The following is a 57,671-nucleotide window of genomic DNA, read 5'->3' on the forward strand; positions in this document are numbered from 1 at the left end:
CGCCCGGTTACATTCCGAACCCGGAAGCTAAGCCTTACAGCGCCGATGGTACTGCAGGGGGGACCCTGTGGGAGAGTAGGACGCCGCCGAACAATCATTGAAAGGGTTGGGCCCTGAACTTCGGTTCGGGGTCCAACCCTTTTTTGTTTTTCGTCACTTGGAGTTCAGGTTCCGCTCCCAGCATCCAAGGCATGGGTACTGCAGCAATGCTCAGGGCCGCAGGCGTCGGAGTCGGGGACGAGGTCGTCGTGCCGGCCTTCGGGAATGTCGAAGTGGCCGAGGCGGTGGCCCAGGTCGGCGCCCTTCCTGTGTTCGCCGACGTGGATCCCGTGACCTACTGCCTCGATGCGGTCGCGGTCGAGGGCGCCGTAACTCCGCGGACTGTGGCCGTTGTTGTCGTGCACCGGTTCGGGCGGCCGGCGAATGTCGCTCGGTTGCACGAGGTGGGGGAGCGGCACGGGCTACTGGTTCTGCAGCAGGGCGAGACGGAGGCGCCGTACGACGAGGTCGCGCAGCGGAGGGAACGGGCCACCTATCTTGACGCGAGGTTGCGGGGGGTGCGGACGCCCGACGGTGGGGACGGGCACACCTACCAGCAGTACGTCGTGCGGGTGCCGGGGAACGGGCGGCCCGACCGCGACGCGTTCGCACGGGCACTGCGGGGGAGGGGAATCGAGTGCCGGGTGCCGGTGAGGACTCCGCTGCATCGGATGCCCGAGTTCCGGCGCTGTGTTTCGCTGCCACAGACCGAGCTGGCAGCCGACGAGACGCTCGCGCTGCCGGTCGACGCGTCGCTGACGAAGCGGGACTTGCAACGCATGGTGTCTGCCTGCAACGCACTTGGGGGACTGCTCCAACCTGCCACCTGAACGAGTTTGGGAGTACGGCTTCGTTCGGGGTATGATCTATTCCGTTGCCGCGAGGGAAACCTCGAAAAGTGACAGGCCCCTATAGCTCAGTCGGCAGAGCGTCTCCATGGTAAGGAGAAGGTCAACGGTTCGATTCCGTTTGGGGGCTCAGAAAAAATCCCCCCGCCCTGATGGGCGGGGGGATTTTCTTTGTGCCTCCCGTCAGGCCACGCGCATCGCCAGGATCGCCATGTCGTCGGACGGGGCGTCCGACGCGAAGCGTTCCACCGCGCGCATGATGCGGGCCGCGACCGCGCCGGCCGTCAGGCCCGTGCAGGTCGTGAGGACGTCGGCGAGGCCGTCGTCGCCCAGCATGCGGGTGCCCTCGCGGCGCTCCGTGACGCCGTCCGTGACGCACAGCAGGACGTCACCCGGGTCGAGGATGACCGTCTGCTCGTAGAGCTCCAGATCCTCCATGACGCCGAGGAGCGGCTGGGGTTCGGCGGCCGCCTCGACCGTGCCGTCCTGACGCAGACGCAGGGGGAGGGGGTGGCCTGCGCAGACCACCTTCAGTTCCGCGCTGCCGTCCTCCTGCGGGCGCAACTCGCCGTAGAGGAGGGTCAGGAAGCGGCTGCGGGCTCCCTCGTCGAGGATCGCGGAGTTCAGGCGCTCCAGGACCGCCGGGCCGCTGAGGCCCTCGCGCGCCAGCAGCCTCAGGGCGTGGCGGGCGAGGCCCGTCACCGCTGCCGCGTTGGGACCCGTGCCGCAGACGTCGCCGATGGCGAAGCCGTAGGCGCCGTCGCTGATCGGGAAGAGGTCGTAGAAGTCGCCGCCGACCTCGTTGCCCTCGCCGGCCGCGCGATAGATGACCTCGACCTCGACGCCGTCGATGTCGGGGAGTTCCGGGGGCAGGAGGCTGCGCTGGAGGGACTGGCTGATGGCCGTGCGCTCCGAGTACAGGCGGGCGTTGTCCAGGGCGAGGGCGGCTCGGCGGCTCAAGTCCTCGGCCAGTTCCAGGATCTCCTGGCGGAAGTGCTCGTCGGTGGGCTTGCCCAGGGTGAGCATGCCGATGACGCGGTTGCGGGCGACCAGCGGGAGGACGACGGTCTCGCCGCCCACCGCGGAGGCCGTGGCCAGGGTGGGGCCGATGCCCGACGTCACCTGGTGGGTGGGGCCGCCGGACAGACCGAGGCTGCGCATGGAGCTGCGCAGAGCCGCCTCGTGGGCCGCCTCGCCGGGGGCCGACCAGACGCGGGCGCCCGGGGTGGGGACCGGGTCGGGCGGCGCGATCTTCGAGAGCAACGACTTGATGCCGTCGATGAGTTCCTCGTCCTCGTGCAGGACGTAGGACAGGTACGGGTCGGAGGCCTGGTCGGCGATCGTGTAGACCGCGCACCAGGTGGCCAGTGTCGGGACCGTCATCTGGGCCATGAGGGCGAGGGTCTGGTCCCGGTCCAGGGTGCCGGCGAGGAGGTCGGAGGCCTCGACGAGGAAGCTGAGGGAGCCTCGGCGCAGCCGTTCCAGCTCGCCCAGACGGGCCGACTCGACGGCCAGCGCGATGCGGTCGGCGGCGAACTGCAGGCGCAGCGCTTCCTCGTTGGAGTACCTTCCGGGCGCCTCGGCCGCGACGCCGAGGGAGCCGGTGAGGCGGCCCTCGACCTTCAGCGGGACCGTGACCACCGAGCGCATGCCGGTGCCGTTCAGCAGGGGGACGGCGCCGGGGACGGCGAGGAGGTCCTCGTGGACGGCCGGCATGCGGGCCGAGCCGTAACGGCCGGGGCCCGCCTCGACGGGGACGCGTGCGAAGCGCTGGCGCGCCGACGGCAGACCGGTGGAGGCGCGGACCTCCAGCTCCGTTTCGTCGTCGGTGGCGAGCAGGAGGAACGCGGAGTCGGCGTCGAGCATGTCGCGGGCGCGTTCCACCGTGCGCTGGAGGAGGCCCTCGAGGTCGTCCGGAGCGGGCGAGCCGATGAACACCTCGAAGGGGTCGGCGCTCTGGCCGTCCGCCGTGGGAGCCGCGTCGGAGGCCGGGACGCGCGACGGCGTCTGCAGGACCGCGCGTTCGTGGTCGCGGACGAGCAGGCAGACCGTGGAGGGGTCGCCGTCGGTGTCGCGGACGCGGAGGTGGGAGGCGTACACGGGGGTCACGCGGCCGTTCGCGCCGCGGATGCCGTAACTGCCCTCCCAGCGGGAGAGTTGGAGCGCCTCGGCGATGCCGGTGCTGGTGCCGGGGGTGTGCGGCCAGGCGGCGAGGTCGGTGAGGGGTTTTCCGGTGACCTGGTCGGCCGGGTAGCCGAAGAGATCCTCGGCGTCCTCGTTCCAGGCGGAGATGGCGCCCGTGGGGTCGATCTGGACCACGGCGACGCGGACACGGCCGTCGGCGAGCGGAAGCAGGTTGGCGGGGAGGGACGGGCCGGCCGTCCGGGTGCCGACCGGGCGCTCGGGGAGGGCGAGCTGGAACCAGACGTTCTTGTGCGTGGGCGTGTAGTCGACGCCCCAGCGGCCGGCGATCGCCGCGCACAGCTGGAGGCCGCGGCCGCCCTCGCGGTCCGGGCTGCCCATGGAGGCCGGGGAGCCCTGGAGGGGGATCTCGCGCTCGGGATAGCGGTCGGCGACCTCGATGCGTACGCCGTCGTCGGTGCGCAGGCACAGGACGTCGGCGTGGGTGCCCGCGTGGACGACGGCGTTGGTCACCAGTTCGCTGGTGAGGACGACGGCGTCGTCGACGATGTCGGCGAACCCCCAGCCCTGGAGGGTGTCGCGGACGAAGGAGCGGGCGGTCGCGACCGATCGCCCGACGGGCTCGAAGCTGGCGGCCGCGCGCGCGGTGATCACAGAACTCCTCGGCCGGTTGTCGACGTGCAGGGCTCCCCGGCCGTCCTGCTCGCGCCGCTGCTGCGGCAGCGTGCCCGCGGGCCGGGGTTCCGGGGGCTGTCCCCCCGGGATCAGTCCGGTGGTCATGTGTGCGGCCGCCCTCCGATGCCCGCTCGTGCTTGTGCCACCGCCCAGACCGGACGGACCGGTGCGGCTGGACAGCCGCATGCAAGGTTACTTACCTTCCCCGTCCGTGCGGATGCCGGTCAGCGGTCTTTCCGCCCCCGGTGTGTGCGGACCGTGTGTGCGTGCTGCCGAACTGTTATGGCCTGGTTCGGCGAGAGTGAAACACTGGGCAGCCTTCTTGTGAAGGTCGGGCAGACTGGGTGTCTTCTGTGTACGGAGGGCAGCAGCCCCTTGGGCCTGCCTGGTTTCATCGGGCAGTAGGACGGACGACCCCTGCGGGAGGGACCAAGTGGAGTCTGGCGCAGCGACGCGGAGCACGAAGGCGCGCGCGAAAGGCGGACAGTCCCTGAACAGGCAGCGCACCCCCCGGGGAGGGACCACCACCGTGGACACGGCGGCTCTCAACCGTCTGCTGGCCGCCCTGGTGTCCATGCGGGACGGCAACTTCCGCAAGCGGCTCACGGTGTCCGGGGACGGCGTGATGTCGGAGATCGCGGCGGTCTTCAACGAGGTCGCCGACCGGAATCTCCACCTGACGGGTGAGCTGTCGAGGGTGCGGCGCATGGTCGGGCGTGAGGGAAAGCTCACGGAACGGCTGGAGACGGGGGCCTGCGAGGGGTCCTGGGCGACCGCCATCGACAACTCGAACGCGCTGGTGGACGACCTCGTGCGGCCGGTGTCCGAGGTCGGGCGGGTGCTGTCGGCCGTCGCTGAGGGCGACCTGTCGCCGCGCATGGAGCTGCGCACGCACACGCCGGAGGGGACCGGGCATCCGCTGCGCGGGGAGTTCCTGAAGGTCGGCCGCACGGTGAACAACCTCGTCGACCAGCTGTCGACGTTCACGGACGAGGTCACGCGCGTGGCCAGCGAGGTGGGCACCGAGGGCAAGCTGGGCGGTCAGGCCCAGGTGCGCGGTATGTCGGGTTCGTGGAAGGACCTCACGGAGTCCGTCAACACGATGGCGGAGCGGCTGACGGCCCAGGTGCGGGACATCGCGCTGGTGACGACCGCGGTGGCCAAGGGCGACCTGTCGCGCAAGGTCACCGTCCACGTCGAGGGCGAGATGCTGGAGCTGAAGAACACCGTCAACACGATGGTCGACCAGCTCTCCGCCTTCTCGTCCGAGGTGACGCGTGTGGCCCGCGAGGTGGGCACGGAGGGCATCCTGGGCGGCCAGGCGCAGGTCTCCGGCGTCGACGGTGTGTGGAAAGAACTCACCGATTCTGTGAACACCATGGCCGGGAACCTCACGGCTCAGGTGCGCGGGGTCTCCGAGGTGATGACCGCGGTCGCCAACGGTGATCTGTCGCGGAAGGTGACCGTGCCGGCGCGCGGTGAGGTCGCGCAGCTCGCCGAGACGATCAACCAGATGACCGAGACGCTGCGGATCTTCGCGGACGAGGTCACGCGGGTGGCCAACGAGGTCGGTGGCGAGGGACGGCTGGGCGGTCAGGCGAACGTGCCGGGCGCGGCGGGGACGTGGAAGGACCTGACGGACTCCGTCAACACCGTGTTCCGGAACCTCACCACCCAGGTGCGGGACATCGCGGCGGTGACGACGGCGGTGGCCAACGGTGATCTGTCGCAGAAGGTCACGGTGGACGTGGCCGGCGAGATGCTGGAGCTGAAGAACACCGTCAACGGGATGGTGGACCAGCTGTCGGCGTTCGGCGCCGAGGTCACGCGGGTGGCGCGGGAGATCGGTGTCGAGGGTGAACTGGGCGGCCAGGCGCAGGTGTCCGGCGCGGCGGGGACGTGGAAGGACCTGACGGACTCCGTCAACACGGCGTTCCGGAATCTCACCGGACAGGTGAGGAACATCGCCCAGGTCACCACGGCCGTGGCCAACGGTGACCTGTCGCAGAAGGTCACCGTCGACGTGTCCGGCGAGATGGCGCAGCTGAAGAACACCGTGAACACGATGGTGGACCAGCTGTCGTCCTTCGCCGACCAGGTCACGCGGATGGCCCGGGACGTGGGTACGGAAGGGCGGCTGGGCGGTCAGGCGCGCGTGGACGGCGTGTCGGGTACGTGGAAGGAACTGACCGACTCCGTCAACTTCATGGCCGGCAACCTCACCTCCCAGGTGAGGCAGATCGCCCAGGTGACGACGGCGGTCGCCCGGGGTGACCTGTCGCAGAAGATCGACGTCGACGCGCGCGGGGAGATCCTCGAGCTGAAGAACACCATCAACACGATGGTCGACCAGCTCTCCGCCTTCGCCGACCAGGTGACCCGGGTCGCGCGCGAGGTGGGTACCGACGGGCGGCTGGGCGGGCAGGCGCAGGTGCCCGGTGTCGCGGGTGTGTGGCGGGACCTGACGGACTCGGTGAACGGCATGGCCGGCAACCTCACCGCCCAGGTGCGCAACATCGCGCAGGTGGCCACCGCCGTGGCCCGCGGTGACCTGTCCCAGAAGATCACCGTGGACGCGCGCGGGGAGATCCTGGAGCTGAAGAACACGCTGAACACGATGGTGGACCAGCTGTCGTCGTTCGCCCAGGAGGTCACGCGTGTGGCCCGTGAGGTGGGTACGGAGGGCATCCTCGGTGGTCAGGCCGAGGTGCAGGGTGTCTCGGGCACCTGGAAGGACCTCACGCAGTCCGTGAACTTCATGGCGAACAACCTGACCATCCAGGTCCGCAACATCGCCGAGGTCACCACCGCGGTCGCCAAGGGCGACCTGTCGAAGAAGATCACCGTCGACGCCAAGGGCGAGATCCTCGAGCTCGTCACGACGGTCAACACGATGGTGGACCAGCTGTCGTCCTTCGCCGAGCAGGTGACCCGCGTGGCCCGCGAGGTGGGCACCGAGGGCATCCTGGGCGGCCAGGCGCACGTGCCCGGCGTGGTGGGCATCTGGAAGGACCTGAGCGACAACGTCAACCTGATGGCGAAGAACCTCACCGTTCAGGTGCGGAACATCTCCCAGGTTGCCGCTGCCGTGGCCAACGGAGACCTGACGCGGACGGTGACGATCGAGGCGCGCGGCGAGGTCGCGCAGCTCGCGGACACCTTCAACACGATGGTGAAGACGCTGAGTTCGTTCGCCGACCAGGTCACCAAGGTGGCCCGTGAGGTGGGTACGGACGGGATCCTGGGCGGTCAGGCGCACGTGCCGGGTGTGGCGGGTACGTGGAAGGACCTCACCGAGTCGGTGAACCAGATGGCGTCCAACCTGACCGGCCAGGTGCGCAACATCGCCATGGTCACGACGGCCATCGCCAAGGGCGACCTGACGAAGAAGATCGACATCGACGCGCGCGGGGAGATCCTCGAGCTGAAGACGACCATCAACACGATGGTCGACCAGCTGTCGTCCTTCGCCGAGGAGGTCACCCGGGTCGCCCGCGAGGTGGGTACCGAGGGGCAGCTCGGAGGGCAGGCACGCGTGCGGGACGTCGACGGCACGTGGCGCGACCTCACCGAGTCGGTGAACGAGATGGCCGGGAACCTCACCCGGCAGGTGCGTGCCATCGCGCGCGTGGCGACCGCGGTGACCCGGGGCGACCTGAACCTGAAGATCGACGTGGACGCGTCCGGGGAGATCCAGGAACTCCAGGACTACATCAACAAGATGATCGCCAACCTGCGCGACACCACGATCGCAAACAAGGAGCAGGACTGGCTCAAGGGCAACCTCGCGCGCGTGTCCGCGCTGATGCAGGGCCGGCGGGACCTGGAGGACGTGGCCTCGCTGATCATGAGCGAGCTGCCGCCGCTGGTGGCCGCGCAGCACGGCGCGTTCTTCCTGGCGATGCCGCCGGCGGACGGGGCGAGCGAGCAGGGCGACCAGTACGAGCTGCGGATGCTGGGCTCGTACGGCTACTCGATGGGGTCCATGCCGACGTCGTTCCGGCCGGGTGAGGCGCTCGTCGGGACGGCCGCGGAGGAGAAGCGAACGATCCTCGTCTCGAACGCCCCGAGCGGTTACCTGAAGATCTCGTCCGGGCTCGGCGAGGCGCCGCCCGCGCAGGTGATCGTGCTGCCGGTGCTGTTCGAGGGCAAGGTGCTCGGCGTGATCGAGCTGGCGTCCTTCACGCCGTTCACACAGATCCAGAAGGACTTCCTGAACCAGCTGGCCGAGATGATCGCGACCAGCGTCAACACGATCTCCGTCAACACCAAGACGGAGCAGCTGCTGAAGCAGTCGCAGGAGCTGACCGAGCAACTGCGGGAGCGGTCGGCCGAGCTGGAGCAGCGGCAGAAGGCCCTCCAGGCGTCCAACGCGGAGCTGGAGGAGAAGGCCGAGCTGCTGGCCCGGCAGAACCGCGACATCGAGGTGAAGAACACCGAGATCGAGGAGGCGCGGCAGGTCCTGGAGGAGCGCGCCGAGCAGCTCGCGGTGTCGATGCGCTACAAGAGCGAGTTCCTCGCCAACATGTCGCACGAGCTGCGGACGCCGCTCAACTCGCTGCTGATCCTGGCCAAGCTGCTCGCCGACAACGCGGAGGGCAACCTCTCCCCGAAGCAGGTCGAGTTCGCCGAGACCATCCACGGCGCCGGGTCGGACCTGCTCCAGCTGATCAACGACATCCTCGACCTGTCGAAGGTCGAGGCGGGCAAGATGGACGTCTCCCCGACGCGCATCGCGCTCGTCCAGCTCGTGGACTACGTGGAGGCCACCTTCCGGCCGCTGACCGCGGAGAAGGGCCTCGACCTGTCGGTGCGGGTCTCGCCGGAGCTGCCCGCGACCCTGCACACCGACGAACAGCGGCTGCTGCAGGTGCTGCGCAACCTGCTGTCCAACGCGGTGAAGTTCACCGACTCCGGCTCGGTGGAGCTGGTGATCCGGCCCGCCGGGGCGGATGTGCCGGTGGCGATCCGGGAGCAGTTGCTGGAGGCGGGTTCGCTGAGCGACGCGGACGCTCCGCTGATCGCGTTCTCCGTGACCGACACCGGCATCGGGATCGCGGCCAGCAAGATGCGGGTGATCTTCGAGGCGTTCAAGCAGGCGGACGGCACCACCAGCCGCAAGTACGGCGGTACGGGCCTGGGGCTGTCCATCTCGCGGGAGATCGCACAGCTGCTCGGCGGTGAGATCCACGCGCAGAGCGAGCCGGGGCGTGGCTCGACGTTCACGCTGTACCTGCCGCTGCACCCCAGTGAGCTGCCGCCGCAGGGCTACCAGCAGCTGGTGCCCGCGCTGGAGGCCGGTGACCTGGTGGCGTCCGAGAACGCCGCGCGCGAACTGTCGGAGCTGTCCGACGTGGAGATCGAGACGCCCGCCGAGGTGAAGTCGTACCAGGAGACGCAGAACGGCGCGGCCGCGCTCTTCCGGCGCCGGCGCCGCTCGGTGGCCGGTGGGGAGCCGCAGGTCGGGCATCCGGAGCAGTGGGCGCCCGTGGGGCACGAGGCGGCCGCGCGGCAGCGGGGCTTCCGGTTCGGCGGCGAGAAGGTGCTCATCGTCGACGACGACATCCGTAACGTGTTCGCGTTGACCAGCGTCCTGGAGCAGCACGGGCTGTCGGTGCTGTACGCGGAGAACGGCCGTGAGGGCATCGAGGTGCTGGAGCAGCACGACGACGTGGCGGTCGTCCTGATGGACATCATGATGCCCGAGATGGACGGGTACGCGACGACGACGGCGATCCGCCGGATGCCGCAGTTCTCCGGGCTGCCGATCATCGCGCTGACCGCGAAGGCGATGAAGGGCGACCGGGAGAAGGCGATCGAGTCGGGCGCCTCCGACTACGTGACCAAGCCGGTCGATCCGGATCACCTGCTGGCGGTGATGGAGCAGTGGATGCGGGAGGAGTGACGGGAACCATCCCAGGACGCGGGAAGTTGCTGACTCAGGGTGGTCGTGGCCGTGTATCGAGGCGGGATCCGGGGAACCTTCTGGTCTCATGCCACGTTCCTGCTACGTGCACAGTGACATCACGGTGACAGGGTGTGGCGAAGGTCGGGGTGCGGCTACCATGACCGGCACAAGGAAGGGCGGCGCAAAGGAGTCGTCCCCAGGGGCGGCGCCCGGTGCACTGCCGGGGCGAGGAGGGCGGGCCATGGTGCAGAAGGCCAAGATCCTCCTGGTCGATGACCGGCCGGAGAATCTGCTGGCGCTGGAGGCGATCCTCTCGGCGCTCGATCAGACGCTGGTGCGGGCATCGTCCGGGGAAGAGGCGCTCAAAGCACTGCTGACGGACGACTTCGCGGTCATTCTGCTGGACGTCCAGATGCCGGGAATGGACGGTTTCGAGACGGCCGCCCACATCAAGCGGCGGGAGCGGACGCGGGACATCCCGATCATCTTCCTCACCGCGATCAACCACGGCCCGCACCACACCTTCCGTGGGTACGCGGCGGGTGCGGTGGACTACATCTCCAAGCCGTTCGACCCGTGGGTGCTGCGTGCGAAGGTCTCGGTCTTCGTCGAGCTGTACATGAAGAACTGCCAGCTCCGTGAGCAGGCGGCCCTGCTGCGGCTGCAGTTGGAGGGCGGTGGCGGCAAGGCGGCGGCCGGTGGCGGCGCCAAGGAGTCGGCCGGGCTGCTCGCCGAACTGTCCGCGCGGCTGGCGGCCGTCGAGGAGCAGGCGGAGGCGCTGTCCAAGCAGCTCGACGACGAGTCGGCGGACGCGGCCGCGGTGGCCACGGCGGCGCACCTGGAGCGCAAGCTCACCGGTCTGCGCCGGGCGCTGGACGCGCTGGAGCCCGGCGCCGGAAGCGGCCCGGCCTCGGTGTCGTCGCAGAACTGACGCGTCCGGTGGGGGTGTTGGGCGTGAGCGGCCGTCAGCCGCAGGCGTGCGAGCGGCGGTCATGGGTGCCGGCGGCGTGGTCGGGTCGGTGCGCATGGCGTCCACACATGAGCGTGGGTCAGCCGCCGCGGGGGGCACGTCAGTTCCGCGCCTCCGGGAGGGCGACACGAACGGGTGAAGCAGTGGGCACGCGTGTCCACCGGTGTCTCCCCCGGTAACCTCACACCTATGGCCTCACGTCCCTCCGCAGCCAAGAAGCAGCCCGCCAAGAAGGCTGCTGCTCCCGCGAAGGTTCCGGCGAAGAAGGCCGCCGCGAAAAAGACCGCGGCGAAGAAGGCGCCCGCCAAGAAGGTCGCGGCCAAGAAGCCCGTGCCCAAACCGGCGCCCAGCCCCACCGGGGGCGTGTACCGCCTCGTGCGCGCCGTCTGGCTGGGCCTGGCCCACGCCGTGGGCGCGGTGTTCCGCGGCATAGGGAACGGCGCCAAGAACCTCGACCCCGCTCACCGCAAGGACGGTGTCGCGCTGCTGCTGCTCGGCATCGCGCTGATCGTCGCCGCGGGCACCTGGGCCGACCTGCGCGGCCCCGTCGGTGACCTCGTCGAGATCCTGGTGACCGGCTCCTTCGGCCGGCTCGACCTGCTTGTGCCGATCCTGGCCGCGGTCATCGCCGTGCGTTTCATCCGGCACCCCGAGAAGCCCGAGGCCAACGGCCGCATCGTGATCGGGCTGTCCGCGCTCGTCATCGGCGTGCTCGGCCAGGTCCACATCGCGTGCGGCTCGCCCGCCCGCAGCGACGGCATGCAGGCGATAAGGGACGCCGGCGGCCTCATCGGCTGGAGCGCGGCGACCCCGCTGACCTACGCCATGGGCGAGGTCCTCGCCGTACCGCTGCTCGTGCTGCTCACGATCTTCGGACTGCTGGTCGTCACGGCGACGCCCGTCAACGCCGTCCCGCAGCGGCTGCGGCAGCTCGGGGTGCGCCTCGGCGTGCTGCGCGATCCCGGGGCCGACGCGTACGAGGGGGCTCCGGACGACGACGCGCGCTACGACGAACAGTGGCGCGAGGGCCTGGCCGCGCGCCCCCGCCGGCGCTCGGGCGCCCCGCAGGCGTACGACGCCGACACCGCCGAGCAGGAAGCCCTTTCGCAGCGGCGCGGCCGGCCCCGGCGCTCGGCGGTGCCGCAGCCCGCGATGGACCGGCAGATGGACGCCGTGGACATCGCCGCCGCCGCGGCGGCGGACCTCGACGGAGCCGTGCTGCACGGCATGCCGCCCTCGCCGATCGTCGCCGACCTCACGCAGGGCGTCAGCGTGGGCGACCGCGAGCCCACCACGCCGACGCCCGTCCCGGCCCCGGCCGGGCGCCCCAAGCAGGAGAAGCCGAAGACCGGGGCGGTGCCCGACCTGACCAAGGCCGCCCCCGAGGAACCCCGCGATCTGCCGCCCCGCGCCGAGCAGCTCCAGCTCTCCGGCGACATCACCTACGCCCTGCCCTCCCTCGACCTCCTCACGCGCGGGGGCCCCGGCAAGGCGCGCAGCGCGGCCAACGACGCCGTCGTCGCCGCGCTGACGAACGTCTTCACCGAGTTCAAGGTGGACGCCGCCGTCACCGGCTTCACCCGCGGTCCGACGGTCACGCGCTACGAGGTCGAGCTCGGCCCCGCGGTGAAGGTCGAGCGGATCACCGCGCTGACGAAGAACATCGCGTACGCCGTCGCCAGCCCCGACGTGCGGATCATCAGCCCGATCCCCGGCAAGTCGGCGGTCGGCATCGAGATCCCCAACACCGACCGGGAGATGGTCAACCTCGGCGACGTGCTCCGTCTCGCGGAGTCCGCGGAGGACGACGACCCGATGCTGGTCGCCTTCGGCAAGGACGTCGAGGGCGGGTACGTCATGCACTCGCTGGCGAAGATGCCGCACATGCTGGTCGCCGGCGCCACCGGCTCCGGCAAGTCGTCGTGCATCAACTGCCTGATCACCTCGGTGATGATGCGGGCGACCCCCGAGGACGTCCGGATGATCCTGGTCGACCCCAAGCGCGTCGAGCTGACCGCCTACGAGGGCATCCCGCACCTGATCACGCCGATCATCACCAACCCCAAGCGGGCCGCCGAGGCGCTCCAGTGGGTCGTCCGGGAGATGGACCTCCGGTACGACGACCTGGCGGCGTACGGGTACCGGCACATCGACGACTTCAACCGAGCCGTGCGCGAGGGCAAGGTCAAGCCGCCCGAGGGCAGCGAGCGCGAGCTCCAGCCGTACCCGTACCTGCTGGTGATCGTCGACGAGCTGGCCGACCTGATGATGGTGGCGCCGCGGGACGTCGAGGACGCCATCGTGCGGATCACGCAGCTCGCGCGCGCGGCCGGCATCCACCTGGTGCTCGCCACGCAGCGCCCGTCCGTCGACGTCGTCACCGGTCTGATCAAGGCGAACGTGCCCTCGCGGCTGGCGTTCGCCACATCGTCGCTGGCGGACTCGAGGGTCATCCTCGACCAGCCCGGTGCCGAGAAGCTGATCGGCAAGGGTGACGGACTGTTCCTTCCGATGGGAGCGAACAAACCGACCCGTATGCAGGGCGCGTTCGTGACCGAGGCGGAGGTCGCCGCTGTCGTCCAGCACTGCAAGGACCAGATGGCGCCCGTCTTCCGGGACGACGTCACCGTGGGCACCAAGCAGAAGAAGGAGATCGACGAGGACATCGGCGACGACCTCGACCTGTTGTGCCAGGCGGCGGAACTGGTGGTGTCCACGCAATTCGGGTCGACCTCCATGCTCCAGCGCAAGCTCCGTGTCGGCTTCGCCAAGGCCGGTCGGCTGATGGACCTCATGGAGTCGCGGAACATCGTCGGGCCGAGCGAGGGGTCCAAAGCGCGTGACGTTCTTGTGAAACCCGACGAGTTGGACGGCGTGCTCGCGGTGATCCGCGGGGAGGCTGAAGGGTAGGCGTTTCTCCGTGGGGACGGCGGGCGTCCGTGACTCACCCGTTAGAGAGCGGCGGGCAACCGTTTCCCTTCGGCATACGTCAAGTTGAGCGAGAGGACAGGTGCGGGTCCCAACCTGGGACGCGCGCCGGTCCCGTCATTGGAGTGTCCGGTCCATTCCGATGGCGTACAGACACCACCGTCCGGTTGCCCCTCCCTTTTGCACCCCCCCTAGACTGATCCTCCAGCACAGGTGGCTACACGCTCGAAAGGCGCCCCCGTGTCCATCGGCAACTCCCCTGAAGACGAGCGTCCGTTCGAAGACGTCTCCGAGGAAGCCCGCCCCTCCATCGGCCGCGTCCTGCAGCAGGCGCGCATCGCGGCCGGGTTGACCGTCGACGATGTCAGTACCGCCACCCGAGTCCGTATCGCCATCGTGCACGCCATCGAGGCGGACGACTTCGCCCCCTGCGGCGGGGACGTCTACGCGCGCGGGCACATCCGGACCCTGGCCAGGGCCGTCCACCTCGACCCCGCCCCGCTGATCGAGCAGTACGACGCCGCCCACGGCGGCCGCCCGGCGCCGACGCCGGCCGCACCCCTGTTCGAGGCGGAACGCATCCGGCCCGAGCGGCGCGGTCCGAACTGGACGGCTGCCATGGTCGCCGCGATCGTCGCCGTGATCGGCTTCGTCGGCTTCACCGCGTTCAAGGGCGGCGACGAGGGGACGCAGGACGTCGCGGACGGCACCACCCCGACCACCAGTGCGCCCGCCACACCCACCCCGAAGAGCGACAAGACCGTCGACGAGACGCCCGAGCCCTCCGACAGCGCCATCGCCGCCGCGCCGCAGGACAAGGTGACCGTCCAGGTCAGCGCCGTCGACGGCAAGAGCTGGATCTCGGCCAAGGACCACAACGGCCGGCTGCTCTTCGACGGGCTGCTCAAGCAGGGCGACTCCGAGACCTTCCAGGACAGCGAGAAGATCAACCTCGTCCTCGGCGACGCGGGCGCGATCCAGCTCTACGTCAACGGCAAGAAGATCGAGGACGACTGGCAGCCGGGGGCCGTGGAGCGGCTGACGTACACGAAGGGCGATCCGCAGGCCGGGTAGCGGGACCGGCGGGGCGTGCCGTCGGGCGGACGGGGTCGGCGAGGATCGCCGGCCCCGTCGGCGTACGGGCGCGAACCTCTGCGGCACGACCCCTGCCTCTGTGGCACAGGCCGCGCACCTCTGCGGCGCGAGACCGTGCACCTCTGTGGCAGGAAGGCGCCTTTGCGGCCGAAGGCCGTCGGCCCCGTCGGCTGCAAGATCGCCAACCCGTCGACCGGGGCTGTCGGTGAGACAAAGTAGTCTTGAGCCCATGCCTGAACGCCGTACCGTCGCACTCGTCACCCTTGGCTGCGCCCGTAACGAGGTGGACTCGGAGGAGCTCGCAGGCCGTTTGGAGGCGGACGGCTGGCAGCTCGTGGAGGACGCCCAGGACGCGGACGTCGCCGTCGTCAACACCTGTGGATTCGTCGACGCCGCCAAGAAGGACTCGGTGGACGCCCTCCTGGAGGCCAACGACCTCAAGGGGCACGGCAGAACCCAGGCCGTCGTGGCGGTGGGCTGCATGGCCGAGCGGTACGGCAAGGATCTCGCCGAGGCCCTCCCGGAGGCCGACGGCGTGCTCGGCTTCGACGACTACGCCGACATCTCCGACCGCCTGCAGACCATTCTGTCCGGCGGCGTCCACGCGTCCCACACCCCGCGCGACCGGCGCAAGCTGCTGCCGATCAGCCCGGCGGAGCGGCAGCAGTCGGCCGCCGACGTGGCGCTGCCCGGGCACGGCCCGGCGGACCTCCCGGACGGTCTCGCGCCCGCGTCCGGCCCCCGAGCGCCCCTGCGCCGCCGCCTCGACGGCGCCCCGGTCGCCTCGGTCAAGCTCGCCTCCGGCTGCGACCGCCGCTGCACCTTCTGCGCCATCCCGTCCTTCCGCGGCTCCTTCATCTCCCGCCGTCCGAGCGACGTGCTGAACGAGACGCGATGGCTGGCCGAGCAGGGCGTCAAGGAGATCATGCTGGTCTCCGAGAACAACACCTCCTACGGCAAGGACCTCGGCGACATCCGGCTCCTTGAGTCGCTGCTGCCCGAGCTGGCCGAGGTCGACGGCATCGAGCGGGTGCGCGTCAGCTACCTCCAGCCGGCCGAGATGCGGCCCGGCCTGATCGACGTGCTGACCTCGACCCCGAAGGTCGCCCCCTACTTCGATCTGTCCTTCCAGCACTCCGCGCCCGACGTGCTGCGCGCGATGCGCCGCTTCGGCGACACCGACCGCTTCCTGGAACTGCTCGACACCATCCGGAGCAAGGCGCCCGAGGCGGGTGTGCGCTCCAACTTCATCGTCGGTTTCCCCGGCGAGTCCGAGGCCGACCTGGCCGAGCTGGAGCGGTTCCTCAGTCACGCGCGGCTGGACGCCATCGGCGTCTTCGGCTACTCCGACGAGGAGGGCACCGAGGCCGCGACGTACGAGAACAAGCTGGACGAGGACGTCGTCGCGGAGCGGCTCGCGCGGGTCTCCCGGCTCGCGGAGGAGCTCGTCTCGCAGCGTGCCGAGGAGCGCCTCGGGGAGACCGTGCGCGTGCTCGTGGAGTCGGTGGACGACGAGGGCGTCCACGGCCGCGGTGCGCACCAGGCGCCGGAGACGGACGGCCAGGTGCTGCTCACGTCGGGCGAAGGTCTGAGTGTCGGTCGTATGGTCGAAGCGAAGGTGGTCGGCACGGAAGGCGTCGACCTGGTGGCCGAGCCCCTGCCGGGCTCGAACGGGTGTAGTGAGGAGGCGGGCAGATGACGGGTGTCCCGGCATCGGCCGCGGGCGGCTCCTCCCAGGCGAAGGGTGCCACGGCCGCGTCGGGCGCGTCTGCCCCCGACGACTCCCCGGGCGTCGGCAAGGCTCCCCGGGGCGGCAAACTGGCGGCCGCGGCCGTCAACCAGGCGAGCGTCTGGAACGTCGCCAATCTGCTGACGATGCTCCGGCTGCTCCTGGTGCCCGGCTTCGTCGCGCTGATGCTGGCGGACGGCGGCTACGACCCGGCGTGGCGTTCGCTCGCCTGGGCGGCCTTCGCCGTCGCCATGATCACCGACCTGTTCGACGGGCACCTGGCGCGGACGTACAACCTCGTCACCGACTTCGGGAAGATCGCCGACCCCATCGCCGACAAGGCGATCATGGGCGCGGCCCTCATCTGCCTCTCCGCGCTCGGCGACCTGCCGTGGTGGGTGACGGCCGTGATCCTCGGCCGGGAACTCGGGATCACGCTGCTGCGTTTCATCGTCATCCGGTACGGCGTCATCCCGGCGAGCCGGGGCGGCAAACTCAAGACGCTCACCCAGGGCGTGGCCGTCGGGATGTACATCCTGGCGCTGACGGGGTGGCTGGCCACCCTGAGGTTCTGGGTGATGGCCGCCGCGGTCGTGCTGACTGTGGTGACCGGGCTCGACTATGTGAGACAGGCCATTGTGCTGCGCAGGCGGGGAATCGCCGAGCGCAAGGCCGTGCCGGAGGAGACCGGAGCGTGACGTCCACAGCCGCCGACGTGGTGCGACTACTCACCGTGAGGGGTGAGACGCTCGCCGTCGCCGAGTCGCTCACCGGTGGGCTGGTCGCGGCGGAGATCACATCGGTCCCCGGGGCGTCCAAAGCCTTCCGCGGTGCGGTCACGGCTTACGCGACCGGACTGAAGCAGGAACTGCTCGGTGTCGATCCGGGCCTGCTGGCTACTCGGGGCGCCGTGGACCCGCAGGTCGCGGCCCAGATGGCGGTCGGCGTGCGCAAGGCGCTCGGTGCCGACTGGGGCATCGCAACGACCGGTGTCGCGGGCCCCGACCCCCAGGACGGACAGCCCGTCGGGACGGTCTTCGTGGCCGTGGACGGGCCGTTCGCGACGGACTCCGGTTCCGCCTCTGGCGGAAAAGTGGAGGCCCTGCGGTTGAACGGCGACCGCGCGGAAATTCGTAGAGAGAGTGTACGGAGCGTACTCGCAGTGCTTTTGAAGGAGCTTGCGGGCGAACAGACCGGGAATGAGCGGGCACAGGATACGGAACAGAACGGGGGGTTTTGATGTTTGCAGCCCTGAGTGAACACGACATCGCTCCCCGCACGGCCGCAGCGCTAGGCGGTACGGTGGGGCGAGAAGGATGCGGCTACGCGGTCCGAGGAGGGAGCCACCGATGATTCTGCTCCGTCGCCTGCTGGGTGACGTGCTGCGTCGGCAGCGCCAGCGCCAGGGCCGTACTCTGCGCGAAGTCTCCTCGTCCGCCCGAGTCTCACTCGGCTATCTCTCCGAGGTGGAGCGGGGGCAGAAGGAGGCTTCCTCCGAGCTGCTCGCCGCCATCTGCGACGCGCTGGACGTACGGATGTCCGAGCTCATGCGGGAAGTGAGCGACGAGCTCGCCCTCGCCGAGCTGGCTCAGTCGGCTGCTGCAACCCCCAGTGAGCCTGTGCCCACGCCGGTTCGTCCGATGCTGGGTTCCGTGTCGGTGACCGGTGTGCCACCGGAGCGGGTGACCATCAAGGCGCCCGCCGAGGCGGTGGACGTGGTCGCCGCGTGAGGTGCCCCAGGGTCGGTGTGCCGGCCGATGGGTGTGCATAAGGTCAGGCGTGTAAGGCGCACAGCACGCTCGTGCGCGTGAGGCGTACGGCGAGTGTGAGGCCCCGGCCGGGGCTTCTCCGGGGAGAACCGGAGGAGTGCGGTCGGGGTTTTTGCCGTCCGGAGGCGTTCGGAGAGCTCCGGAGCCGCCCGTGGACCACCGGAGGGCTCTCTGGGTCGCCCCGGAGAGTTCCGGAGCCGTCCGGAGGCGGTTGGAGAGCTTTGGAGCCGTTCGTGGCGGAGTGGGCGGGTGTGCGGTGCGGGGTTGGGGTGCGGTGCGGGGTGGGGTGCGGGGCCGTGGTCAGGCGGTTCGGGTCGGTTTGCCGGGGTCCGGTGCGGCGGTCATCGTGGAGGGGCACGACGGCTGACCGCCGACCCGGAGGTACGGATGCACGCCGTGAAGAGCCCGCTGTCCGACGTCGATCAGAAGACCGTCTCCGAGGCCATCCAAGGGGCGCTGGTCGACCTGATCGACCTCTCGCTGGTGGCCAAGCAGGTCCACTGGAACGTCGTCGGGCCCCGCTTCCGGACCGTCCACCTCCAGCCCGACGAGGTGGTGGACACCGCGCGCACGCACTCCGACACCGTGGCGGAGCGAGCCTCGGCACCGGGTGACCCGCCGGACGGGCGTGCGGCGACGGTGGCCGCCGGGAGCGGCTTAGACACCGTGGCGCGGGGCTGGGCCGAGGACACGGAGGCGGTGCGGACGCTGGTGGCGTCGCTGAGCGCGTTGATCACCCGAATGAGGGAACGGGTGGCGGCTACCGGTGACGCGGATCCCGTGACTCAGGACACATTCATTCAGATCACCGCTGCGCTGGAGAAACATCACTGGATGTTCCAGGGGGAGAACGTGTGAGGCCTGGGGAGCCGCTGATACGTGGCCGTCGCGCCTGTCGCGCGTCCTCCCGGCGGTGCGTGCGGCCCTCCAGCGTGCCCCCGGGTGGGACGGGTGGTGGTCTCGGCGTGGGCTGGTGGTGACGGCCGTGGCGGGTCCGGCAGCTCGCCGGGGGGTCGCGCTGGGGCTCGGGGCGCTGTGGTGGTGGGCCGCGGTACGGCTGGCGGTGGTGCCCGACGCCGGGGTGCTGGAGGGGACCATCGCCGTCGGGGGATGGGGGCTGAGCCTGCTGCCGGTGCACTGTGTGGCCAAGGCGCGGGCGGTGGGGGCGGTCGGTGAAGGACGGTGGGTGGCTGCCTGGCGGGGGGAGGCTGGTCGGCGGGCGGACGGTGCCTGGGAGGAAGAGGCTGCCCGGCGGGGGCGGTGAAGGGCGGAGGGGTGCGGGGCGGTGCTCACCAGGGCATGGCCACGCCGCCGTTCGGGCGGAGGATCTGGCCCGTCGTGAACGAGGACGCGTCCGAGGCCAGGTGTAGTACCGCGTGGGCGACGTCCTCCGGCTCGCCGACCCTGCCCAGCGGTGACATGCGCGACATGAGCGCCTCGGTGTGCGCCTGTGCGCCGGCGTCGTGGCGGTCGGTCATGGGTGTGCGGATCCAGCCGGGGGCGACGGCGTTGACGCGGATGCCGTGCGGGCCGAGCTCGGTCGCCAGCGTCCTGGTCAGCTGGACCACGGCCGCCTTGGCGACGCCGTAGCAGAGGAGGCCGGGGGCACCGGTGTCCACGGCGCCGGAGGCCATGGTGACGAGGCTGCCCCGGGTGGAGCGGGCGAGCATCAGGCGGGCCGCTTCCTGGCAGGCGTAGAGCACTCCTTTGAAGTTGACGTCGAGGACCCGGTCGAGGTCCTCTTCGCTGGTCTCCAGCACAGGGCTGCTGTGCATGATCCCGGCGACGGCCGCCATCACGTCCAGGCGCTCACAGGACTCCATCGCCTGACGCACCTGGGCGCGGTCGGTGACGTCGAGGGGGTGGGTGTGGGCCGTGCCGCCCCGGTCCTTGATCAAGGTCGCGGTCTCGTGGAGTCCCTGAGTGTCGCGGTCCGCGCCGTGCACGGTGGCGCCGGCGTCGGCCAGCAGGACGGCGCAGGCGCGGCCTATGCCGCTCGCCGCGCCGGTGACGAACGCGGCGCGTCCGGTGAGGTCGTACGCCTTCACGGCCATGAGCCGACGGTACGGAGGTTTCTGACGGCCCGTCAATCGGTGGGGTGGGGGCGGACGCGGCGCGTGGGCGCGGAGCCCGGGGGCGGGGCGGGGCCCGTCTGGCAGGCCGGGCACCAGTACGTCGGGCGGTCGCGTGAGCCGTCGCCCTGGTCCGCCGCGCGGACGGAGGTGCCGCACCGCAGGCAGGGGCGGGGTGCGCGGCCGTAGACGAAGAGGTCCGGGCCGCGGCCGCGGCCACCCGTCGTGGTGCGGATGGGCCGGTCGCGGTTGACCTCCAGGAGCTTCTTCGCGAGGGCGGGCAGTTTCGCCGCGCGGTCGGCGGGGAGCGCGCCGACGGGAAGCCAGGGAGTGGCGCCGAGGAGGAAGCAGAGCTCGCACTTGTAGACGTTGCCGATGCCCGCGAGGTTGCGCTGGTCGAGGAGGGCCTCGCCGAGGGGGCGGGCGGGGTCCGCGAGGAGGTTGGCGAGGGCCCGCTCGGGGTCCCAGTCGGGGCCGAGCAGGTCGGGGCCGAGGTGGCCGACCACTCGCTCTTCGTCCGCGGTGTGCAGGAGTTCGAGGACGGGGAGGCGGTAGCCGACGGCGGTGCGGTCGTGGGCGCCGAGGACGGCCCGGATCTGGTGGGCGGGGCCGCCGGTCCAGCGCTCGTCGTTCGCGAACACCTTCCAGGAGCCGTCCATCCGCAGGTGGGAGTGGAGCGTCAGGCCGCCCTCGATGCGGGTGAGGAGGTGTTTGCCGCGCGGGGTGACGTCCAGAACGGTGCGGCCGGTGAGGTCGGTGAGGGCGTACTTCGGCACCCGCAGGTCGGAGCGCGTCAGCACCTTGCCCGCGAGGGCGGTGTGCAGCCGCCTCGCGGCCTGCCAGACCGTGTCACCTTCGGGCATGGGTCAAGGGTGGCATGACGTCCGGGGGGTGCGGACCGGGCGTGGAGTGGCGCGGTGGGTCGTGTGGCCGAGAGGAGTGGCCGGGCCGTGGCGTGCGGTGGGTCGGCAGGGCGCTGGGCGGGTGGGTGGTCATGCGCGCAGCCGCAGGCCTCGGGGCGTCGCGATGAAGCCCGCGCCTTCCAGGAGGGTGCCCAGGGGGGAGGTCAGGGCCGAGGTGCCGTTGACGCGTTCCACCGTGACGGTGCCGAGGGAGCCCGCGCGGGCCGCTGCGGCGAGGGCCTCCGCCGCGGCGTGCAGGCGGGGGTCGTCGACGGGGGCGTGTTCGCCGTCGGGGGTGGAGGGCCAGGCCAGCAGGGTCTTCCCGCCGCGCTCCATGTAGAGGGTCAGCTCGCCGTCCACGAGGACCACCAGGGAGCCGGCCTTGCGGCCCGGCTTGTGTCCGGCGCCGGTGGGTGGCTCGGGCCAGGACAGGGCGGCGCCGTACGCGTTCGCGGGATCGGCCGCGGCGAGGACCACGGCCCGGGACGCGGGCGAGGGCGTACGGCGTCGGCGGTCCGCGAATCCGGAGGCGTACGGGAAGCCGTTACCGCCGCGGGGGCCGCCGGCGCCGGGGGAGGCGAGGGCGCGGGGGGAGACGTAGTCGCCCGGCGCGGCCGGTGACGCCGGGAGGTCGAAGGACGCGTCCAGGCCGGGGACGTCCCAGCCGAGATCGTCGGACGGGGAGGTGTCGGGGAAGGTGAAGCCGTCGGGGGAGGCCTCCTCCCGCGGGCCGGGGAGCGTCTCCTCGCGGTCGCGGGCATTGGCCACCGCGCGGACGCGATCCACCGCCCCGTCCATCGCGAACTGCGCGGCGCCGAGACCCTCCACGACGTAGCCGCGCCGGGCCTGGCCGCTCTCCTCGAAGACGGACAGGATCCGGTACGTCGCCGAGAAGCCGCCCTCGACGCCCTCCGCCGAGACCGCGCCCCGGGTCACCACCCCGTGCCGGTCCAGCAGGGTGCGGGCGAGGGCGTGGGCGCGGACGGTGGTATCGGGTTCGTGGGCCGGAAGGAGGGACCAGCGGCCGGCTACGGTCGGCGGGCCGCTGCGGGAGGCGGAGCGGGCGGCGGCCGTCAGCGAGCCGTAGCGGCCGCGAGGGACGGCGCGCTTGGCGCGGTGGGCCGTGGAGCCGGCGGTGCGGCCCGAGCCCAGCAGGGAGCGCATCGGCGCCAGCGTGTCGTTGGTGAGGCGTCCGGACCATGCCAGGTCCCACAGCGCGTCGGCGAGTTGGGGGTCGGTGGCGTCCGGGTGGGTGGTGGCACGGACCTGGTCGGCGATCTGACGGAAGAACAGACCGTATCCGCCCGAGAGGGCGTCCAGGACGGACTGGTGAAGTGCGGTCAGTTCCAGAGGGTGGGGAGGGGGCAGGAGGAGGGGGGCCGCGTCCGCGAGGTACAGGGAGACCCAGCCGTCCTTGCCTGGCAGGGCGCCGGCTCCGGCCCACACCACCTCCCCGGCGGCGGTGAGCTCGTCGAGCATCGCAGGGGAGTAGTCAGTGACGCGGGACGGCAGGACGAGTTTCTCCAGGGCGGAGGCGGGGACGGACGCGCCTTGGAGCTGCTCGACCGCGCGGATCAGCCCGTCGATGCCGCGCAGGGCGTGCCCCTTGCCGATGTGCTGCCACTGGGGCAGGAACTGGGCGAGCGCCGCGGGCGGCACGGGTTCGAGCTCGTGCCGCAGGGCCGCCAGGGAGCGGCGGCGCAGCCTGCGCAGGACGGTCGCGTCGCACCACTCCTGGCCGATGCCGGCCGGGTGGAACTCGCCCTGGACGACACGGCCGCCCGCCGCGAGCCGCTGGAGGGCGCCCTCGGTGACCGCGACGCCCAGGCCGAAGCGGGCGGCGGCGGTCGCCGAGGTGAAGGGGCCGTGGGTGCGGGCGTAGCGGGCGAGGAGATCACCCAGGGGGTCCTTCACCGGCTCGGTGAACGCCTCGGGGACCCCGACGGGGAGTGCGGTGCCGAGGGCGTCGCGCAGGCGGCCCGCGTCCTCGATCGCCGCCCAGTGGTCGGCGCCGGCGACACGGACCCGGATGGCGCGGCGGGCGGCGGCCAGCTCCTGGGCCCAGTGGGGCTCCGCGCCGCGCTCGGCCAGCTCGGCGTCGGTGAGCGGGCCGAGCAGGCGCAGCACGTCCGCGACGCCTTCGACGTCCTTCACCCGCCGGTCCTCGGTCAGCCACTGCAGCTCCCGCTCCAGCTCGGTGAGCACCTCGGCGTCGAGCAGTTCCCGCAGCTCCGCCTGGCCGAGCAGCTCGGCCAGCAGCCGCGAGTCCAGGGAGAGGGCGGCCGCGCGGCGCTCGGCGAGCGGGGAGTCGCCCTCGTACAGGAACTGGGCGACGTAGCCGAACAGGAGGGAGCGTGCGAACGGGGACGGCTCCGGGGTGGTGACCTCCACCAGGCGCACCTTGCGGGACTCCAGGTCGCCCATCAGCTCGACGAGCCCCGGGACGTCGAAGACGTCCTGGAGGCACTCGCGGACCGCCTCCAGGACGATCGGGAACGAGCCGAACTCGCTCGCCACCTGGAGCAGTTGGGCGGCGCGCTGGCGCTGCTGCCACAGGGGGGTGCGCTTGCCCGGGTTGCGGCGCGGCAGCAGCAGCGCGCGGGCGGCGCATTCGCGGAAACGCGACGCGAACAGGGCGGAGCCGCCGACCTGGTCGGTGACGATCTGGTCGACCTCGCCCTTGTCGAAGACGACGTCCGCCGCGCCGACGGGGGCCTGCTCGGCGTCGTACTGCGTGCCGGCCCGCATCGGCTCCTGGTCGAGCAGCTCCAGGCCCATGAGATCGGCGTCGGGAAGGCGCAGCACGATGCCGTCGTCGGCGTGCATGACCTGGGCGTCCATGCCGTACCGCTCGGAGAGCTTGGCGCCCAGGGCGAGGGCCCAGGGGGCGTGGACCTGGGCGCCGAAGGGGGAATGCACGACGACCCGCCAGTCGCCGAGCTCGTCACGGAACCGCTCGACGACGATCGTGCGGTCGTCGGGGACGTGGCCGCAGGCCTGGCGCTGTTCGTGCAGGTAGGAGAGCACATTGTCCGCCGCCCAGGCGTCCAGGCCGGCGGTGAGCAGGCGCAGGCGGGCGTCGTCCTTGGGCAGGGAGCCGACCTCGCGCAGGAAGGCGCCCACCGCGCGGCCCAGCTCCAGCGGGCGGCCCAGCTGGTCGCCCTTCCAGAACGGGAGGCGGCCGGGGACACCGGGGGCGGGGGAGACCAGCACACGGTCGCGGGTGATGTCCTCGATGCGCCAGGAGCTCGTGCCCAGGGTGAAGACGTCACCGACGCGGGACTCGTAGACCATCTCCTCGTCGAGCTCGCCGACCCGGCCGCCGCCCTTCTTGGGATCGGAGCCCGCGAGGAAGACGCCGAACAGGCCGCGGTCGGGAATCGTGCCCCCGGAGGTCACGGCGAGGCGCTGCGCCCCGGGGCGGCCGGTGACCGTGCCGGCGACGCGGTCCCACACCACGCGCGGGCGGAGTTCGGCGAAGGCGTCGGAGGGATAGCGGCCGGCGAGCATGTCCAGGACGGCCGTGAAGGCGGATTCGGGCAGTGAGGCGAAGGGCGCCGCGCGGCGGACCGCGGCGAGCAGGTCGTCGAACTGCCAGGTGTCCATCGCCGTCATGGCGACCACTTGCTGGGCGAGCACGTCCAGGGGGTTCGCCGGGACCCTGAGGGACTCGATGGCGCCGACGCGCATGCGCTCGGTGACCACCGCCGCCTGGACCAGGTCGCCGCGGTACTTCGGGAAGACCACGCCGGTGGAGACGGCTCCGACCTGGTGACCCGCGCGGCCCACGCGCTGGAGGCCCGAGGCCACGGAGGGCGGCGACTCGACCTGGACGACGAGGTCGACCGCGCCCATGTCGATGCCCAGTTCCAGACTGGAGGTGGCCACGACGGCGGGGAGCCGCCCTGCCTTGAGGTCCTCCTCCACCAGCGCGCGCTGCTCCTTGGAGACCGAACCGTGATGGGCGCGCGCGATGACGGCCGGCGCGCCCTGGGCCGCGCCCGAGCCGCCCATGAGTTCGGCCGGGGCGTGGTGCTCGTCGAGCGACTCGCCGGTGGCCCGCTCGTAGGCGATCTCGTTGAGGCGGTTGCAGAGGCGCTCCGCGAGCCGGCGTGAGTTGGCGAAGACGATCGTGGAGCGGTGTGCCTGGACCAGATCGGTGATCCGTTCCTCGACGTGCGGCCAGATCGACGGGCGCTCCGCTCCCTCGCTGCCGTCCGCGACCGGGGAGCCGCCCAGCTCGCCCAGGTCCTCGACCGGGACGACGACCGAGAGGTCGAACTCCTTCCCGGACTCGGGCTGGACGATCTCCACCTTGCGGCGCGGGGAGAGGTAGCGGGCCACCTCGTCGACCGGGCGGACGGTCGCCGAGAGGCCGATGCGGCGGGCGGGCTTCGGCAAAAGTTCGTCCAGGCGCTCCAGGGAGAGGGCCAGGTGGGCGCCGCGCTTGGTGCCGGCCACGGCGTGCACCTCGTCCAGGATCACCGTGTCGATGCCGGTCAGGGCGTCGCGGGTGGCCGACGTCAGCATCAGGAACAGCGATTCCGGGGTGGTGATCAGGATGTCCGGGGGGCGGGTGGAGAGGGCGCGGCGCTCGGCGGCGGGGGTGTCGCCGGAGCGGATGCCGACCTTGACCTCGGGCTCGGGCAGACCCAGGCGTACGGCTTCCTGGCGGATGCCGGTCAGGGGGCTGCGGAGGTTGCGCTCCACGTCGACGGCCAGGGCCTTGAGCGGGGAGACGTACAGGACGCGGCAGCGCTTCTTCGGGTCGGCCGGCGAGGGGGTGGAGGCCAGCTGGTCCAGGGCGGCGAGGAACGCGGCCAGTGTCTTGCCGGAGCCGGTCGGGGCCACCACCAGCACGTCCGAGCCCTCACGGAGGGCCTGCCACGCGCCCGCCTGGGCCGCGGTGGGCGCGGAGAACGCCCCCGTGAACCAGCCGCGGGTCGCGGGGGAGAAGCCGTCCAGGGCTCGGTGCGTGTTGCTGACCATGCGTCCATCGTGCACCCCCGGTCTGACAATGGCGCTGACCTGCGGGAAGCCATGGCGGGCGGTGCGGTGCCTGTGCGATGTGGTTCGGTGCGGGCGGTGGGCTGGGGTGCGGGGCGGTGCGGGCCGTGGGCCGGGGGTCGTGGGTTCGAGCGGGCTGGGGCGGGCGCTGGGGTGCGGTGTGGGCGGGGCTACGGCGCGGTGCGGGCCGTGGGCCGGGGGTCGGCGCGTGCTGGGGCTGGGCTGGGGCTGTTGTGTGGTGCGGCGGGCAGGAGCGCGGCGCGGTGTGTCGGCCTGTGTCGCCGCTGTCGCGCGACGCGGTGTTCCGGCCCGTGTCGTGGGCCGGGACCTGCCGTGTCCCGGTGCCCGTCATATCTCGGCTGCTGGAGAGGGGAGGCATCGCCGAGAATGGGGGATATGGCGGGATCGGGCGACGTGGCGAGGCACTGGCAGTACGCGGAGCTGCCCGGCGTCGATCTGCTGCGCGCCCGGTACGTGCGGAAGCACTTCGTGCGGCACACCCACGAGCACTTCGTGATCGCCGGCATCGCCGAGGGCGTGGAGGTCTTCCACCACGGCGGGGCTGATCAGCACGCCGGAGCCGGTTCGCTCGCGCTGGTGAACCCGGACACCCCGCACACCGGGCGGGCGGGGGTTCCCGAAGGGTGGCGGTACGGGGCCGTGTACCCGTCGCCCGAGGTCGTCGCCGCGATCGCCGCCGAGACGACCACCCTGCGCGGGACTCCGGGGTTCGTGAGCCCCGTGCTCGACGACCCGTACGCCGTCGCGCTGGTGCACCAGGTGCTGCGGGCCGCCGACGAGGGCAACGCCCTGGCCGCCGACACCCTCCTGCGGGTCGCCGTGACACGGCTGCTGCGGTCGAACGGCGGGACCCTGCCGACGCGCCAGGTGCGCACCGCCGGCGCGCTGGTCGCCGCACGCGCGCGAGCCGTGCTGGAGGAGCGGATGGTCGAGCCGCCGACGCTGGAGCAGCTCGCCGGGGATCTCGGAACCGGTTCGTTCGCGTTGCTGCGTGCGTTCCGGGACGCCTACGGGATGCCGCCGCACACCTGGCTCACCGACGCGCGCGTCCGTCGGGCGCGGCGGCTGCTGGACGCCGGGACGGCACCCGCCGAGGCGGCCCTCGCGGTGGGATTCACCGATCAGCCGCACCTCAACCGCCACTTCGCCCGGATCGTGGGCGTGCCGCCGGGCGCCTACCAGCGGGAGCGCAAGAACGTACAAGACCTGCGGCGGTGACCGCGCCTACCGTCCTGTGCGTGGCAGAACAGACAGCTCTCGCAGACATACAGGACGGCCTGGGCGGGAGGCCCGACGCAGCCGTCGTACGGGACGCCCTCGGCGTCGGTGTCGCCGTGGGACTCTCCGGGTTCGCCTTCGGGGTGACCTCCGCCGGCAGCGGGCTCACCGTGTGGCAGACCTGCGCGCTCAGCCTGCTGGTGTTCACGGGCGCGTCCCAGTTCGCGCTCGTCGGGGCGCTCGCGGCGGGCGGAAGTCCCCTGACGGCGGCAGCCGGTGCCTTCTTCCTGGGCGTCCGCAACGCCTTCTACGGCCTGCGCCTGTCGCAGTTGCTGGCCCTCCCGCGCGCGGTGCGCCCGTTCGCCGCCCAGTGGGTGATCGACGAGACGGCGGCCGTCTCACTGGCGCAGCGGGATCGGCGCGGGGCGCGCATCGGCTTCCTGGTCACCGGTCTCAGCCTCTACGTGCTGTGGAACGTCACCACGCTGCTGGGCGCCCTGGGCGCCGAGGCGATCGGGGACACCGACGCATGGGGGCTCGACGCGGCCGGGCCCGCCGTCTTCCTGGCACTGCTCGCACCCATGCTGAAAACGCCCACGGAGCGGGTCGTGGCCGCTCTCGCGGTGGTGCTGGGGCTCGGTCTCCTGCCCGTCCTGCCGGGGGGTGTGCCCGTCCTGGTGGCCGCGCTCGCCGCGCCGCTCGCCCTCTGGGGCGAGGGCTTCGGCAAGGGGCGGGCGAAGAAGGGCCGGCAGGAGGAACAGCGGTGAACATCTGGATCGCCATCGGCGTGACCGCGCTCGGCTGCTACGCCGTCAAGCTCGCCGGCCTGCTCGTTCCCGCGGGTGTGCTCGAGCGGCCCTTGGTCCGGCGGCTCGCGGCTCTGCTGCCCGTCGCCCTGCTCGCCGCCCTCACGGCCCAGCAGACGTTCGCCGACGGGCGCGCGCTCGTGCTGGACGCGAGGACGGCGGGGCTTGCCGCGGCCGCCGTGGCGCTCGTCCTGCGAGCGCCGTTCCTGCTCGTCGTCGCGGCGGCCGTGGTGGTGACGGCCGGGGTGCGGGCCCTCGGAGGGTGACCGTGGCGGCCGTGTCCCGCGGCGTCAGCCGATGGCGCGGCCGTACGCCCTCAGGGTGCGCAGGGCTTCGATGGTCACCGTGGGACGTGCCTCCAGGGCGGTGCCCGGAGCCCAGCCGCGCCAGCGGACGGGCCAGCCTCCGTCCTCCTGCTGGTCGTCGGCGAGGAAGTCCAGGGACCGCTCCATCTCGTCGTCCGTGAACCACCCGCGCGCCACGGAGCCGGGCGTCCGGGCGAAGTCGTACGGAAAGTGGTGTTCGCCGGGGGCGTAGCCGGGCGCGACGGGGTACGCGTCGCGCTGGTCCGGGTCCAGTACGGCGAGCCGGTGCTCGCGGACCAGGCGGCCCAGGCGGTCGGCGGCCGCCTCCGCGCGTGGGCGGTCGGGGGCCCAGTCCAGGAAGGCCACCGCGGCCTGGATCTCGTAGGGGTGGGACGTCTCCAGGGAGTCCACCGCGTGCCAGCAGAAGTCTGTGGCCCTGAAGAGCCAGGCGTGCCACACCTCGTTGCGGTGGAGGACGCCCACCACCGGGCCGGTCGCCAGGAGTTCACTGGGCGGGTCGTCCACGATCGGGACGAACGGGGCGGCGGGGTAGCCGCGCTGGCTGGGATGGACCGCGGGGAGCGCGCCGTCGGCGGTGGAGACGGAGGTGAGGTAGCGGCACACCCGTTCCACGCGCTGGCCGCCGCAGCGGCCCACGGAGTCCAGGACGCGCAGGGCGCGCGCCACGTGCAGGGGCTGGCTGACGGGGCCGCGCAGATCGGGCTCCAGCGCGTGACCGTATCCGCCGTCCTCGTTGCGGTAGGCGTCGAGTGCGGTCTCCACGGGGTCGGCGCCGCCGTGGAGGAAGTGATACGCGAAAAGACGCTGTTCCAGCACGCGCGCGGTGAGCCAGACGAAGTGCTCGGCGCGGAAGAGCGGGGTGCGCGCCGGGGGCGTAGGGGGGAGTGGGGATGCTCCTGTTTCGGCCATGCGTCAGACCGTAGGGGCGGAAAGCGGTGTCGGCCTGCGGTCCCGGCAGGGGCCACCCCCGGGAGCGGGATACTGGTGTCATGCGGTTGACGGTCTTCTGGGAGCGGATGGCGGAGCACTTCGGTTCTGGCTACGCCGACACCTTCGCGCGCGATCATGTGATGACGGAACTCGGCGGGCGTACGGTGCACGAGGCGCTGGCGGCCGGCTGGGACGCGAAGGACGTGTGGCGCGTGGTGTGCGCGGTGATGAACGTTCCGCAGGAGAAGCGCTGATCGACGGTGAAGATCGCAGGGGGGTCCGTGATTGTCGGTGCCGTGGGCGAGACTTGAGCCGTGGCACCCACTGACGAGTCCGGGCAGATCGGCCCGCATGCATCCCCGTCGGGCACGACGCCGCCCACCCGGCCTCCGGCCGGCACCGAGGCCGCGCCGGGCGCCCGCATGCCGCGCTGGCTGCCGCGCGCGATGGTGCTCGCGTTTGCCCTCTTCGGGGTGTTCCAGCTGGGCACGTGGGCCTTCCACCAGCTCATCGGCCTGCTGATCAACATCCTCATCGCGTTCTTCCTGGCCCTCGCGATCGAACCCGCGGTGAGCCGGATGGCCGCCCACGGCATGCGCCGAGGGCTCGCGACCTTCCTGGTCTTCTTCGGCCTGCTGATCGTGGCCGCCGGCTTCTTCACGCTGCTGGGCTCGATCCTCGCCGGACAGATCATCAAGATGATCGAGGGCTTCCCCGAGTACCTCGACTCCGTCATCAACTGGATCAACTCGACGTTCCACACGGAGCTCAGGCGTGTGGACATTCAGGAGGGCCTGCTCCACTCCGACTGGCTGAGGAGGTACGCGCAGAACAGCGCCGCCGGCGTCCTGGACGTCTCCACGCAGGTCCTCGGCGGTCTCTTCCAGTTGCTGACGATCGCGCTGTTCTCGTTCTACTTCGCCGCCGACGGACCCCGTCTGCGCCGCGCCCTGTGCTCCGTCCTGCCGCCCGCCCGGCAGGCCGAGGTACTGCGCGCGTGGGAGATCGCCGTCGACAAGACCGGCGGCTATATCTACTCGCGCGGACTCATGGCGCTCATCTCCGGCATGGCCCACTACGTCCTGTTGCAGACGCTCGGCATCCCGTACGCGCCCGCCCTCGCGGTGTGGGTGGGTGTGGTCTCGCAGTTCATCCCGACCATCGGTACGTATCTCGCGGGCGCGCTGCCCATGCTGATCGCCTTCACGATCACACCCCTGTACGCGGTGTGGGTGCTGATATTCGTGGTGGTCTACCAGCAGTTCGAGAACTACATGCTGCAGCCCAAGCTGACCTCCAAGACCGTCGACATCCATCCCGCCGTCGCCTTCGGCTCGGTCGTCGCCGGTACAGCCCTCCTGGGGGCGGTGGGCGCCCTGATCTCCATCCCGGCCGTCGCCACACTGCAGGCGTTCCTCGGCGCGTACGTGAAGCGCTACGACGTCACGGACGACCCCCGTGTCCACGGGCACCGACGACGAGGCGAGGGACCCGGTCTGTTCACGCGTACGCGGCGGCTGTGGACGAGGGTCGGCGAGCTGGCGGCCGGGCGGGGCAGACGCTCCGGCTGACGGCGCTCGTGGTGTATGCGGGCCGGGGAGGGAGCGGTCTGGCGTGCGCCTCCTCCGGTGACCGGTTCGGGAGGGCGGAGAGCACCTGCGCCGGTCCTGCCCCGACCACCGCGTCGGGGTGGTGGCGACGCTGGGTCCGGGGTGGGGGATCTTCCCACCGCGGGCTCCATCGGCTCGGCTGATCGACCGGCGGCGGACTCCCCGTGGCCCCCGTCGGTACCGCCTTTCGGACGGCCGCCGTAGCCACGCCTTCGTCGGCGGGCGGTGTGCCCGAGGGGCGGGCCGCGTTCGGCGTTCGGGAGAAACGCGACCCGCGAGGCCAGGACGCTCGGCAAGGCGTCGCAGCCACGCACGCGAACACCGGCACGCCCCTCCGGGCCCGGAGACGCGGAGCATCCCGGTTCCGCGCTCGAAGTGCCACGGCTTCCCGTACGGGGCTACGACGGTCGGCCGGACGGCCACGGGCCGGGAGTGCGCGCCGACGGCGTCAGGCCGGGAGCGCGCGCTCGTCGCGGTGTCGGCGCCGTGAGGCGGCGAGCCGCTGGAGCGCCGGCGCACCGGCGTACCGGCGCCGTGGCGCGAGTGGAGATGTGGAAGTGCCTCGTGGTGCGCTTGACACGAAAATCGAACATCCATTCTTATGGAGGCTCCGGCGAGGCGCTCGGCGGGGATTTCGTCCCGTTTTGGGTAGGGACGTGCCCGAGTTATCCACAGGCCGGACCAGCGTCGGGGCGCATTGTCAGTGGCAGGCGTTAGCGTCTTTGACGTGAAGCGATCGACTCAAGCAAACCGGGTGGAACCCATGGCAGGAACCGACCGCGAGAAGGCCCTGGACGCCGCACTCGCACAGATTGAACGGCAATTCGGCAAGGGCGCGGTCATGCGCATGGGCGAGCGGTCGAAGGAGCCCATCGAGGTCATCTCGACGGGGTCGACCGCGCTCGACGTGGCCCTCGGCGTCGGCGGCCTGCCGCGCGGCCGTGTCGTCGAGATCTACGGACCGGAGTCCTCCGGTAAGACCACGCTGACCCTGCACGCCGTGGCCAACGCCCAGAAGGCCGGCGGTCAGGTCGCGTTCGTGGACGCGGAGCACGCCCTCGACCCCGAGTACGCGCGCAAGCTCGGCGTCGACATCGACAACCTCATCCTCTCCCAGCCCGACAACGGCGAGCAGGCCCTGGAGATCGTGGACATGCTGGTCCGCTCCGGTGCCCTCGACCTGATCGTCATCGACTCCGTCGCCGCGCTCGTCCCGCGTGCGGAGATCGAGGGCGAGATGGGCGACAGCCACGTCGGTCTGCAGGCCCGCCTGATGAGCCAGGCCCTGCGGAAGATCACCAGCGCGCTCAACCAGTCCAAGACCACCGCGATCTTCATCAACCAGCTCCGCGAGAAGATCGGTGTGATGTTCGGCTCCCCCGAGACCACGACGGGTGGCCGGGCGCTGAAGTTCTACGCCTCGGTGCGCATCGACATCCGCCGCATCGAGACCCTGAAGGACGGCACGGAGGCGGTCGGCAACCGTACCCGCTGCAAGGTCGTCAAGAACAAGGTCGCCCCGCCCTTCAAGCAGGCCGAGTTCGACATCCTCTACGGCCAGGGCATCAGCCGTGAGGGCGGCCTGATCGACATGGGCGTGGAGCACGGCTTCGTCCGCAAGGCCGGCGCCTGGTACACGTACGAGGGCGACCAGTTGGGCCAGGGCAAGGAGAACGCCCGCAACTTCCTGAAGGACAACCCCGACCTCGCCAACGAGATCGAGAAGAAGATCAAGGAGAAGCTGGGCGTCGGCGTGCGTCCGGAGGAGCCCGCCGCCGAGCCGGGCACGGACGCCGCGGCCGCCACGGGCGCGCCGGCGGACGACTCCGCCAAGACGGTTCCCGCTCCCGCTGCCAAGGCCGCCAAGACCAAGGCCGCGGCTGCCAAGAGCTGATCCGTGACGCGACGAACGGACTGGGCCGAGTACGACGCCTACCCCAGCCTCCCCGGTGATCCGGGGACCGGGGACGGCGGCGGCCTTGCCGGGGGCGACGGCTGGCCGGACGGCGACGGCCCGTACGGGAGCGACGGGCCGGACGGCGAGGGCCGGCGCCGTGGCGGCCGGGCCGGACGCGGTGGTGAGGGCGGTCCCCGAAGCGGACGCGGGCGCCGCCGGCGCGGCTTCGGAGAACCGTCCGCCGAGGACGAAGGCGCTCCCGACTCGTCGAGGGCCGAGAAGGGGGAGTCTTCGGGGGACCCGGCTGAGCGGGCCCGGGCGATCTGCCTGCGCCTGCTCACCGGGACCCCGCGCACACGGAAGCAGCTCGCCGACGCCCTGAGCAAGCGGGAGATCCCTGACGACGTGGCCGAGGAGGTGCTCTCACGGTTCGAGGAGGTCGGGCTAATCAACGACAGCGCCTTCGCGGACGCCTGGGTGGAGTCCCGGCACCACGGCCGGGGACTGGCCCGGCGCGCCCTCGCACAGGAACTGCGGACCAAAGGCGTCGACTCGACGCTGATCGACGAGGCGGTCTCCCAGCTCGACTCCGAGCGCGAGGAGGCGACCGCGCGCGAACTGGTCGCCCGCAAGCTGCGCTCGACCCGCGGCCTCGAACGCGACAAACGGCTCCGCCGTCTTGCCGGAATGCTCGCGCGCAAGGGCTACCCCCAGGGCATGGCCCTGCGCGTGGTCCGGCAGGCACTGGAGGAGGAGGGGGAAGACACGGAGTTCCTCGAGGACGGGGACGCCTGCGGGGACGTCTGACGGCAGGCGCTGAGATCCGACGGTGGGCGGCGCTGCGTCCAACGCTCGGTTCGGACACGGTGGACGCGCGGGGGCGCCCATCGCGTCCGGAGCCAGGGCGACAGGAGATGGCCTTCGCCGCGCGGATGGCCTTCGACGCGGCCGGCGCGAAGGACATCAGGATCGTGACCGTCAACGGCACCGACGAGGCGCTGGCCGCGCTCAAGGACGGCCGCTTCGCCGCCACGGTCTCCAACTCGGCCGCCGACACCGGTGAGCTGGCGATCGAGAACGCCGTTTCGCTGCTGCGCGGCGAGAAGGCGGACAAGGTCGACAAGACGCGGGCCCGCCTGGTCACCGGGGACAACGCGGACACCGCGCCGCTGTACTGCCCCGTCGACGACTACTGAGACACCGCCCTGTCCGGCGCCGCACCTCCACGCGGGTCCGTCCGCGAGGTCACCGGCAGCCCGGCCGCCCGCCACGCCTGGAATCCCCCCACCAGGTCGGTGGCCCGGCCCAGTCCCAGCCGGTGCAGTGACGCGGCGGCCAGGCTCGACGCGTAGCCCTCGTTGCAGATCACGACGACCCGCAGCTCGTGACCGGTGGCCTCGGGCACACGGTGGCTGCCCTGGGGATCCAGCCGCCATTCCAGCTCGTTGCGCTCGACGATCAGGGCGCCGGGTATCAGACCGTCCCGCTCGCGCAGGGCCGCGTACCGGATGTCGACGAGCAACGCCTCGCCCGCGCGGGCGGCCTCGTACGCCTCCCGTGCCTCCAGGCGCGCGTACCCCGCACGCACCCGTTCCAGCAACTCGTCGATGCCCAGGGGCCGCTGGTCGCTCACTGCCAGTCCTCCGGGCGCTCGACCTGCTCCAGTCGCAGTACCTGGCCGGTACGGCTGTAGCGGCGGATGCGGGGCAGCGGCGGGTAGTAGGCGTGCACGGAGACCGCGTGCTCGTGGGCCGACTCGTTGAGGACCTCGTGGACGTGGTGGCGTCCGAAGGCGCGGCCCCGGCCGGCCGGCAGCCGGCGCTCCCGGTCCACGCCCTCCGTCAGCTCCAGGGTGCGCCAGCCGTCGGTGGGCAGCCGCGCGGCGAGCGAGTTCTCCTTCAGCTCGCCGCGTGCGGTGAGGAACGCGCCCACCGAGTCGGCGTGGTCGTGCCAGCCGGTGCCGGTACCGGGCGGCCAGCCGATCAGCCAGGCCTCACTGCCGGCCGGTCCGTCCAGGCGCACCCAGGTGCGGCCCTCCGGGTCGAGGGGGAGCGAGGCGATGAGTTCGGTGTCGGCGGCCGTACGCCGGACGAAGTCGAGGAGGTCCGCCTGCGTGGGCGCGGATACGGCGGCGGACACGGGAACAACGGGAGGCAAGACAGACACGGGTACCGTCCTGGAAGTGTGCGCGGGGGAGCGCGCGGCAGCGCGAGAGCGCTCGGCGGCGCGCGCCGGTGGAAAGAGGACTGCGCGAATTCAGCAGGACGGACGACACACGCAGCCCGCGTAGCGGACGAGGTCCATATGGACCCTCCGCCACAGGCGCACACAGGTGTCGGTCACGATCCGGAGTACACCACGCGGGTGTGCACCGGTCAACTCAACGTCACCATGCGGACGGTGGGGTGACGTCGAGTATGGTCAGCGGATCGTCATGCCGGATGCCGATCCGGTCCGTACGCCTCCGGTCAGCCGATCGTCATACCGCGCGGCGGTCCGGTCCGTACGCCTCCGGTCACTTCGCCCCAGCCCCGGCCCGCGCGCCCACCGGGCCGCCCACTGCGGCCTCCGCCGCCGCGTACAGGTCGGCCGGGCGCACCCCGCTCAGCGCCGAGACCAGGTGGCCGTCGGGGCGGATCAGCAGGACGGTGTGGGCGGCGGCACCGGGGTAGCTCTCGGCCACCAGCAGCTCGGCCGGGCAGGGCAGGGCGGTCACCGCGCCGGCGAGGCGGGGCATGATTCCCGCGCTCACCCAGTGCTTGCGCTCCCACACGCCCGTGCCCGGCGCGATCAGCACGACGAGCAGGGCGCCGCGGCCCAGCCGGTCCCTCAGCCGCACGAAGGAGCCGTCCTCCGCCGTCACCCGCACGTCCTCCACCGGCGCGCCGAGGGGCGTGTCCACCGCGACCTCCGCCTCCAGGGGCCCGGGGGCGAGTGGGGAAGCGGCGTACGCGCCCGGCGCGCCCAGCTGGCCGCGGCCCAGGTGACCGTCCGTGAGCAGCACGTCATGGCGGGCGGCGCCGGGGACGTACGCCCTTATGCCACCGCTGCCGCGCAGCAGCGGCAGCGCCTGGTCGGCGGCGCGGAGTCGGGCCGCGACCACCGCGCGCCGCTCGGTCTGGTAGCTGTCGAGCAGTGCCTCGTGCGGACCGTGGTGCCAGGCCAGGGCCAGTTTCCAGGCGAGGTTGTCGGCGTCCCGCAGGCCCTCGTCGAGGCCCTGGGTGCCGAGCGCCCCGAGCAGGTGGGCCGCGTCCCCGGCGAGGAAGACCCGCCCGGCCCGCCAGCGGCGCGCCAGCCGGTGGTGGACCGTGTGGACCCCGGTGTCGAGCAGCTCGTACGCCGGGCTCGGGGCGTCGCTCCAGCCGACGAGGGTCTCGCGGATCCGGCTCACCAGGAGCTCGGGCGTGACGAGGTCCTTGCCGGGCGGCAGCAGCCAGTCCAGGCGCCAGACGCCGTCCGGCAGCGGACGTCCGGTGACTTCCCCGGCGGAGGGGCCGGACGTCCGCCAGGGCGGCATCCGATGGAGCAACGCCTCACCGGTCCAGGGAAGTTCCGCGCGCAACGCGGCGACGGCGTGACGTTCCACCGCCGTACGGCCGGGGAAGCGGATGTCCTGCAGTTTGCGGACCGTGGAGCGGGGGCCGTCGCAGCCGACCAGGTAGCTGCCGCGCCACCACGTGCCCTGGTGGCCGCGGGTGTGGGCCGTGACACCGGAAGGTTCCTGCTCGATCGTGTCCAGGCGGCTGCCCACCACCATCCGCACCAGCCGCTCGCCCATGAGGGCAGTGCGCAGGGCGCCGGTCAGGACGTGCTGGGCGAGGTGCAGCGGGGCCGGTTCGGTGTCGTCGAAAGTGATCTCGCGTGTCACCTGCTTGCGGCGCATCGCCCGCCATCCGGCCCAACGGACGCCCGCCTCGGCGAGAGAAATCCCGGTGAGCCGCTCCACCAGGGCCGCGGTGTCCTCGCGCAGGACGACGCTGCGCGCGAGCCGGTGTTCGTCCTTGCCCGGCCCTTCGTCGAGGACGATCGACGGTACCTCCTGACGCGCCAGCGCCGCGGCCAGCGTGAGCCCCACGGGCCCCGCTCCGACGATGATCACCGGGTCCACGGCGTGGCGCCCCCTGCCCGAGACGGCGTCCTCAGGGACGTGAGTGAACAAGAGGTTGGAGCAGGGTGCACGATCACAGAACGTATGCAACCTATTGCCGGTTCCCGCGTCAAGCGACGGAGGCAGTGGCGAGCCCGCCACTGCCTCCGTACAGGTCACACCACTTGAGCGGTCGTCAGACCTTGCCGGTCGCGCCGACCCCGTGGGTCCCGCCGGCCTCGGCCGCGTTGAGGTCCTCGACGTCCTCGGCGCCGAGCACCGCACCCGTGCCGCGCTTGCTGCGCCGCAGCCGGCCCTCCAGCCAGGAGGCGAAGGAGGTGAGGATGAAGTTGAGGACGATGAAGATGATCGCCACGACGATGAAGCTCGGGACGACGTTGGCGTAGTTGGCCGCCAGCGTGCTGCGCGAGTTCAGCAGCTCGGTGAAGCCGAGCATCACGCCGCCCAGCGCGGTGTCCTTCACGATGACCACGAGCTGGCTGACGATGGCTGGCAGCATCGCGGTGACCGCCTGCGGCAGCAGGATGCTGGTCATCGTCTGGCCCTTGCGCAGACCGATCGCGTACGCGGCCTCCGTCTGCCCCTTGGGCAGCGCGAGGATACCGGCCCGGACGACCTCGGCGAGGACCGACGCGTTGTAGAGCACCAGACCGGTGACGACGGCGTACAGCGGCCGGTCCTCGCTGCTGATGTCCGTGGAGCGGACGTAGAACTCGTTGGCGAACAGCATCAGCAGCAGCACCGGGATGGCGCGGAAGAACTCCACCACGGCACCGGCCGGGACACGCACCCAGCGGTGGTCGGACATACGTGCGATGCCGAAGACCGCGCCCAGCGGGAGGGCGATGACCATGGCGAGCGCCGCGGCCTTGAGCGTGTCGCCGAGGCCGGGCAGCAGGTAGGTCGTCCACGCCTCGGAGGTGGTGAACGGCTCCCACAGCGCCCACTCGAGCTGGTTCTTCTCGTCCATCTTCTGCCACATCCACCACAGCGCCAGGGCGAGGAGGACGAAGAAGAGGATGGAGAGGAGGACGTTGCGCCGCCTGGCACGGGGGCCGGGGGTGTCGTAGAGGACGGAGCTCATCGCTTCACCGCCAGTCGCTTGCCGAGCCAGCCGAGCAGCAGGCCGGTGGGAAGGGTCAGGACCACGAAACCGAAGGCGAAGACCGCGCCGATGGCCAGCGTCTGGGCCTCGTTCTCGATCATTTCCTTCATCAGGTAGGCGGCCTCGGCCACGCCGATCGCGGCCGCCACGGTGGTGTTCTTGGTCAGGGCGATCAGGACGTTGGCCAGCGGGCCGATGACCGCGCGGAATGCCTGTGGCAGCACGACGAGCCACAGCGTCTGGACGAAGCCCAGCCCGATCGCGCGCGCCGCCTCGGCCTGGCCGAGGGGCACGGTGTTGATGCCGGAACGGATCGCCTCACAGACGAAGGCCGCGGTGTAGGCGACCAGACCGAGCACTGCCAGGCGGAAGCCCTGGAGGTCGAAGTCGTCGGACGCGCCCATCGTCATGCCGAAGATGTCGGCGAGGCCGAGCGAGGTGAAGACGATGATGACCGTCAGAGGGATGTTCCGGACGATGTTGACGTAGGCGGTGCCGAACCCGCGCATCAGCGGGACCGGGCTGACCCGCATCCCGGCCAGCAGGGTGCCCCAGACCAGGGAGCCGACGGCGGAGAAGACGGTCAGTTTGACCGTCATCCAGAACGCCGCGAGGACGTCGTAGCCTTCAAGAAAGTCGAACACGATCTCCCGCGCTTCCGGGTGTGTGGCGTACGTGGAGGGCGTGGCGCGCCGCCGCCGTGATCGCGACGGTCGGCGGCGCGCCCGCGGAACCCCACGTCGGCCGCGGGATTCCTACGGCAGCGGATGCCGCATGGCGTGCGGAAGACGCCTTACTTGACGATGACGCCGATCTTCGGGGCCGGCTCGTTCTTGTAGTTGGCCGGGCCGAAGTTCTCGTCGACGGCCTTCTGCCAGGACTTGTCGTCGACCATCTTCTCCAGCGCGGCGTTGATCTTGTCGACGGTCTCCTTGTCGCCCTTCTTGACGCCGATGCCGTAGTTCTCGTTGCTGAGGTGCTCGCCCACCAGCTTGAACTGACCCTTGTACTTGTCCTGCGCGGCGAAGCCCGCGAGGATCGAGTCGTCCGTGGTCACGGCGTCGACGGCACCGCTCTGGAGAGCGGCGATGCACTCCGAGTAACCGCCCTGCTCGCGCAGGTTGGCCTTGGGGGCGATCTTGTCCCGGACATTCTGCGCCGAGGTCGAGCCCTGCACCGAGCAGAGGTTCTTGCCGTTGAGGTCCTCGCCCGCGGCGATCTTGGAGTCGGCCTTGACGAGCAGGTCCTGGTGGGCCAGCAGGTACGGGCCGGCGAAGTCGACCTTCTGCTTGCGCTCGTCGTTGATCGAGTAGGTGGCGACGATGAACTTCACGTCGCCGCGCGCGAGGGCGTTCTCGCGGTCGGCGCTCTTCGTCTCGACGAACTCGATCTGGTTCGCCTCGTAGCCGAGCTCCTTGGCGACATAGGTGGCGACGTCCACGTCGAAGCCCGAGAAGGAACCGTCGGGCTCCTTCAGGCCGAGGCCCGGCTGGTCGTACTTGATGCCGACCTTGATCTTGTCGCCGCCACCGTTGGATCCGCTGCCGGAGTCCTTGTCGTCGGAGCCGCACGCGGTGGCGGACAGGGCGAGGGCGAGGACGGCGGCCGAGGCGGCGGTGACCTTGCGAAGCTTCATGGTGAACTTCCTTTGGATGATGCCTTCGGGTGTCGAAGGAAAGAGGACCGTCGAAAAGCGGGTGACGAGGTCGTCGGGGATGCGCCGGGGCGCGTCAGTGGTGAAGGATCTTCGACAGGAAGTCCTTGGCGCGGTCGCTGCGCGGATTGCTGAAGAACTGGTCGGGCGTGGCCTCCTCGACGATGCGGCCGTCCGCCATGAACACCACGCGGTTGGCCGCCGATCGTGCGAAGCCCATCTCGTGGGTGACGACGATCATCGTCATGCCGTCCCGGGCGAGCTGCTGCATGACCTCCAGCACCTCGTTGATCATCTCCGGGTCCAGGGCCGAGGTCGGCTCGTCGAAAAGCATGACCTTCGGGTTCATGGCAAGGGCCCGCGCGATGGCGACGCGCTGCTGCTGGCCGCCGGAGAGCTGCGCGGGGTACTTGTCGGCCTGGGCGCCCACGCCGACCCGGTCCAGCAGTTCGCGGGCCCTCTCCTCGGCCTTCCGCTTGTCGGCCTTGCGGACCTTGATCTGGCCCAGCATCACGTTCTCGAGCACCGTCTTGTGCGCGAACAGGTTGAAGGACTGGAAGACCATGCCGACGTCGGCACGCAGCCGGGCCAGCTCCTTGCCCTCCTGGGGCAGCGGCTTCCCGTCGATCGTGATCGTCCCCGCGTCGATCGTCTCCAGGCGGTTGATGGTGCGGCACAGTGTGGACTTTCCGGACCCGGAGGGTCCGATGACCACGACGACCTCACCGCGCGCGATCGTCAGATCGATGTCCTGGAGAACGTGCAACGCGCCGAAGTGCTTGTTGACGCTCTTCAGGACGACCAGCTCGCCGGGCGCGGCCGCGTCTTCCTTGGCCACCGATACTTCGGTCATCGCTCTCAGGCTCCGTCCTCCTCGGTTTCGGAGGACAGTAGTAACCAGTCTCGACCAGCGTCATTACATCTGAGGGGAATCTGAGCATCACGATCCGATAGCAATCAGACACGTGTCGTAGCACTTGTGACCTGCGCGCGTATCGGCCGGATAACGGAAGCGCCGCGCAACCGGAACGCACTTGACGGCGTCCTCGTACATCAGCGTGACTGCCTTGGTGCACACGCGCGGGTGCACCGCTTTCGCGCGCGCCGAAGCTGTACGGCTTGATCGTACGACTGTGTACAGCGCCGGACCGAACGCCCGATGAACCGAAGGAGGCCGGGATGAGACTGCTGCTCGTCGAGGACGACAACCACGTCGCCGCCGCGCTGTCCGCGGTGCTGAAGCGGCACGGTTTCGACGTCACCCACGCGCGCAGCGGCGAGGAGGCGCTCCAGGCGCTCGTCCCGGAAGGGCCCGGCTTCGGGGTCGTCCTGCTCGACCTGGGCCTGCCCGACCAGGACGGATACGAGGTCTGCGGCAAGATCCGCAAGCGCACCTCCACCCCGGTCATCATGGTGACGGCCCGCTCCGACGTGCGCTCCCGCATCCACGGCCTGAACCTCGGCGCCGACGACTACGTCGTGAAGCCCTACGACACCGGAGAGCTGCTCGCCCGTATCCACGCCGTCAGCCGGCGCACCGTACCCGAGGACCCGGCCGCGGCCGGCGAGGGCACGATCGGCCTGGGGCCCGTCCACATCGAACTGCCGACCAGACGCGTCACCGTGGACGGCTCGGTCGTCCAGCTGACCCGCAAGGAGTTCGACCTGCTGGCGCTGCTCGCCCAGCGGCCCGGTGTCGTCTTCCGCCGGGAGCAGATCATCAGCGAGGTGTGGCGCACCAGCTGGGAGGGGACCGGGCGCACCCTGGAGGTGCACGTCGCCTCCCTGCGGGCCAAGCTGCGCATGCCCGCGCTGATCGAGACCGTACGCGGCGTCGGCTACCGCCTCGTCGCCCCGGCCGCGTAGCGGGGACCGTTGCGCACACGTCTCCTGCCGCTGCTCATCGTCCTGATGGCGGCCGTGCTGCTCGCGCTCGGCGTGCCGCTGGCCGTCAGCGTGGCCGGCGCGCAGCAGCAGAAGGTCGTCGTGGACCGCATCGACGACACGGCACGCTTCGCGGCCCTCGCCCAGTTCGTCACCGCTCCGCCGGCCACCTCCGGTGCCGGGGCCGCGACCAACGACGAGCGGCGCGACACGCTCAGCCGGGAGCTGGCCAGCTACTACGACGTCTACGGCATTCGTGCCGGTGTCTTCTACCGCAGTGACACCCCCATGGCTCATGCGCCGAGGGACTGGTACCTCCCCGAAACGGGCGAGGTGCGGGACGCCTACGAGGAGGCGTTCCTCAGCCGCCGGAGCCATGATCCCCGCCAGGTGTGGCCGTGGCAGCGCAACCGTCTGGTGGTGGCGTCGCCGGTGATCCGGGACGGTGACGTCGTCGCCGTCGTCGTCACCGACTCGCCGACCGGCGCCATGCGGTCGCGGATCCTGCACGGCTGGCTGGTCATCGGCGCCGGCGAGATCGCCGCGATGCTCCTCGCCATAGGAGCCGCCCTCCAGCTGACCGGCTGGGTGCTCAAGCCCGTGCGCGTCCTGGACGCGACCACCCACGACATCGCCACCGGACGCCTGAAGTCCCGGGTCGCGGTGGCCAGCGGTCCACCGGAGCTGCGGCGACTGGCCCGGTCCTTCAACGAGATGGCGGACAACGTCGAGGACGTCCTGGAGCAGCAGCGCGCCTTCGTCGCCGACGCCTCGCACCAGCTGCGCAACCCGCTCGCGGCGCTGCTGCTGCGCATCGAACTGCTGGCGTACGAGCTTCCGGAGGGCAACGAGGAGATCGCCTCCGTCCAGAACGAGGGCAAACGCCTCGCCCAGGTCCTGGACGACCTGCTCGACCTGGCGCTGGCCGAGCACACCGAGGCCGACCTGAGGATCACCGACATCGGCGCGCTGACCGCCGAGCGCGTCGCCGCCTGGGCGCCTACCGCGGAGGCCAAGGGCGTCCGCCTGGTGGGCGACTGCCCGCCCACCACGGCATGGGCCGACCCGGTCGGCCTGTCCAGCGCCCTCGACGCGGTGATCGACAACGCGGTGAAGTTCACGCCGGAGGGCGAGAGCGTCGAGGTGACCGTCGCCTCCGACGGCGAGGCCTCGACCATCGTGGTCGCGGACCACGGTCCCGGCCTGACCGACGAGGAGCTCGCGCGCGTGGGCGACCGTTTCTGGCGCAGCGGCCGCCACCAGAACATCAAGGGTTCGGGTCTGGGCCTGTCCATCTCCCGGACCCTGCTGGCGGCCGGCGGGGGATCGTTGTCGTACGACCATCACGAGCCCAAGGGGCTGAGGGTGACGGTGTCGGTGCCGCGGTCGAGGCCCACGGCCTGAGGCATGCGGGGGTGCCCCAGGGGACGGGGTGGGATCCCTACGGTTTCACGGACCGGTAGTAGCGCCGGGCGCCTTCGTGCAGCGGAAGCGGGTCGGTGTAGATGGCCGTGCGCAGGTCGACCAGCTGGGCGGAGTGGACGTGCGCCCCGATGCCGTCCCGGCTCTTGATCACGGTCCGGGTCAGCCACTCGGTGAGCCGGGGATCCATGTCCGTACGGGTCATCAGCAGGTTGGACACCGCGATCGTCGCCACGGCGGAGCCGTTCTGAATGGTGGGGTAGGCCGACTCGGGCATGTTGGTGGCCCGGTAGTAGCTGGTGGAGTCGTCCTGCTGGTGCATCTTGGCGACCAGCGTGGCGTCGATCGGCACGAACCGGAAGGAGAGGCCGTCGGCCAGCTTCTCCAGACCCGCCGTCGGCACTCCGCCCGACCAGAAGAACGCGTCGATCTTGCCCTGCTTCAGCTGCTCGGGCCCAGTGTCGATGCCCTCCGAGACCGCCGTGAAGTCCTTCCCCGGGGCCAGGCCCGCCGCCTTGAGCACCCGGTTGGCGATCAGCCGCACACCCGAGCGGGGCAGGCCCGTCGCGACCGTCTTGCCCTCCAGGTCCGCCACCGACCGGACGTCCGAGTCGCGCGCCACGACCAGCTGGACGTAGTCGTCGTACAGCCGGGCGACACCGCGCAGCCGGGCGGACGAGCCGCGGTTCTGCGCCTCGTACGTCGCCACCGCGTCGGCCGCGGCGATGGTGAAGTCGGCGTCGCCCTCGGCCACGCGCGCGACGTTCTCCTGCGAGCCGTTGCTGGTGGTCAGGTTGACGTCCAGGTGCGGCATGTCCTCGGCGAGCTCGGTGCGCAGACGGCTGCCGTACTCGTAGTAGACGCCGCTCGTCGTGCCCGTGCTGAAAGTGATCGTGCCGCTCGGCGGGTCCTCGCCCAGGGGCAGCAGCCACCACAGCAGCAGCCCGAGAACGGCGGCGCCGGCGGCCGCGCCCTGCAGGGCCCGGCGCCTGCCGATACGGGGGAACACCTTGGACATGCGCGCGATCCTGCCAGGCCGGGGCGGGGGCTGACCAGGGCGGAGCTCACAGCCGGGGGCGGCCGTGCGGGCCGACGGGACCGCCGACGGCCGCGGACGGACTCCGGCAGAGGTGTCAGTGGCCGCCGTTACAGTCGGTGCATGAGTTCCTCGCCCGTCTCGCCCGCCGACCTGGTCCGTGAGTTCCACCGCGTCTTCGGGCTCGATGTCCGCAGTACGCCGACGGAGGTGTCGCCCGACCTCGCCGCGCACCGCGGTGAGCTGCTCGCCGAGGAGGCCGCGGAGGTCGCCGAGGTCTCGGTGAGCGGCCCGCTGGACCGCCTCGCGCACGAGCTGGCCGACGTCGTCTACGTGGCGTACGGCACGGCCCTGGTGCACGGGATCGACCTCGACGCGGTGATAGCCGAGATCCACCGCTCCAACATGACCAAGCTGGGCCCCGACGGCCGGATCGCCCGCCGCGCCGACGGGAAGGTCCTCAAGGGCGAGCACTACGAGGCTCCGGACGTGTCGGGGGTGCTGCGCCGGCAGGGGTGGGTGCCCGAGGGGACGGCCTGACGGCCTGGCCCACCTGATGCCTGACGGCCGTTCGAGCGCCGGTCGTCCTGCTCGGGTGCCCGCCGGGGGCCTCCCGCCGGGGCGGGCGCTGCGGCTCCGTGCATCGGCTTCGCCGGGTGCGGGGGGTCAGCGGCGCTTTCGTTCCGCGCGGGTGCGGGTGCGGGTGCGGGTGCGGGTGCGGGTGCGGGCGCGGGTTCCGTTCCGTGCGGGCGCCGGCTCGTGGGACTCCAGCCGAGGAGGCCCAGGCGTCCCTCCGCGGGGTCCTGGGCGAGCCGGAACGTTGCCCGGGCGGGCTGACGGGTGACGGCTCGGGGCGCCGACCGGTGGTCGTCCCTGGCTGCGATCGTGGGCATGGGACCCGGAGGCGGGGCCGCCTTCTCCCGCCCGGGGCCAGTGCCCTGTGCTCCCCGCGTGCCCAAACGAACGCCGGGCCGCACGCGGAGTGACTGCCCGGCGTTGACGGGTCCTGCTTGACGGCCTGCGGACAGGCCGGTCGCGCGCGGCCCGGCGGGGCGGCCGGCAGGCGACCGTCTCCGGGGCCGCGCCCTCCGACCCCGGGCGTCAGTCACCCACGCGCGTCTCCGCCCGCACCTCGGCGACCTCCGCCGCCGGGGTCCGACGTGCCTCCCGGCGGCCGGCCCACCACAGGGCCATCGGTTCAGTGAAGCGGGCGGTGAGCGGACCCAGGACGACCAGGATCAGGACGTATGCCGTCGCCAGCGGGCCCAGGGACGGCTCGATGCCGGCCGTGACCGCCAGCCCGGCGATCACGATCGAGAACTCCCCGCGCGCCACCAGCGCACCGCCCGTGCGCCATCGGCCCTTGACCGAGATCCCGGCGCGCCGGGCCGCCCAGTAACCGGTGGCGATCTTCGTGGCGGCGGTGACGACGGCCAGCGCCAGGGCGGGCAGCAGGACCGGAGGGATGCTGGCGGGGTCCGTGTGCAGGCCGAAGAACACGAAGAAGACGGCGGCGAACAGGTCCCGCAGCGGGCTCAACAGGGTGTGCGCTCCCTCGGCGACCTCCCCGGACAGCGCGATGCCCACCAGGAACGCGCCGACCGCCGCCGACACCTGGAGCTGCTGCGCCACACCGGCGACCAGGATCGTCAGCCCCAGGACGACGAGCAGCAGCTTCTCCGGGTCGTCGTTGGAGACGAAGCGGGAGATGACCCGGCCGTAGCGCACCGCCGCGAACAGCACCAGGCCGGCGACGCCCAGCGCGATCGCCAGGGTCATGCTGCCGGCCGCGAGCCCCACCCCGGCCACCAGCGCGGTGACGATCGGCAGGTAGACCGCCATCGCCAGGTCCTCCAGGACCAGGACGCTCAGGATCACCGGTGTCTCCCGGTTGCCGACCCGGCCCAGATCGCCCAGCACCTTGGCGATCACCCCGGACGACGAGATCCAGGTGACCCCCGCGAGGACCACGGCGGCCACCGGGCCCCAGCCCAGCAACAGCGCGGCGGCCGCGCCCGGCACGGCGTTGAGGGCGCAGTCCACGAGACCCGCCGGGTAGTGCGCCTTGAGGTTGGAGACCAGATCGCTCGCCGTGTACTCCAGGCCGAGCATCAACAGCAGCAGGATGACGCCGATCTCGGCGCCGATGGCCACGAACTCCTCGCTCGCGCCCAGCGGCAGCAGCCCGCCCTCGCCGAAGGCGAGACCGGCCAGCAGGTACAGCGGTATGGGGGAGAGCCGGAACCGGCCGGCGAACCGGCCGAGCAGGCCGAGGCCCAGGATGATGGAACCGAACTCGATCAGCAGAACGGCGGAGGAGTGCACCGGTTCACTCCCGCCCGAGTATCGCCGCGGCCGCGTCCACGCCCTCGCGGGTGCCGATGACGATGAGGGTGTCGCCGCCCGCGAGCCGGAAGTCCGGCGCCGGCGACGGGATCGCCTCGGCCCGCCGCAGCACCGCCACGATCGACGCGCCGGTCTCCGTGCGCATCCGGGTGTCGCCCAGCAGCCGCCCGTTCCAGCGGGAGGTGGCCGCCACCTCGACGCGCTCGGCGACCAGCCCCAGGTCCGTGGTGTACAGCAGACTCGCGCTGTGGTGGGACGGCATCAGCGCATCGATCAGCGAGCCCGCCTCGGCGGCGGTCAGGTGCAGCGACTGGGCGCAGGAGTCGGGGTCGTCGGCGCGGTACACGCTCACCGTGCGGGTGCCGTCGCGGTGCGCCACCACGGACAGGTGGCGTTGCTCCCGCGTCACCAGGTCGTACTGGACGCCGATCCCTGGCAGCGGGGTCGTCCGGAGACGGGGAGCAGACACGTTTCTTCTCCTTGCTGGTCGCTGAAGTCCGGCGGAGACCGCCGACGGGTACCCGGAGCCGCAATGCTGCCATCCCCCCGTACGGTGACGACATGGGTGTCGTGACGGATGGACAGGGCCGCCGGAGGACGGAAAGGCTGGTCACGGCGGTGCCATGGACCAAGCGTCGGTGGACGGCGGTGCCATGGGCACGGAATCGGCTGTCGCCAGTATCACGGACAGGGCGTCGGAGGACGGCGGGGAGCCGGGGAGGAGGAGTCGGGCACGTGTCGCTGTTCTGGCGGATCTTCGCCCTCAACGCCGTCGGTCTGGTCGTGGCCGCCGCGCTGCTCCTCGGCCCGGTGACCGTCTCCACCCCCGTCCTGCCCGCCGAGGCGCTCGTCGTCGTGGCGGGCCTGGCCGCGCTGCTGGCCGTCAACGCGGTCGTGCTCCGCGTCGGCCTGGCGCCGCTGGGCCGCCTGGGGCGGGCCATGGCCGACGCCGACCTGCTGCACCCGGGAGCCCGTGCCGTCGTCTCCGGACCGGTGGAGACGGCCGAACTGATCACGACGTACAACGCCATGCTCGACCGGCTGGAGGCCGAACGCGCCGCCAGCTCCGCCCGGGCCCTGTCCGCGCAGGAGCGCGAACGCCACCGCGTCGCCCGCGAACTCCACGACGAGGTCGGCCAGACCCTGACCGCCGTGCTCCTCCAGCTCAAACGCGTCGCCGACCGCGCCCCCGACGGGCTGCGCGGAGAGGTGGCCCAGGCCCAGGAGGCCACCCGCGCCGGCCTCGACGAGACCCGCCGCATCGCCCGGCGCCTGCGCCCCGGCGTCCTCGACGAACTCGGTCTGCCGAGCGCGCTGCGCTCCCTCGCGGCCGAGTTCACCACCCATGGACTGACGGTCCGCCACGACCTGCGGACCGGTCTGCCCCCGCTGACCGAGGAGACGGAGCTCGTGCTCTACCGCGTCGCCCAGGAAGCCCTCACCAACACCGCCCGGCACGCCGCCGCCGACCGCGCCGAACTCCGCCTCCGCCCCTTCGCCGACGGCGTCGAACTCCTCGTCCGGGACAACGGCAGAGGTCTGGCACCGTCGGCCGAGGAGGGCGCGGGCATCGGCGGGATGCGTGAGCGGGCCCTGCTGATCGGAGCGACGCTCAGCGTCACGTCCGGGACCGCCGGTGGGACGGACGTACGGTTGCGGACCGTGGGGACCGGCGGTTCCGGGGGCACTGGCAGCACCGAGGGGACCGGCAGCACCGAGGGGACCGGCAGCACCGGAAAGACCGGCAGCGAGGAAGCGGCGGGCGGTGCCCACGAGGAACCGCCCGCGGGCGCCGTCACGGGTATCGGCGGCACCAGCACGACTACCGGCACCAGCACGACTACCGACACCAGCACCACTACCGGCACCGGCGCGAACACCGGTACGGACACCGACACGGACGCCGGCAGCGGCTCAGGCCTCGGCACCCGCGCCGAAAGCCGCGCGGGCCGAGGTGCAGCCTCTGCCGACGCCGGCACCTCGGGCACCTGCGGAGGCCATCGGTGACCGACGACCCCCGACCGCTCACACGGCTCACACCGCTCACACCGCTCCCCGAGGTCCCGCAAGCCCCACCGACTCCGGCCGTTCCCGCAGGTCCGCCCGTCCGGGTCCTTCTCGCCGACGACCACACGCTGGTTCGCCGGGGCGTGCGGCTCATCCTCGACGGCGAACCCGACCTGACGGTCGTGGCCGAGGCGGGGGACGGGGCCGAGGCCGTCGAGCGGGCCCGGGACGGGGACATCGACCTGGCCGTCCTCGACGTGGCCATGCCCCGCACCACCGGTCTGCAGGCGGCCCGCGAACTCTCCCGCCGCCTCCCCGGCCTGCGCATCCTCATCCTCACCATGTACGACAACGAGCAGTACTTCTTCGAGGCGCTCAAGGCCGGAGCCGGCGGTTACGTGCTCAAGTCCGTCGCCGACCGCGACCTCGTCGAGGCGTGCCGGGCGGTCATGCGCGACGAGCCGTTCATCTACCCGGGTGCGGAGCGGGCGCTCGTCCGCTCGTACCTGGACCGGCTGCACCGTGGTGACGGCGTCGACGGTCTGCCCGAGCGGCCCATCACCGAGCGCGAGGAGGAGATCCTCAAGCTGGTGGCCGAGGGCCACACGTCCAAGGAGATCGGAGCGCTGCTCTTCATCAGCGCCAAGACGGTCGAACGGCACCGCGCCAACCTGCTCCAGAAGCTGGGCATGCGCGACCGCCTCGAACTCACCCGCTACGCGATCCGCGCAGGCCTGATCGACCCCTGACCGCGGCGCGGCGTCCCGCGCGCACGGTCACGTGACCGCCTACGGTGGGGACATGACCGAGATCGTCGTCGTGTACGAGCTCGACAAACCGGTCCCCACCCGGCCCGCCCCGGAAGCGCAAAGCACTGGAGAACGGGCCGTCCGCAAGGTGCACGCGGCATCCGCCGCACCGGGGAGGCCCACCGCGACGGGACCGCGGACCCTCTGCGGCAAGGACACCTTCGCCATGGACACGGCCCCCTGGAAGCCCTCCGAGCACCCTGGCGCGGTCTGGTACCCCGCAGAACACGCGTCTCTGGTCTGCGCCGAGTGCGACGCCGTGATGGAGGTCTGATCTCGTCGGGTGGGTCCGTCGGGCCGGGGCCGACCTCGTCCGGCGAGTCCGCGCCGACGGGGGGAGCCGACCTCGTCGGGCGAGTCCGCGCCGACGCTTCCCTCCGAACCACATGCCGCGACCGGTGGTGAGGCGCCCGCTCGCCGCATCGTTGCGGGGGCTGTGCCGGGAGCGCCTACCCTTGTGGAATGACCAGCAGCAGCGACCGGAGCTCCGTAGTGGACGTTCAAGGACCCAAGAGTTACGAAATCCGCACCTATGGGTGCCAAATGAACGTTCATGACTCCGAGCGGTTGTCCGGCCTGCTCGAAGAGGCCGGGTACGTCCGCGCCCCCGAGGGGTCGGACGGCGACGCGGACGTGGTCGTCTTCAACACCTGCGCGGTGCGCGAGAACGCCGACAACCGTCTCTACGGCAACCTCGGCCGCCTCGCGCCGAAGAAGGCGTCGCGCCCGGGGATGCAGATCGCGGTCGGCGGCTGCCTCGCGCAGAAGGACCGCGACACCATCGTGAAGAAGGCTCCCTGGGTGGACGTCGTCTTCGGCACGCACAACATCGGCAAGCTGCCGGTCCTGCTGGAACGCGCGCGCGTGCAGGAAGAGGCGCAGGTCGAGATCGCCGAGTCCCTGGAGGCCTTCCCCTCCACGCTGCCGACCCGCCGCGAGAGCGCCTACGCCGCCTGGGTGTCGATCTCCGTCGGCTGCAACAACACCTGCACCTTCTGCATCGTCCCGGCCCTGCGGGGCAAGGAGAAGGACCGCCGCCCCGGCGACATCCTCGCCGAGGTCGAGGCCCTGGTCGCCGAGGGTGTCTCCGAGATCACGCTGCTCGGCCAGAACGTCAACGCGTACGGCTCCGACATCGGCGACCGCGAGGCCTTCAGCAAGCTGCTGCGCGCCTGCGGGAACATCGAGGGCCTGGAGCGCGTCCGCTTCACCTCCCCGCACCCGCGCGACTTCACGGACGACGTGATCGCCGCCATGGCGGAGACCCCGAACGTGATGCCCCAGCTGCACATGCCGCTGCAGTCGGGCTCGGACACGGTCCTGAAGGCGATGCGCCGCTCCTACCGCCAGGAGCGCTACCTCGGGATCATCGAGAAGGTCCGCGCCGCCATCCCGCACGCCGCCATCACCACCGACATCATCGTCGGCTTCCCGGGCGAGACCGAGGAGGACTTCGAGCAGACGCTGCACGTCGTGCGCGAGGCCCGCTTTGCGCAGGCCTTCACCTTCCAGTACTCCAAGCGCCCCGGCACCCCCGCTGCCACCATGGAGAACCAGATCCCCAAGGAGGTCGTCCAGGCGCGCTACGAGCGTCTCGTCGCCCTCCAGGAGGAGATCTCCTGGGAGGAGAACAAGAAGCAGGTCGGCCGGAAGCTCGACCTCATGGTCGCCGAGGGCGAGGGCCGCAAGGACGGCGCCACCCACCGCCTCTCGGGCCGCGCCCCCGACAACCGCCTCGTCCACTTCACCAAGCCGGAGCAGGAGGTGCGCCCCGGCGACGTGGTGACCGTCGAGGTGACCTACGCCGCTCCGCACCACCTGCTCGCCGAGGGCCCCGTCCTCGACGTGCGCCGCACCCGCGCGGGGGACGCCTGGGAGAAGCGCAACGCCGAGAAGGCGGCCAAGGCGGCGGGCGTCATGCTCGGCCTGCCCAAGATCGGCGTGCCCGCGCCGCTCCCGGTGGCCACGGGCAGCGGCTGCGGCTGCGACTGACCCGGCAGCGGCGCGAGGTGCCCGACGGTTGCCCGGTTGGTGGCGGGCGGTTCCGACGGTGCCCCGGCCGGTGGCGGGACACGTCCCGACGGTGACCGATCCGGCGGACGCGCCGATCGGAGCGCGCGTCGGGCACGGGTCGCGCTGGTCGGACGTAGGCAGCGCGCACAGGGGCGGGCTGGTCGGACGCATCGCGCACAGGGCCGGGCTGGTCGGACGTGAGCAGCGCGCGCAGGGGCGAGCTGACCGGGCGTACGCATCGCGCACAGCGTCGCGCTGACCGGGCGTACGCATGCGCACGTCCGCTGACCGGACGTTTGCCATGCGGAGGTCGCGCTCACCGGAAGCACGCATCGCCCCCCCGGCGCCGGGCCGTCCCGCACGGGGCGGCTCGCGCCGACCGGACGTAGGCCTTGGGCAGGGGACGTGCCGATCGGACGTCCTGATCGAGGACGGGCCGTGGGCGCGGGCTAGTCTGCCGATCATGCTTGTCGCCGCCGCAGTCTGCCCCTGCCCGCCCCTGCTCGTGCCCGAGCTCGCCGCCGGTGCGGCCCCCGAGCTGGACGCCGCGCGCGCCGCCTGTTCCGACGCTCTGGGCGTGCTCGCCGCGGCCCGGCCGGACCGACTCCTGGTCGTCGGACCCACCGACGAGTCCGGTCGGGGCGTGTATCCGGAGGGCACGCGGGGCTCGTTCCAGGGCTTCGGCGTGGACCTCGCCGTCCGGCTCGGCCGGAGCGGCGGGGAGCCGGCGCCCGAGAGGGAGCTGCCGACCTCCCTCGCCGTCGGCGCCTGGCTGCTGGAGCGGGCGAAGTGGTCGGACACCCCGGTCGAGGGACTCGGCGTGGCGGACACCCTCGCGGTGGAGCGGTGCGTCGACGCCGGAAGGGAGCTCGGCGCACGGCCGGGGCGGGTCGCACTCCTGGTGATGGGCGACGGCAGCGCGTGCCGGTCGCTGAAGGCCCCCGGCTACCTCGACGAGCGGGCGGCGCCCTTCGACGCCGAGGTCGCGCGTGCGCTCGGCGCGGCGGACATCGCGGCTCTCGAGGCGCTTGACCTCGAGCCGGCGCGCGAGCTGAAGGTTTCGGGTCGGGCCCCATGGCAGGTGCTCGCGGGGGCGGCCGAGGACGCCGGACTGTCGGGCGCGCTGCTGTACGAGGATGCGCCGTACGGCGTCGGCTACGTGGTCGCGACCTGGTCGTAGGCGCCGTGCGGCCGGTGCCGTGCCGGTCGTGGAACGGCGGACGGCCGCGCGCGTTCCCGCTGCGCGGCCGTCCGCCGATCGCTGTACTGCCGTGGCCGCCGATCAGGAGGTCGGCGGGGGCGGGCCGGGCGGGGGCTCGCTCGGCGGCGTGAACGTGTCGCCGCCCATCCCCGGCTCGCGCCTGCCCGTCCCCGGCTCGTGCTTGTGCGCGAGCCGGTCCATGGCGCCCTTCGCCTTGTCGGTACCCGTGTGGATCTTGTCGCTGTACTTGCCCTTGGTCCGGTCGTCGACGACCTTTGCGGCCTTGTCGATCCCGTGCTGGATCTTGTCCCCGTGCTGGTGCGCGAGGTCCGAGACCTTGCCCTTGGCCGGGGTGAGCTTGGCCTTCAGATTGTTCAAAAGACCCATGGGTCACCTTCCCTGACGGGTCCGTTACGTGCGGGCGTTCTCGCCGGCCTCGCTGTCGGCGGCCTCCCCGGAGGACTGCTGCCGGGGGATCTCGACACCGTCGGCGGTCGGGTCGTCGTCCGTGGCCGCCTCCGTGGCGTCGCCGGCCTCCGCCGGCTCCCGCGCCGGCGCCTCCTCGGCGGCCTGCTCCGCCTCGTCGCCGTCCACCGCCGTACCGGCCGGTGCCTCGGCGGTCGTCTGCGGCTCCCGCGCGGTCGTCTCCTCCGTGACCGTCTTCCCCGTACTCGCCTCCTCCGTACCGGCCCCTGCCGTGGTCGCCTCCTCCGTGGCCTTCGACCTCCGGAAAAGCCGCGCCAAAACGCCCATATCCACTCCATACGGTACTCGTGCGGGCGAAATCCCGCGTTGTCCGGTGCGTCCGTTTGCGCCACCGGGATGCGCCGCCCCGGCAATGGGCGACGGGAATCTCGCAACGGGCAACGACGCCGGACGGGCCCCGTCACGTAACTCGTTCGAGAGCGCGGTGCGAGGTTTGCGAAACTGGTGCGGTGAGCAGCGCACCCCCCGCCCCCCGCGTCATCGCCGTCGTCGGACCGACCGCGGCCGGAAAGTCCGATCTGGGCGTCTTCCTGGCCCGGCACCTCGGCGGCGAGGTCGTCAACGCCGACTCCATGCAGCTCTACCGAGGGATGGACATCGGCACCGCCAAGCTGACGCCCGAGGAGCGCGGCGGCATCCCGCACCACCTCCTGGACATCTGGGACGTCACGGTCACCGCATCCGTCGCCGAGTACCAGAGACTGGCCCGCGCCCGGATCGACGCCCTGCTCGCCGAGGGCCGCTGGCCGATCCTGGTCGGCGGCTCCGGGCTGTACGTCCGCGGCGCCGTCGACAACCTGGAGTTCCCCGGCACCGATCCCGAGGTCCGCGCCCGCCTGGAGGAGGAGCTGACCCTGCGCGGCTCCGGCGCGCTGCACGCCCGGCTGGCCGCCGCCGACCCCGAGGCGGCCCAGGCGATCCTGCCCAGCAACGGCCGCCGCATCGTCCGCGCCCTCGAAGTGATCGAGATCACCGGCAAGCCCTTCACGGCCAATCTGCCGGGCCACGACTCGGTCTACGACACCCTCCAGATCGGCGTCGACGTGGCGCGCCCCGAGCTCGACGAGCGCATCGCCCGCCGGGTCGACCGCATGTGGGACGCGGGGCTCGTGGACGAGGTGCGCGCGCTGGAGGCGCAAGGCCTGCGCGAGGGGCGTACGGCCTCGCGCGCGCTCGGCTACCAGCAGGTCCTCGCCGCCCTCGCGGGCGAGTGCACGCAGGACGAGGCGCGGGCGGAGACGGTCCGTGCCACCAAGCGCTTCGCGCGCCGTCAGGACTCGTGGTTCAGGCGCGACCCGCGGGTGCACTGGTTGAGTGGGGCCACGGCCGATCTCACGGAACTTCCGAGGCTCGCACTGACGTTGGTCGAACGACCGGTTACAGCCTGATCACGTCATGGCATCGGGACGCTCAGGCCGTCATCCGGGCCTTCGGCCCCGTGCCATCATCGAGCTTCGATCGACCGAGTTGAGTCCGAGTTGGGAGGGCGCGTGGCGATGGAGGCCGGCCCTCGCGACACCGCACAAGGCACCGAGCACCTCACCACCGAGCGAGGAGTGCCGGAGCCGGAGGAAAGCCGTCTGAGCCCCGACGGGCCGGACGCCGACGACACCCAGGACGGCGTGACCGCCGACGGGCCGGAGCCCGAGGAGATGTTCGCCGGCGGCCCCGAGGTCGAGGTCGAGCTGCGCCCCCAGCGCCGCCTGCGGATCTGGCAGCTGGCCCCCATCGTCGGGCTGGCCGCGACCGGCTCCCTGATGTTCGCGTTCCCCCTCGCCTTCGACTTCGGCGACAGCGGGGCCGTGATCGCCATGCTCGGGCTGCTCATCTGCTCCTGTGCGGCCGGCTGGGGCATGATGGCCGCCCGCCGCGTCGGTCACACATGGCCCGGTCTGCCCCAGCGCGGCTCCGGCCGCCGCCCCGACTGGCGTGTCGTCCTCGCCTACGTCGTGCTGGTCGTCGCCGTCGTCGTCCTGGCCGTGTGGCGGGTCGCCCGGCTCCGCTGAGCGCCCCCGCGCTCTCTTCGGCTGCGCGACACGGTGTCGTACCCACCCCGTACGATCGAGGAATGAGCACGCGGATCGCCTTCCTCAAGGGTCACGGCACCGAGAACGACTTCGTGATCGTCCCGGACCCCGAGAACGCCATCGACCTCCCCCCGGCCGCCGTCGCCGCCCTGTGCGACCGGCGCGCGGGCATCGGCGGCGACGGCCTGCTGCACGTCGTGCGGTCCGCCGCCCACCCCGAGGCGAAGGACATGGCCGCCGAGGCGGAGTGGTTCATGGACTACCGCAACGGCGACGGCTCCATCGCCGAGATGTGCGGCAACGGCGTCCGCGTCTTCGCGCGCTACCTCCAGCACGCCGGGCTCGTCACCGAGGGCGACCTCGCGGTCGCCACACGCGGCGGCGTGAAGACCGTGCACATCGCCAAGGACGGAGACGTCACCGTCGGCATGGGCAGGGCACGGCTCCCCGAAGGGGAGGTCACCGTCAGCGTGGGCGAGCGCAGCTGGCCCGCACGGAACGTGAACATGGGCAACCCGCACGCCGTCGCCTTTGTCGACGACCTCGCGCACGCCGGCACCCTGTACTCCCCGCCGCCCTTCAGCCCCGCCTCCGCCTACCCGGAGGGGGTCAACGTCGAGTTCGTCGTCGACCGCGGCCCGCGCCACGTCGCGCTGCGCGTGCACGAGCGCGGCTCCGGCGAGACCCGTTCGTGCGGCACGGGCGCCTGCGCCGTCGCGGTGGCGGCCGCCCGTCGGGACGGCGCCGACCCCGCCGTCACCGGCACGCCCGTCACGTACACCGTGGACGTCCCCGGCGGCCGGCTCCTGATCACCGAGCGGCCCGACGGCGAGATCGAGATGACCGGACCCGCGGTCATCGTCGCCGAGGGTGAAATCGACCCGGAGTGGCTGGAAACCGCCGTTCGCTGACGGCGCCCGAGGCTTGGCATCGGAGGTGGAGACGCCCTGCCGGAGCCGAGGAGTACCGTCCGGGCCGGACCCGTGAGTTCGACTCCACGGCCCGCCCCAGGTCAGGCGGCTCAAAACCGTAAACCTCGAAACCGTCGCTCGAATGGGTGATCCGTTTCACGCTCGGCGAGAGGCGGCCGATCGAGCGTGATGGGCTCGGTAGCATCAAGCACCGGCCCGGACGGGGGATCGTCGCCGCCCCCTGAGCCGTGTCCGCCTTGGGGCACTCCGTCCGCCGGTCCACGCAGCCGGAGGTGCCCATGAGTGCGGAGGCCACGAACCCCGCGACCCCAGGCCCGGTGGCGCCTGCCGCTCCCCGCAGGCGCAGCCGCCCCCGGATCGACCTGCGCCGCCTGGGCCGTGCCGCGCTGCTCGGCTCCGCCTCCCGCGACCGACTGCCCGACGCGATCGGACATGTGGTCGAGGCGCACCGCGCCCACCATCCCGACGCCGACCTCGAACCGCTGCGCCGCGCCTACGTACTGGCCGAGTCCTCGCACCGCGGCCAGATGCGCAAGAGCGGCGAGCCGTACATCACCCACCCGCTCGCCGTGACCCTCATCCTCGCCGAACTGGGCGCCGAGACGACGACGTTGACGGCCTCTCTGCTGCACGACACCGTCGAGGACACCGATGTGACCCTCGATCAGGTACGCGAGCAGTTCGGCGAGGAGGTGCGCTATCTCGTCGACGGCGTGACGAAACTGGAGAAGGTCGACTACGGCGCCGCCGCCGAGCCCGAGACCTTCCGCAAGATGCTCGTCGCCACCGGCAACGACGTCCGCGTGATGTCGATCAAACTCGCCGACCGGCTGCACAACATGCGCACCCTCGGTGTGATGCGTCCCGAGAAACAGGCGCGCATCGCCAAGGTGACCCGCGACGTCCTCATCCCGCTCGCCGAACGCCTGGGCGTCCAGGCCCTCAAGACCGAGCTGGAGGACCTCGTCTTCGCGATCCTCCACCCCGAGGAGTACGAGCACACGCGCGAGCTCATCGCCGACAACGCCTCCCGCGCGGACGACCCGCTCACCGAGTTCGCCGACGCCATGCGCGCCGTCCTGCGCGACGCCGACATCCAGGCCGACGTCCTCATCCGGCCACGGCACTTCGTCTCCGTCCACCGCGTGGCCCGCAAACGGGGGCGGCTGCGCGGCTGCGACTTCGGCCGCCTGCTCGTCCTCGTCAACGAGGACGCCGACTGTTACGCGGTCCTCGGCGAGCTGCACACCTGTATGACGCCCGTCGTCTCGGAGTTCAAGGACTTCATCGCCGTCCCCAAGTTCAACCTGTACCAGTCGCTGCACACGGCCGTCGCCCGTGAGGACGGCCAGGTCGCCGAAGTCCTCATCCGCACCCACCAGATGCACAAGGTCGCCGAGGCCGGCGTCGTCGCGCTCGGCAACCCCTACGCGCCTCCCGCGGAGGAGCAAGGCGGCGAGGGCGGCCAGAACGACGGAGACACGGCCGACGGGGAGCGCGTCGACCCCACCCGCCCCGGCTGGCTCTCCCGCCTCCTCGACTGGCAGGAGGCCGCACCCGACCCGGACACCTTCTGGTCCACCCTGCGCGAGGACCTCGCCCAGGACCGTGAGATCACCGTCTACCGCCCCGACGGCGGCGCCCTCGGTCTGCCGGAGGGCGCCACCTGCGTGGACGCCGCGTACGCGCAGTACGGCGAGGACGCCCACGCCTGCATCGGAGCCCGCGTCAACGGTCGGCTGGCGACCT

Annotated in this window: 47 protein-coding genes, 1 tRNA gene, 1 rRNA gene and 2 pseudogenes (1 of these 51 running past the window's edge); 33 read left to right on the forward strand and 18 right to left on the reverse strand. The window is 71.7% G+C overall.

Annotated elements, in window-relative coordinates:
* From rrf to ACIHAR_RS25155, 3 genes are all read left to right on the forward strand, one after another.
* Positions 1-92 (forward strand): 5S ribosomal RNA (gene rrf, locus ACIHAR_RS25145); the annotation flags it as partial.
* 114 nt (positions 93-206) lie between these two features.
* Positions 207-869, forward strand: a complete 663-nt coding sequence (locus ACIHAR_RS25150) for a DegT/DnrJ/EryC1/StrS family aminotransferase (RefSeq protein ID WP_400022137.1) — start codon at positions 207-209, stop codon at positions 867-869.
* Positions 870-944: 75 nt separating this feature from the next.
* Positions 945-1,017, forward strand: a tRNA-Thr gene (locus tag ACIHAR_RS25155).
* Positions 1,018-1,070: 53 nt separating this feature from the next.
* On the opposite strand, the gene ACIHAR_RS25160 is transcribed toward ACIHAR_RS25155, so the two are convergent.
* The gene (locus ACIHAR_RS25160; protein ID WP_400021987.1) at positions 1,071-3,809 is read right to left on the reverse strand and encodes a SpoIIE family protein phosphatase; all 2,739 of its coding nucleotides are present in this window, start codon (positions 3,807-3,809) and stop codon (positions 1,071-1,073) included.
* A gap of 328 nt (positions 3,810-4,137) precedes the next feature.
* Here ACIHAR_RS25160 and ACIHAR_RS25165 point away from each other — a divergent pair, with 328 nt between their 5' ends.
* From ACIHAR_RS25165 to ACIHAR_RS25210, 10 genes are all read left to right on the forward strand, one after another.
* On the forward strand, positions 4,138-9,609 hold the full coding sequence (locus ACIHAR_RS25165; RefSeq protein ID WP_365459038.1) for a HAMP domain-containing protein: 5,472 nt from the start codon (positions 4,138-4,140) through the stop codon (positions 9,607-9,609).
* A gap of 244 nt (positions 9,610-9,853) precedes the next feature.
* Complete coding sequence (locus ACIHAR_RS25170; protein ID WP_365459035.1) at positions 9,854-10,543, forward strand: response regulator; 690 nt, start codon at positions 9,854-9,856, stop codon at positions 10,541-10,543.
* A gap of 228 nt (positions 10,544-10,771) precedes the next feature.
* Complete coding sequence (locus ACIHAR_RS25175) at positions 10,772-13,492, forward strand: DNA translocase FtsK (RefSeq protein WP_365459032.1); 2,721 nt, start codon at positions 10,772-10,774, stop codon at positions 13,490-13,492.
* A 258-nt stretch (positions 13,493-13,750) separates the two neighbouring features.
* Complete coding sequence (locus tag ACIHAR_RS25180) at positions 13,751-14,584, forward strand: helix-turn-helix domain-containing protein (RefSeq protein ID WP_384656744.1); 834 nt, start codon at positions 13,751-13,753, stop codon at positions 14,582-14,584.
* A 250-nt stretch (positions 14,585-14,834) separates the two neighbouring features.
* A complete protein-coding gene (rimO, locus tag ACIHAR_RS25185) occupies positions 14,835-16,304 on the forward strand; it encodes a 30S ribosomal protein S12 methylthiotransferase RimO (protein WP_365459026.1) in 1,470 nt (489 codons plus the stop codon).
* Entirely contained in the window at positions 16,301-17,032 is a 732-nt protein-coding gene (pgsA, locus tag ACIHAR_RS25190) for a CDP-diacylglycerol--glycerol-3-phosphate 3-phosphatidyltransferase (RefSeq protein ID WP_365459023.1), read from the forward strand. Before rimO ends, pgsA begins: the two co-directional genes overlap by 4 nt.
* Positions 17,029-17,574 carry a CinA family protein gene (locus ACIHAR_RS25195; RefSeq protein ID WP_400021992.1) on the forward strand — a complete coding sequence of 182 codons (546 nt, stop codon included), beginning with the start codon at positions 17,029-17,031 and terminating at the stop codon, positions 17,572-17,574. Before pgsA ends, ACIHAR_RS25195 begins: the two co-directional genes overlap by 4 nt.
* A 109-nt stretch (positions 17,575-17,683) precedes the next feature.
* Complete coding sequence (locus tag ACIHAR_RS25200; protein ID WP_167997591.1) at positions 17,684-18,064, forward strand: helix-turn-helix domain-containing protein; 381 nt, start codon at positions 17,684-17,686, stop codon at positions 18,062-18,064.
* Positions 18,065-18,490: 426 nt separating this feature from the next.
* Positions 18,491-18,961 carry a Dps family protein gene (locus ACIHAR_RS25205; RefSeq protein ID WP_400021995.1) on the forward strand — a complete coding sequence of 157 codons (471 nt, stop codon included), beginning with the start codon at positions 18,491-18,493 and terminating at the stop codon, positions 18,959-18,961.
* Positions 18,962-19,088: 127 nt separating this feature from the next.
* Positions 19,089-19,367: a hypothetical protein gene (locus ACIHAR_RS25210; RefSeq protein WP_400021997.1), complete on the forward strand. Its 279-nt coding sequence runs from the start codon at positions 19,089-19,091 to the stop codon at positions 19,365-19,367.
* A 25-nt stretch (positions 19,368-19,392) separates the two neighbouring features.
* On the opposite strand, the gene ACIHAR_RS25215 is transcribed toward ACIHAR_RS25210, so the two are convergent.
* The 3 genes from ACIHAR_RS25215 to ACIHAR_RS25225 form a co-directional block, all read right to left on the reverse strand.
* A complete protein-coding gene (locus ACIHAR_RS25215) occupies positions 19,393-20,157 on the reverse strand; it encodes an SDR family NAD(P)-dependent oxidoreductase (protein WP_400022000.1) in 765 nt (254 codons plus the stop codon).
* 32 nt (positions 20,158-20,189) lie between these two features.
* On the reverse strand, positions 20,190-21,038 hold the full coding sequence (locus ACIHAR_RS25220; protein WP_400022002.1) for a DNA-formamidopyrimidine glycosylase family protein: 849 nt from the start codon (positions 21,036-21,038) through the stop codon (positions 20,190-20,192).
* Positions 21,039-21,167: 129 nt separating this feature from the next.
* Positions 21,168-26,066, reverse strand: a complete 4,899-nt coding sequence (locus tag ACIHAR_RS25225; RefSeq protein ID WP_400022004.1) for an ATP-dependent helicase — start codon at positions 26,064-26,066, stop codon at positions 21,168-21,170.
* A 414-nt stretch (positions 26,067-26,480) separates the two neighbouring features.
* Between ACIHAR_RS25225 and ACIHAR_RS25230 the strand changes: the two are divergent.
* From ACIHAR_RS25230 to ACIHAR_RS25240, 3 genes and pseudogenes are all read left to right on the forward strand, one after another.
* A pseudogene (locus ACIHAR_RS25230) lies at positions 26,481-27,320 on the forward strand (AraC family ligand binding domain-containing protein); the annotation flags it as partial.
* A 23-nt stretch (positions 27,321-27,343) separates the two neighbouring features.
* Complete coding sequence (locus ACIHAR_RS25235; RefSeq protein ID WP_400022006.1) at positions 27,344-28,090, forward strand: AzlC family ABC transporter permease; 747 nt, start codon at positions 27,344-27,346, stop codon at positions 28,088-28,090.
* On the forward strand, positions 28,087-28,395 hold the full coding sequence (locus tag ACIHAR_RS25240) for an AzlD domain-containing protein (RefSeq protein ID WP_365459002.1): 309 nt from the start codon (positions 28,087-28,089) through the stop codon (positions 28,393-28,395). The genes ACIHAR_RS25235 and ACIHAR_RS25240 overlap by 4 nt, the downstream gene beginning before the upstream one ends.
* 24 nt (positions 28,396-28,419) lie before the next feature.
* Here the strand turns inward: ACIHAR_RS25240 and ACIHAR_RS25245 are convergent, their stop codons facing one another.
* Positions 28,420-29,364, reverse strand: a complete 945-nt coding sequence (locus tag ACIHAR_RS25245) for a hypothetical protein (protein ID WP_365458999.1) — start codon at positions 29,362-29,364, stop codon at positions 28,420-28,422.
* 80 nt (positions 29,365-29,444) lie between these two features.
* Between ACIHAR_RS25245 and ACIHAR_RS25250 the strand changes: the two genes are divergently transcribed.
* The 5 genes from ACIHAR_RS25250 to ACIHAR_RS25270 all read left to right on the forward strand — a co-directional run bounded on the left by ACIHAR_RS25250 (position 29,445) and on the right by ACIHAR_RS25270 (position 34,088).
* Positions 29,445-29,639 (forward strand): DUF3046 domain-containing protein, encoded by a 195-nt coding sequence (locus ACIHAR_RS25250; protein ID WP_365458997.1) that lies wholly within the window; start codon positions 29,445-29,447, stop codon positions 29,637-29,639.
* Positions 29,640-29,699: 60 nt separating this feature from the next.
* Positions 29,700-30,956, forward strand: coding sequence for an AI-2E family transporter (locus ACIHAR_RS25255; protein ID WP_400022010.1), 1,257 nt, complete (start codon positions 29,700-29,702; stop codon positions 30,954-30,956).
* An 802-nt stretch (positions 30,957-31,758) separates the two neighbouring features.
* Positions 31,759-32,889, forward strand: a complete 1,131-nt coding sequence (gene recA, locus ACIHAR_RS25260; RefSeq protein ID WP_400022012.1) for a recombinase RecA — start codon at positions 31,759-31,761, stop codon at positions 32,887-32,889.
* A gap of 3 nt (positions 32,890-32,892) precedes the next feature.
* A complete protein-coding gene (gene recX, locus ACIHAR_RS25265; protein WP_400022014.1) occupies positions 32,893-33,699 on the forward strand; it encodes a recombination regulator RecX in 807 nt (268 codons plus the stop codon).
* Between the two features lie 107 nt (positions 33,700-33,806).
* Complete coding sequence (locus tag ACIHAR_RS25270) at positions 33,807-34,088, forward strand: sugar ABC transporter substrate-binding protein (RefSeq protein WP_400022016.1); 282 nt, start codon at positions 33,807-33,809, stop codon at positions 34,086-34,088.
* On the opposite strand, the gene ACIHAR_RS25275 is transcribed toward ACIHAR_RS25270, so the two are convergent.
* The 8 genes from ACIHAR_RS25275 to ACIHAR_RS25310 all read right to left on the reverse strand — a co-directional run bounded on the left by ACIHAR_RS25275 (position 34,082) and on the right by ACIHAR_RS25310 (position 40,612).
* Positions 34,082-34,525, reverse strand: coding sequence for a rhodanese-like domain-containing protein (locus ACIHAR_RS25275; protein WP_400022018.1), 444 nt, complete (start codon positions 34,523-34,525; stop codon positions 34,082-34,084). The genes ACIHAR_RS25270 and ACIHAR_RS25275 overlap by 7 nt on opposite strands.
* On the reverse strand, positions 34,522-35,049 hold the full coding sequence (locus ACIHAR_RS25280; protein ID WP_400022139.1) for a cysteine dioxygenase: 528 nt from the start codon (positions 35,047-35,049) through the stop codon (positions 34,522-34,524). Before ACIHAR_RS25280 ends, ACIHAR_RS25275 begins: the two co-directional genes overlap by 4 nt.
* Positions 35,050-35,148: 99 nt before the next feature.
* The gene (locus ACIHAR_RS25285) at positions 35,149-35,235 is read right to left on the reverse strand and encodes a putative leader peptide (protein ID WP_313960178.1); all 87 of its coding nucleotides are present in this window, start codon (positions 35,233-35,235) and stop codon (positions 35,149-35,151) included.
* Positions 35,236-35,407: 172 nt separating this feature from the next.
* A complete protein-coding gene (locus ACIHAR_RS25290; protein ID WP_365458982.1) occupies positions 35,408-37,000 on the reverse strand; it encodes an FAD-dependent monooxygenase in 1,593 nt (530 codons plus the stop codon).
* A 175-nt stretch (positions 37,001-37,175) separates the two neighbouring features.
* Positions 37,176-38,084 carry an amino acid ABC transporter permease gene (locus ACIHAR_RS25295; protein ID WP_365458979.1) on the reverse strand — a complete coding sequence of 303 codons (909 nt, stop codon included), beginning with the start codon at positions 38,082-38,084 and terminating at the stop codon, positions 37,176-37,178.
* On the reverse strand, positions 38,081-38,749 hold the full coding sequence (locus tag ACIHAR_RS25300) for an amino acid ABC transporter permease (RefSeq protein WP_365458976.1): 669 nt from the start codon (positions 38,747-38,749) through the stop codon (positions 38,081-38,083). The genes ACIHAR_RS25295 and ACIHAR_RS25300 overlap by 4 nt, the downstream gene beginning before the upstream one ends.
* 149 nt (positions 38,750-38,898) lie before the next feature.
* Complete coding sequence (locus ACIHAR_RS25305; protein WP_365458973.1) at positions 38,899-39,741, reverse strand: glutamate ABC transporter substrate-binding protein; 843 nt, start codon at positions 39,739-39,741, stop codon at positions 38,899-38,901.
* Between the two features lie 94 nt (positions 39,742-39,835).
* A complete protein-coding gene (locus ACIHAR_RS25310; protein WP_365458970.1) occupies positions 39,836-40,612 on the reverse strand; it encodes an amino acid ABC transporter ATP-binding protein in 777 nt (258 codons plus the stop codon).
* A gap of 326 nt (positions 40,613-40,938) precedes the next feature.
* On the opposite strand from ACIHAR_RS25310, the gene ACIHAR_RS25315 reads away from it, so the two are divergent.
* Positions 40,939-41,625, forward strand: a complete 687-nt coding sequence (locus tag ACIHAR_RS25315; RefSeq protein ID WP_365458967.1) for a response regulator transcription factor — start codon at positions 40,939-40,941, stop codon at positions 41,623-41,625.
* 9 nt (positions 41,626-41,634) lie between these two features.
* Positions 41,635-43,047 (forward strand): HAMP domain-containing sensor histidine kinase, encoded by a 1,413-nt coding sequence (locus ACIHAR_RS25320; RefSeq protein ID WP_365458964.1) that lies wholly within the window; start codon positions 41,635-41,637, stop codon positions 43,045-43,047.
* A 37-nt stretch (positions 43,048-43,084) separates the two neighbouring features.
* Here ACIHAR_RS25320 and ACIHAR_RS25325 read toward each other — a convergent pair whose 3' ends face one another.
* Positions 43,085-44,083 (reverse strand): TAXI family TRAP transporter solute-binding subunit, encoded by a 999-nt coding sequence (locus ACIHAR_RS25325; RefSeq protein WP_365458961.1) that lies wholly within the window; start codon positions 44,081-44,083, stop codon positions 43,085-43,087.
* A 141-nt stretch (positions 44,084-44,224) separates the two neighbouring features.
* Between ACIHAR_RS25325 and ACIHAR_RS25330 the strand changes: the two genes are divergently transcribed.
* Positions 44,225-44,641 carry a MazG nucleotide pyrophosphohydrolase domain-containing protein gene (locus ACIHAR_RS25330; protein ID WP_400022023.1) on the forward strand — a complete coding sequence of 139 codons (417 nt, stop codon included), beginning with the start codon at positions 44,225-44,227 and terminating at the stop codon, positions 44,639-44,641.
* Between the two features lie 561 nt (positions 44,642-45,202).
* Here the strand turns inward: ACIHAR_RS25330 and ACIHAR_RS25335 are convergent.
* Complete coding sequence (locus tag ACIHAR_RS25335; RefSeq protein WP_365458955.1) at positions 45,203-46,426, reverse strand: cation:proton antiporter; 1,224 nt, start codon at positions 46,424-46,426, stop codon at positions 45,203-45,205.
* A gap of 4 nt (positions 46,427-46,430) precedes the next feature.
* Positions 46,431-46,916 carry a TrkA C-terminal domain-containing protein gene (locus tag ACIHAR_RS25340; RefSeq protein ID WP_365458952.1) on the reverse strand — a complete coding sequence of 162 codons (486 nt, stop codon included), beginning with the start codon at positions 46,914-46,916 and terminating at the stop codon, positions 46,431-46,433.
* A gap of 266 nt (positions 46,917-47,182) precedes the next feature.
* Between ACIHAR_RS25340 and ACIHAR_RS25345 the strand changes: the two are divergent.
* The 5 genes and pseudogenes from ACIHAR_RS25345 to ACIHAR_RS25365 form a co-directional block, all read left to right on the forward strand.
* Positions 47,183-48,124: pseudogene (locus ACIHAR_RS25345) on the forward strand (sensor histidine kinase); the annotation flags it as partial.
* Between the two features lie 326 nt (positions 48,125-48,450).
* The gene (locus ACIHAR_RS25350; protein ID WP_400022026.1) at positions 48,451-49,203 is read left to right on the forward strand and encodes a response regulator; all 753 of its coding nucleotides are present in this window, start codon (positions 48,451-48,453) and stop codon (positions 49,201-49,203) included.
* Positions 49,204-49,255: 52 nt separating this feature from the next.
* Positions 49,256-49,537, forward strand: a complete 282-nt coding sequence (locus tag ACIHAR_RS25355; RefSeq protein WP_365458946.1) for a hypothetical protein — start codon at positions 49,256-49,258, stop codon at positions 49,535-49,537.
* 188 nt (positions 49,538-49,725) lie between these two features.
* On the forward strand, positions 49,726-51,255 hold the full coding sequence (gene miaB, locus ACIHAR_RS25360; RefSeq protein ID WP_365458943.1) for a tRNA (N6-isopentenyl adenosine(37)-C2)-methylthiotransferase MiaB: 1,530 nt from the start codon (positions 49,726-49,728) through the stop codon (positions 51,253-51,255).
* Between the two features lie 484 nt (positions 51,256-51,739).
* Positions 51,740-52,456, forward strand: a complete 717-nt coding sequence (locus ACIHAR_RS25365; protein ID WP_400022028.1) for a class III extradiol dioxygenase subunit B-like domain-containing protein — start codon at positions 51,740-51,742, stop codon at positions 52,454-52,456.
* Between the two features lie 102 nt (positions 52,457-52,558).
* Here ACIHAR_RS25365 and ACIHAR_RS25370 read toward each other — a convergent pair whose 3' ends face one another.
* Positions 52,559-52,864, reverse strand: a complete 306-nt coding sequence (locus ACIHAR_RS25370) for an antitoxin (protein ID WP_400022030.1) — start codon at positions 52,862-52,864, stop codon at positions 52,559-52,561.
* 24 nt (positions 52,865-52,888) lie between these two features.
* Positions 52,889-53,230: a hypothetical protein gene (locus ACIHAR_RS25375; protein WP_400022032.1), complete on the reverse strand. Its 342-nt coding sequence runs from the start codon at positions 53,228-53,230 to the stop codon at positions 52,889-52,891.
* Between the two features lie 182 nt (positions 53,231-53,412).
* On the opposite strand from ACIHAR_RS25375, the gene miaA reads away from it, so the two are divergent.
* The 4 genes from miaA to ACIHAR_RS25395 all read left to right on the forward strand — a co-directional run.
* Positions 53,413-54,351, forward strand: coding sequence for a tRNA (adenosine(37)-N6)-dimethylallyltransferase MiaA (miaA, locus tag ACIHAR_RS25380; protein WP_400022034.1), 939 nt, complete (start codon positions 53,413-53,415; stop codon positions 54,349-54,351).
* 108 nt (positions 54,352-54,459) lie between these two features.
* The gene (locus ACIHAR_RS25385) at positions 54,460-54,969 is read left to right on the forward strand and encodes a hypothetical protein (RefSeq protein ID WP_365459053.1); all 510 of its coding nucleotides are present in this window, start codon (positions 54,460-54,462) and stop codon (positions 54,967-54,969) included.
* A gap of 62 nt (positions 54,970-55,031) precedes the next feature.
* Positions 55,032-55,901, forward strand: coding sequence for a diaminopimelate epimerase (gene dapF, locus ACIHAR_RS25390; protein WP_365458928.1), 870 nt, complete (start codon positions 55,032-55,034; stop codon positions 55,899-55,901).
* 299 nt (positions 55,902-56,200) lie between these two features.
* A protein-coding gene (locus tag ACIHAR_RS25395; RefSeq protein ID WP_400022037.1) for a RelA/SpoT family protein crosses the window boundary here: on the forward strand, positions 56,201-57,671 show its 5' portion. Its footprint extends 785 nt past the window's final position; only the first 1,471 of its 2,256 coding nucleotides appear in the window; it begins with the start codon at positions 56,201-56,203; its stop codon lies off the right edge, out of view.

The sequence above is a fragment of the Streptomyces sp. NPDC052016 genome, from assembly GCF_044548445.1.
Classification (GTDB): domain Bacteria; phylum Actinomycetota; class Actinomycetes; order Streptomycetales; family Streptomycetaceae; genus Streptomyces.

Excerpts from the sequence above, each read along its gene's own strand:
- ACIHAR_RS25205 (WP_400021995.1), top strand. The coding sequence starts at position 18,491 with ATGCACGCCGTGAAGAGCCCGCTGTCCGACGTCGATCAGAAGACCGTC.
- ACIHAR_RS25330 (WP_400022023.1), top strand. The coding sequence starts at position 44,225 with ATGAGTTCCTCGCCCGTCTCGCCCGCCGACCTGGTCCGTGAGTTCCAC.
- ACIHAR_RS25170 (WP_365459035.1), top strand. The coding sequence starts at position 9,854 with ATGGTGCAGAAGGCCAAGATCCTCCTGGTCGATGACCGGCCGGAGAAT.
- ACIHAR_RS25245 (WP_365458999.1), bottom strand. The coding sequence starts at position 29,364 with ATGGCCGAAACAGGAGCATCCCCACTCCCCCCTACGCCCCCGGCGCGC.
- pgsA (WP_365459023.1), top strand. The coding sequence starts at position 16,301 with ATGACGGGTGTCCCGGCATCGGCCGCGGGCGGCTCCTCCCAGGCGAAG.
- ACIHAR_RS25310 (WP_365458970.1), bottom strand. The coding sequence starts at position 40,612 with ATGACCGAAGTATCGGTGGCCAAGGAAGACGCGGCCGCGCCCGGCGAG.
- ACIHAR_RS25305 (WP_365458973.1), bottom strand. The coding sequence starts at position 39,741 with ATGAAGCTTCGCAAGGTCACCGCCGCCTCGGCCGCCGTCCTCGCCCTC.
- ACIHAR_RS25270 (WP_400022016.1), top strand. The coding sequence starts at position 33,807 with ATGGCCTTCGCCGCGCGGATGGCCTTCGACGCGGCCGGCGCGAAGGAC.
- recA (WP_400022012.1), top strand. The coding sequence starts at position 31,759 with ATGGCAGGAACCGACCGCGAGAAGGCCCTGGACGCCGCACTCGCACAG.
- ACIHAR_RS25175 (WP_365459032.1), top strand. The coding sequence starts at position 10,772 with ATGGCCTCACGTCCCTCCGCAGCCAAGAAGCAGCCCGCCAAGAAGGCT.
- ACIHAR_RS25150 (WP_400022137.1), top strand. The coding sequence starts at position 207 with ATGCTCAGGGCCGCAGGCGTCGGAGTCGGGGACGAGGTCGTCGTGCCG.
- ACIHAR_RS25220 (WP_400022002.1), bottom strand. The coding sequence starts at position 21,038 with ATGCCCGAAGGTGACACGGTCTGGCAGGCCGCGAGGCGGCTGCACACC.
- ACIHAR_RS25355 (WP_365458946.1), top strand. The coding sequence starts at position 49,256 with ATGACCGAGATCGTCGTCGTGTACGAGCTCGACAAACCGGTCCCCACC.
- ACIHAR_RS25200 (WP_167997591.1), top strand. The coding sequence starts at position 17,684 with ATGATTCTGCTCCGTCGCCTGCTGGGTGACGTGCTGCGTCGGCAGCGC.
- ACIHAR_RS25375 (WP_400022032.1), bottom strand. The coding sequence starts at position 53,230 with ATGGGCGTTTTGGCGCGGCTTTTCCGGAGGTCGAAGGCCACGGAGGAG.
- ACIHAR_RS25365 (WP_400022028.1), top strand. The coding sequence starts at position 51,740 with ATGCTTGTCGCCGCCGCAGTCTGCCCCTGCCCGCCCCTGCTCGTGCCC.
- rimO (WP_365459026.1), top strand. The coding sequence starts at position 14,835 with ATGCCTGAACGCCGTACCGTCGCACTCGTCACCCTTGGCTGCGCCCGT.
- ACIHAR_RS25315 (WP_365458967.1), top strand. The coding sequence starts at position 40,939 with ATGAGACTGCTGCTCGTCGAGGACGACAACCACGTCGCCGCCGCGCTG.
- ACIHAR_RS25215 (WP_400022000.1), bottom strand. The coding sequence starts at position 20,157 with ATGGCCGTGAAGGCGTACGACCTCACCGGACGCGCCGCGTTCGTCACC.
- ACIHAR_RS25385 (WP_365459053.1), top strand. The coding sequence starts at position 54,460 with ATGGAGGCCGGCCCTCGCGACACCGCACAAGGCACCGAGCACCTCACC.
- dapF (WP_365458928.1), top strand. The coding sequence starts at position 55,032 with ATGAGCACGCGGATCGCCTTCCTCAAGGGTCACGGCACCGAGAACGAC.
- ACIHAR_RS25295 (WP_365458979.1), bottom strand. The coding sequence starts at position 38,084 with ATGAGCTCCGTCCTCTACGACACCCCCGGCCCCCGTGCCAGGCGGCGC.
- ACIHAR_RS25160 (WP_400021987.1), bottom strand. The coding sequence starts at position 3,809 with ATGACCACCGGACTGATCCCGGGGGGACAGCCCCCGGAACCCCGGCCC.
- ACIHAR_RS25225 (WP_400022004.1), bottom strand. The coding sequence starts at position 26,066 with ATGGTCAGCAACACGCACCGAGCCCTGGACGGCTTCTCCCCCGCGACC.
- ACIHAR_RS25325 (WP_365458961.1), bottom strand. The coding sequence starts at position 44,083 with ATGTCCAAGGTGTTCCCCCGTATCGGCAGGCGCCGGGCCCTGCAGGGC.
- ACIHAR_RS25250 (WP_365458997.1), top strand. The coding sequence starts at position 29,445 with ATGCGGTTGACGGTCTTCTGGGAGCGGATGGCGGAGCACTTCGGTTCT.
- miaB (WP_365458943.1), top strand. The coding sequence starts at position 49,726 with ATGACCAGCAGCAGCGACCGGAGCTCCGTAGTGGACGTTCAAGGACCC.
- ACIHAR_RS25370 (WP_400022030.1), bottom strand. The coding sequence starts at position 52,864 with ATGGGTCTTTTGAACAATCTGAAGGCCAAGCTCACCCCGGCCAAGGGC.